This is a genomic window from Mycobacteriales bacterium (assembly GCA_035690485.1).
Lineage (GTDB): Bacteria > Actinomycetota > Actinomycetes > JAFAQI01 > DASSKL01 > DASSKL01.
This window is the reverse complement of record DASSKL010000067.1, coordinates 1-41,990: the sequence shown is the minus strand read 5'-3', so window position 1 is coordinate 41,990 and position 41,990 is coordinate 1. Positions and strand designations below refer to the sequence as shown.

General features: G+C 72.8%; 39 protein-coding genes. 4 read left to right on the top strand and 35 right to left on the bottom strand.

All coding sequences use genetic code 11. From position 1 onward, the window contains the following. From VFJ21_09475 to VFJ21_09410, 14 genes are all read right to left on the bottom strand, one after another. The coding region (locus VFJ21_09475; protein HET7407345.1) for a hypothetical protein at nt 1-1,753 on the bottom strand (1,753 nt) is incomplete at its 3' end. A gap of 389 nt (nt 1,754-2,142) precedes the next feature. Next, nucleotides 2,143-3,246: a peptide chain release factor 2 gene (prfB, locus tag VFJ21_09470; protein HET7407344.1), complete on the bottom strand. Its 1,104-nt coding sequence runs from the start codon at nt 3,244-3,246 to the stop codon at nt 2,143-2,145. Between the two features lie 22 nt (nt 3,247-3,268). Further along, nucleotides 3,269-3,721, bottom strand: coding sequence for a hypothetical protein (locus VFJ21_09465; protein HET7407343.1), 453 nt, complete (start codon nt 3,719-3,721; stop codon nt 3,269-3,271). Next, nucleotides 3,715-4,137 (bottom strand): hypothetical protein, encoded by a 423-nt coding sequence (locus VFJ21_09460; GenBank protein ID HET7407342.1) that lies wholly within the window; start codon nt 4,135-4,137, stop codon nt 3,715-3,717. The genes VFJ21_09465 and VFJ21_09460 overlap by 7 nt, the downstream gene beginning before the upstream one ends. Next, entirely contained in the window at nt 4,134-4,550 is a 417-nt protein-coding gene (locus VFJ21_09455; protein ID HET7407341.1) for a TadE family protein, read from the bottom strand. Before VFJ21_09455 ends, VFJ21_09460 begins: the two co-directional genes overlap by 4 nt. After that, nucleotides 4,550-4,771, bottom strand: coding sequence for a hypothetical protein (locus tag VFJ21_09450; protein HET7407340.1), 222 nt, complete (start codon nt 4,769-4,771; stop codon nt 4,550-4,552). The genes VFJ21_09455 and VFJ21_09450 overlap by 1 nt, the downstream gene beginning before the upstream one ends. 20 nt (nt 4,772-4,791) lie before the next feature. Further along, the gene (locus VFJ21_09445; protein ID HET7407339.1) at nt 4,792-5,724 is read right to left on the bottom strand and encodes a type II secretion system F family protein; all 933 of its coding nucleotides are present in this window, start codon (nt 5,722-5,724) and stop codon (nt 4,792-4,794) included. 66 nt (nt 5,725-5,790) lie between these two features. After that, nucleotides 5,791-6,654: a type II secretion system F family protein gene (locus VFJ21_09440; GenBank protein HET7407338.1), complete on the bottom strand. Its 864-nt coding sequence runs from the start codon at nt 6,652-6,654 to the stop codon at nt 5,791-5,793. Continuing rightward, nucleotides 6,651-7,952, bottom strand: a complete 1,302-nt coding sequence (locus VFJ21_09435; protein HET7407337.1) for an ATPase, T2SS/T4P/T4SS family — start codon at nt 7,950-7,952, stop codon at nt 6,651-6,653. Before VFJ21_09435 ends, VFJ21_09440 begins: the two co-directional genes overlap by 4 nt. 178 nt (nt 7,953-8,130) lie before the next feature. Further along, nucleotides 8,131-8,640, bottom strand: coding sequence for a hypothetical protein (locus VFJ21_09430; protein HET7407336.1), 510 nt, complete (start codon nt 8,638-8,640; stop codon nt 8,131-8,133). A 1-nt stretch (nt 8,641) separates the two neighbouring features. After that, entirely contained in the window at nt 8,642-9,595 is a 954-nt protein-coding gene (locus tag VFJ21_09425; GenBank protein HET7407335.1) for a patatin-like phospholipase family protein, read from the bottom strand. Next, complete coding sequence (locus tag VFJ21_09420; protein HET7407334.1) at nt 9,592-10,986, bottom strand: wax ester/triacylglycerol synthase family O-acyltransferase; 1,395 nt, start codon at nt 10,984-10,986, stop codon at nt 9,592-9,594. Before VFJ21_09420 ends, VFJ21_09425 begins: the two co-directional genes overlap by 4 nt. A gap of 148 nt (nt 10,987-11,134) precedes the next feature. Continuing rightward, a complete protein-coding gene (locus VFJ21_09415) occupies nt 11,135-12,454 on the bottom strand; it encodes a hypothetical protein (protein ID HET7407333.1) in 1,320 nt (439 codons plus the stop codon). Next, complete coding sequence (locus VFJ21_09410) at nt 12,451-13,152, bottom strand: hypothetical protein (protein HET7407332.1); 702 nt, start codon at nt 13,150-13,152, stop codon at nt 12,451-12,453. Before VFJ21_09410 ends, VFJ21_09415 begins: the two co-directional genes overlap by 4 nt. 166 nt (nt 13,153-13,318) lie before the next feature. On the opposite strand from VFJ21_09410, the gene VFJ21_09405 reads away from it, so the two are divergent. Next, the gene (locus tag VFJ21_09405) at nt 13,319-13,588 is read left to right on the top strand and encodes a helix-turn-helix domain-containing protein (GenBank protein ID HET7407331.1); all 270 of its coding nucleotides are present in this window, start codon (nt 13,319-13,321) and stop codon (nt 13,586-13,588) included. A gap of 57 nt (nt 13,589-13,645) precedes the next feature. Here VFJ21_09405 and VFJ21_09400 read toward each other — a convergent pair whose 3' ends face one another. Then, nucleotides 13,646-14,200, bottom strand: a complete 555-nt coding sequence (locus VFJ21_09400; GenBank protein ID HET7407330.1) for a hypothetical protein — start codon at nt 14,198-14,200, stop codon at nt 13,646-13,648. Between the two features lie 126 nt (nt 14,201-14,326). Between VFJ21_09400 and VFJ21_09395 the strand changes: the two genes are divergently transcribed. Beyond that, complete coding sequence (locus VFJ21_09395) at nt 14,327-15,025, top strand: LysM domain-containing protein (GenBank protein ID HET7407329.1); 699 nt, start codon at nt 14,327-14,329, stop codon at nt 15,023-15,025. A 48-nt stretch (nt 15,026-15,073) separates the two neighbouring features. Next, nucleotides 15,074-15,673, top strand: a complete 600-nt coding sequence (locus tag VFJ21_09390) for an Rv3235 family protein (GenBank protein HET7407328.1) — start codon at nt 15,074-15,076, stop codon at nt 15,671-15,673. A gap of 87 nt (nt 15,674-15,760) precedes the next feature. Here the strand turns inward: VFJ21_09390 and secA are convergent, their stop codons facing one another. The 15 genes from secA to VFJ21_09315 form a co-directional block, all read right to left on the bottom strand. Continuing rightward, entirely contained in the window at nt 15,761-18,766 is a 3,006-nt protein-coding gene (gene secA, locus VFJ21_09385; GenBank protein HET7407327.1) for a preprotein translocase subunit SecA, read from the bottom strand. A 103-nt stretch (nt 18,767-18,869) separates the two neighbouring features. Continuing rightward, nucleotides 18,870-19,571: a response regulator transcription factor gene (locus tag VFJ21_09380; protein HET7407326.1), complete on the bottom strand. Its 702-nt coding sequence runs from the start codon at nt 19,569-19,571 to the stop codon at nt 18,870-18,872. A gap of 46 nt (nt 19,572-19,617) precedes the next feature. Then, nucleotides 19,618-20,235, bottom strand: coding sequence for a ribosome-associated translation inhibitor RaiA (raiA, locus tag VFJ21_09375; GenBank protein ID HET7407325.1), 618 nt, complete (start codon nt 20,233-20,235; stop codon nt 19,618-19,620). 303 nt (nt 20,236-20,538) lie between these two features. Next, complete coding sequence (locus VFJ21_09370) at nt 20,539-21,261, bottom strand: phosphoribosyltransferase family protein (protein ID HET7407324.1); 723 nt, start codon at nt 21,259-21,261, stop codon at nt 20,539-20,541. Nucleotides 21,262-21,435: 174 nt separating this feature from the next. Beyond that, nucleotides 21,436-23,205: an LpqB family beta-propeller domain-containing protein gene (locus VFJ21_09365; protein ID HET7407323.1), complete on the bottom strand. Its 1,770-nt coding sequence runs from the start codon at nt 23,203-23,205 to the stop codon at nt 21,436-21,438. Further along, nucleotides 23,205-24,860: an MtrAB system histidine kinase MtrB gene (gene mtrB / locus VFJ21_09360; protein HET7407322.1), complete on the bottom strand. Its 1,656-nt coding sequence runs from the start codon at nt 24,858-24,860 to the stop codon at nt 23,205-23,207. Before mtrB ends, VFJ21_09365 begins: the two co-directional genes overlap by 1 nt. Continuing rightward, on the bottom strand, nt 24,857-25,534 hold the full coding sequence (mtrA, locus tag VFJ21_09355; GenBank protein HET7407321.1) for an MtrAB system response regulator MtrA: 678 nt from the start codon (nt 25,532-25,534) through the stop codon (nt 24,857-24,859). Before mtrA ends, mtrB begins: the two co-directional genes overlap by 4 nt. Beyond that, nucleotides 25,531-26,559 (bottom strand): S-methyl-5-thioribose-1-phosphate isomerase, encoded by a 1,029-nt coding sequence (mtnA, locus tag VFJ21_09350; protein HET7407320.1) that lies wholly within the window; start codon nt 26,557-26,559, stop codon nt 25,531-25,533. The genes mtrA and mtnA overlap by 4 nt, the downstream gene beginning before the upstream one ends. Nucleotides 26,560-26,570: 11 nt before the next feature. Then, entirely contained in the window at nt 26,571-27,842 is a 1,272-nt protein-coding gene (ahcY, locus tag VFJ21_09345; protein HET7407319.1) for an adenosylhomocysteinase, read from the bottom strand. Nucleotides 27,843-27,893: 51 nt separating this feature from the next. Continuing rightward, nucleotides 27,894-28,826 (bottom strand): cation diffusion facilitator family transporter, encoded by a 933-nt coding sequence (locus VFJ21_09340; protein HET7407318.1) that lies wholly within the window; start codon nt 28,824-28,826, stop codon nt 27,894-27,896. 16 nt (nt 28,827-28,842) lie between these two features. Beyond that, nucleotides 28,843-29,997: an SIS domain-containing protein gene (locus VFJ21_09335; protein ID HET7407317.1), complete on the bottom strand. Its 1,155-nt coding sequence runs from the start codon at nt 29,995-29,997 to the stop codon at nt 28,843-28,845. 124 nt (nt 29,998-30,121) lie between these two features. Further along, entirely contained in the window at nt 30,122-30,307 is a 186-nt protein-coding gene (locus VFJ21_09330; GenBank protein ID HET7407316.1) for a Trm112 family protein, read from the bottom strand. A gap of 23 nt (nt 30,308-30,330) precedes the next feature. Then, nucleotides 30,331-31,683 (bottom strand): phosphomannomutase/phosphoglucomutase, encoded by a 1,353-nt coding sequence (locus tag VFJ21_09325; protein HET7407315.1) that lies wholly within the window; start codon nt 31,681-31,683, stop codon nt 30,331-30,333. A 49-nt stretch (nt 31,684-31,732) separates the two neighbouring features. Continuing rightward, nucleotides 31,733-31,993, bottom strand: a complete 261-nt coding sequence (locus tag VFJ21_09320) for a hypothetical protein (GenBank protein HET7407314.1) — start codon at nt 31,991-31,993, stop codon at nt 31,733-31,735. A 92-nt stretch (nt 31,994-32,085) separates the two neighbouring features. Then, complete coding sequence (locus tag VFJ21_09315; protein HET7407313.1) at nt 32,086-32,442, bottom strand: DUF3499 domain-containing protein; 357 nt, start codon at nt 32,440-32,442, stop codon at nt 32,086-32,088. Between the two features lie 96 nt (nt 32,443-32,538). Here VFJ21_09315 and VFJ21_09310 point away from each other — a divergent pair, with 96 nt between their 5' ends. Next, nucleotides 32,539-32,949: a metallopeptidase family protein gene (locus VFJ21_09310; GenBank protein ID HET7407312.1), complete on the top strand. Its 411-nt coding sequence runs from the start codon at nt 32,539-32,541 to the stop codon at nt 32,947-32,949. Nucleotides 32,950-32,956: 7 nt separating this feature from the next. Here VFJ21_09310 and VFJ21_09305 read toward each other — a convergent pair whose 3' ends face one another. The 5 genes from VFJ21_09305 to cofH form a co-directional block, all read right to left on the bottom strand. Next, a complete protein-coding gene (locus tag VFJ21_09305) occupies nt 32,957-34,438 on the bottom strand; it encodes a DUF5719 family protein (GenBank protein ID HET7407311.1) in 1,482 nt (493 codons plus the stop codon). Beyond that, nucleotides 34,435-37,674, bottom strand: coding sequence for a glycosyltransferase (locus tag VFJ21_09300; protein ID HET7407310.1), 3,240 nt, complete (start codon nt 37,672-37,674; stop codon nt 34,435-34,437). Before VFJ21_09300 ends, VFJ21_09305 begins: the two co-directional genes overlap by 4 nt. Nucleotides 37,675-37,867: 193 nt before the next feature. Continuing rightward, the gene (locus VFJ21_09295) at nt 37,868-38,131 is read right to left on the bottom strand and encodes a WhiB family transcriptional regulator (protein ID HET7407309.1); all 264 of its coding nucleotides are present in this window, start codon (nt 38,129-38,131) and stop codon (nt 37,868-37,870) included. A gap of 145 nt (nt 38,132-38,276) precedes the next feature. Next, on the bottom strand, nt 38,277-40,802 hold the full coding sequence (locus tag VFJ21_09290) for a hypothetical protein (protein ID HET7407308.1): 2,526 nt from the start codon (nt 40,800-40,802) through the stop codon (nt 38,277-38,279). Nucleotides 40,803-40,885: 83 nt separating this feature from the next. Next, the coding region (gene cofH, locus VFJ21_09285) for a 5-amino-6-(D-ribitylamino)uracil--L-tyrosine 4-hydroxyphenyl transferase CofH (GenBank protein ID HET7407307.1) at nt 40,886-41,990 on the bottom strand (1,105 nt) is incomplete at its 5' end.

Here is a 41,990-nt window from a genome sequence, read left to right as displayed (position 1 = left end):
CGCCAGGTGCGTCGGCATTGCCGGAGTTCTTGACAGTCACCGTGTAGTTGATCGTCTGACCCGGCTGGACCACCGAGCCGGACACCGGGATGGCCGTCTTCGCCAGGCTCAGGACAACGATCCCCGGGTTGGACGGCGGAGGCGGCGGCGGCGGTGCCGTGTAAGTCACCGTCGCCGTAGCGGGCTGGGACGTGATACCACCGGCCGTTGCTGTAGCCATATTGGTCACCTTGCCGGCCGTGACGTCGCCATTGGTAGTCACGTATGGCGCTGTGCAGGTCACGGAACCCCCCGGTGCGAGGTCCACACCGCTGCACTGGAACGCCGTGCCAACCGGGTTGCCGATCTTGTCGTCGCTGACCGTGACCGGGCCGGTCAGGGTGACGTTCCCAGTGTTGCTCACTACGTAGGTGTACGTGATCGATGCGCCAGCGCCGCTATAGGTCGTGGGCGCGGCAGACTTTGCAATTGCAATGCCGGGGCTCTGATTGCCCGCGACTCTCGCGCTGGCCTGCGCCGTCACGGCGTTGGAGTTGAAGGTGCCGGTTGCCGTGGCCGTGTTGTCCACGTGACCCGCATCCAGATCCCCCTGCGTGATCGTGTACGAACCCGTACACGTCAACGTGGCCCCCGGCGCCAAAGTCGCCGGCGCGGTCGGCGTGCAACCCGTCAACGTCCCCAGCTTCGGGTCGGAGATCGAGACCGAACTCAACGTCACGTTGCCGCTGTTCGTCGCCACCAGCGAGTAGCTGATCGAGTCCCCCACCGCGTCGTACGTCTTCGGCGTCGGAGTCTTCGTCAACGACAAAGCCGGAGCAGCCTTAGTGTCTTCGAAGGAACACGTGGTGATGCGGCCCGACTCGACCACAACGCCCGAAACGCCCGTACCACTCACTGTGCCCGTGGGAGATGCATCTTCAAGGGTGCAGCTCTGACCATTCAGAAGCCATCCGCTCGGGACACTCTCAGAGACTCCGTACGTGCCGATCTGCGCGGAGATCGGAGTTGTACTTCCGGTCTTAGGGTCGGTGCCCAGATTCGGGGTTATGGAGTAGGGGCTGGCACCCGGATTCGGACTCACGGCGAACGGGAATGACGCAGTCCCACCATTCGCGGTCTTCTCAATAACAAGGAACCCGGCGCCGGGATTCACGATGCAGTCGCCCGGGTCGTTGTTAACACCATTCGCAATGGACGGATAAGAGCAGACGTTGACCATCTCGGCATCATTGATGAACGACTTCTTGATCACAGCCTCGACGGTCGCATCATTCGGATAATTGGAGCCGCCAAGGAACGGGTCAGTCGCCGTCGTCAAATCACCGGAGGGATCAGGCGATCCTAGCGGCGTGAACATGACGTCACTCGAGGTAAAGGCCAGCGCCACCGGACCGGCGCACCGGTCGTTCTTGCTGTCGTTGCAGGACCAGGCGGTGGGCGAATTCGCCGTCATGGTTACCTTGCCGGTATTGCCATTCGGATTGCTGATTTGCGCGCAAATAGCATAGTTGACCTTACCGTCGCCATTCGAGTCAAACAGTGCGCAGGCATCGCCGGTCTGGCCGGCGCCGGTCCAGAGGTCCGTGGAATCCCAACTCCAGAACAACTTGTAGACAGACGGGTCCTTGTCATCCCGACCCATCTGCGTGAGGTCACGCTGCTGTGACCCCACGTCATTGACGCCACCGCTATCTACAACGGTGAAGAAATCGCTCGGAATCTGGGTCGGCACGGCAGCCTGAGCGGCTCCCACCCCGAGGAACGGTAGGAACAACGTGACGAGCCCAAGGGAGAGCAACACCGCACCGAACCTCTTGGCTCGCGGTTGCCCAGCTATACCGACCATCGACGTACCTCTCTCAATGCGAGCGGTACCGAGGTCGGTCTCACCACTGGCTCCCCGCGACCTCCAGTTCCGTGGGCTGGAAGTGACCGTCTTGCGGTCGCGGATCAGTGCCCCCCCGGCGGGACGCCTACGCGGTGTGTGCGCGGCGCGTACTCAGGGTGATGTATCAGGACCGCACGAGACAAGGCGCGCGCACGATATATCGACGGCTTATGTCCAGCCGTGTCTGCTTTGCTCGGCAAAGTGGGGCCGAACGGCCTAGTGGCATAGTCCTCGTAGGTGCCGAGGACATGGGGTTACGCCCTTCGTGCTTCGGCGGCCCCGCGCTGCCGCCAGCGGATCTCGGCCTCGATGAAGGCGTCGATGTCGCCGTCGAGCACCGCATGGACGTTGCCCGTCTCCTCGTCGGTGCGGGTGTCCTTCACCATCTGGTACGGGTGCAGCACGTAGTTGCGGATCTGGTTGCCCCAGCTCGTCTGCGTCTCCCCGCGCAAGGCGTCCATCGCCGCGGCCTCCTCCTGCCGGCGGCGCTCGAGCAGCTTCGCCTGCAGCACCTCCATGGCGCGGGCACGGTTCTGGATCTGCGAACGCTCGTTCTGGCAGGACACGACGATCCCGCTGGGCAGATGGGTGATCCGCACCGCCGAGTCGGTCGTGTTGACGCCCTGGCCGCCGGGACCGGATGACCGGAACACGTCCACCCGCAGGTCGTCGTCCGGGATCTCGACGTGGTCGCTCTGCTCCACGACCGGGGTCACGTCGACGCCCGCGAACGACGTCTGGCGCCGGGCCTGGTTGTCGAACGGCGAGATCCGCACCAGCCGGTGCACGCCGTGCTCCCCCTGCAAGGTGCCGTAGGCGTAGGGCGAGTGGACGACGAAGGTCGCCGACTTGATGCCGGCCTCTTCGGCGTACGACGTGTCGTAGACCTCGGTCGGGTAGCCGTGCCGCTCCGCCCAGCGCAGGTACATCCGCACCAGCATCTCGGCCCAGTCGGCCGCGTCCACGCCGCCGGCCTGGGAGTTGATCGTGACGACCGCCTCGCGGGCGTCGTACTCGCCGGAGAGCAGGGTGCGCACCTCGAGCGCCTCGACGTCGCGGCGCAGCGCGGGCAGGTCCTGCAGTGCCTCGGAGAGCAGCTCGGGGTCGTCGAGCTCGACGGCAGCGAGGAGGTCGTCGAGCCGCCGGCGCAACGCCGCGATGCGCTCGAGATCGGTGCGGACGTAGGACATCCGGCTGGTGACCTGCTGCGCCCGCTCCTGGTCGTTCCACAGATCGGGGTCCGCGGCCTGCTGCTCCAGATCGGCGAGCTCGCCGCGGAGCCGGTCGACGTCGACCACCGCCTCGATCGAGGACAGGGTCGAGCCGAGCTCCTTGAGCTCCTCGCTGGGGTCGGTCACGAATGTCCAGCCTAGTGCCGTCTCATCGGATCGGCGCGCGGGCGCGAGCCGTCGCCTCCACCGGGACCCGACCGTCGGCGTAGGAGGAGTCGACGACCTGCAGGATCCGCACGAACGGCAGGTGCACCTGGCGACGGGCCGTCACGGTCACCGAGCGGCCGTCGGCGGCGACGGCGGCCCGCCACTCGACGTCGGGCGAGTCGGCGAGGTAGTCCGCGACCGCGCGCTCCGCCGCCTCCTGCGACAACGGCAGGATGCCGTCACCGCCGCCGGCGTAAAGGCTCGCTTCGTCCACCGCCTGGGCCGCGCGCAGGGCGGCGGCGTCGGCGACGCCGTTGAGCCCGCGCCAGGACAGGAACGCGACAGAGGCGTCGATCGCGGCCACCGTCATCGCGGCGACGATCGCGGCGTAGACGAGGACCAGCGGGATGACCGCTCCGTCATCAGCTGCTCGCCGCAACCGGCGGCTCAACACGTGCCCGCTTGCGGTTGGCCGGCGGCGTGGCAGTCGATCCGCTCGGTGTGGTGGGCGCGGACGGGTACGACGCCGAAGCCGAGCAGATGTACGTCGACCCGCAGCCGGACCGTGACGGCGCTCCCCGGGGCGTAGGCGCACGGCTCCGGAGTGCAGGAGATGACCAGTGCGTCCGGCGCGAGGTCGACGTGCGAGCCCTGCAGCGTCAGCTTGGCGGCGAGAGCCGCACGGGCGCGGCCCTCGGCGTCGGAACCGGCGGCGGTGTAGGCCCGGCCGGCGTCGCGCACGGCTCCGGTGACGGCGAACGCCGTCCGCTGCACCGACGCGGCGAACATGATCAGGTAGACGAGCGGCACCAGCAGCACGACGCCGATGAGGACGAACTCGACCAGGGCCGAACCGTCGTCACGCCTCACGGCGGGGCCTGCAACGGGGCGCCTTCGAGCATCGCCCGGCCCTCGACGTGCACGGGAATCGCCGGCAGCAGCCCGAAGACGGTCGGCAGCCGCGCGCTCACCCGGACGACGACGACCTGCGCGCCGTCGACCGGCTCGAGCGCCGGGGTGATCTCGCTCAGGCTCGCCGCCCCGCCGAGTGAGCGGCGCACGAGATCCGTCGTACGTTGCGTCGCGGCGTCCGGCGACGCGATGTCGGCGTTGGCCGCGTAGCGCGCGCCGTCGGCCGCGCACGCGGCGAGAACGTTGCGGACGTGCAGGTCGATGGCGAGCTGCAGCACCGCCAGGAAGAGCAGGGTCAGCATCGTGCCGACCAAGACGAACTCGGCAGTGGCCGAGCCCCGGTCCGACCATGCCGCCCGCAGCGGTGCCATCAGCCGTCGCTGGGGCCCACTGTGTCGAACGCGTTCTGGAACAGGTCGGTGAAGGTGTCGCGCGCCAAGCCCCAGAGGATCATCGCGACCGCTGCGGTCATCACCGTGATCATGACCCAGCCGGGGACATCGCCCCGCTCCTCGCGGAGGCGGGTACCGAAGACGGCCAGCGCGGACGTGAGCCACGCGGCCAGCCGCGCGGTGTACCGGGGAGAGAGCATGCGGGTGGGTCCTTTCGTGATCAGGGGGCGGCGATGTCGAGGCCGTAGAAGCCCGGGAAGACGAGGAAGACGATCACGACCGGCAGGATGAGGAACACGATCGGCGCGAGCATCGCGATCTCCCGCTTGCCGCCGCTGTCGAGCAGCGCGCGCCGGCCGGCCTCGCGGACGTCCGCGGCCTGAGCGCGGAGCACCTCGGCCAACGGCGTACCGCGCTCGACCGCGACCGCCATGCCGTCGACGAACCGGGCGAGCAGCGGCAGCGAGGTACGACGCGCGACGCCGTCGAGAGCGCTCACCAGCGAGGCTCCGGCGCGGGCGTCGGCCAGAGCGCGCGCCACCTCCCGCGACAGCTCCCCCGACGACAACCTGGTCACCCGGTCGAGCGCCGCGACCGGCGTCTCGCCGGCGGTGACCGCCAGCGCGAGCAGCTCGGCGACGGTCGGGAACTCCGCGACGATGCGCTGCTCGCGGACGCGCACGTCACGGGACAGCCAGCGGTCGCGGGCGAGGACGCCGGCGAGGGCGAGGAGCAGGCAGAGGACGAGCAGCGGGAGGGGATTCGCCCCACCGCGCAGCAGCAGGACGGTCGACACGAGGACGCCGACCAGCAGCCCCGCGGCACCCCAGATCACCTGCTCGGTGCGGAACTGCTCGACGGTCATCGCCCGCCCGGCCTGGTCGAGCCGACGCCGGACGGAGCCGGCGCCGCCGACCGCGCGGTCGACGAACCGGACGAGGTCGGCCAGCACCGGCGCGAGCAGCCGCTCCAGCGTGGGGAACGGCGTGCGGGTGCCGGCCTGCGCCAGCAACCGCGAGGGTCTTGGGGTGTCGCGCAGGTAGGGCGCGAGCCGGTCGTCGAGGCGTGGGCGTCGGGCCACCGGGTTGTAGGCCGCCATCACCAGCAGGCCGAGCCCGGCGGCCGCGCCGAGCAGCAGCCCGAGGCCGGTCACCGGGGCATCCCGAGACCCGCCGGCTCCGCACCCCGACGCCGGCTCACCGCGACACCCCACGCCCGGTCACCGCAGCACCCGCCGCTCCACCGGCAGCCGCGCGATCCGCAGCATGACGCGGTAGGCGAGCAGCGAGATTCCGGCGCCGCCCGCGATGACGAGTGCACCGGCCGGCGTGTTGTAGGCCGCGACCGTCTCGGGCCGCAGCGACATCAGCCCGAGCATGACCCACGGGGCGGCCAGCCCGAGCCGGGCCGCATTGACGGTCCAGCCCTGACGGGTCTCGAGCTCCGCGCGCGTGCGCGCGTCGTCACGAAGGAACTGCGAGAGGGTCCGGAGCAACCGTCCGAGATCCGTGCCCCCGACATCGCGAGCGAGCCGGAGCGACTCGACGATCCGGTCACCGACCGGGTCGGCGAGCGACAGCTTGAGCCGGTCGAGGCACTCGCCGAACCGGCCGGTGGCGCGGTAGTCCTCGCCGAACCGGGCGAACGCCGGGCGCAACGGCTCGGGGCCGCGGACCGCCAGCTGGGCCAGCGCCTCGGGCAGCGACAACCCTGCGCGGACCGCGCTCGCCAGGTTGTCGACCGCATCCGGCCACAGGTCGCGCAGCTCGGTGGTGCGTTGACGCCGGCGCATGCGGACAAGCGCCAGCGGTGCGTAGCCCGCGAAGCCGGCGAACGCGAGGGCGATGGGCGCCGAACGGCTCGTCCCCGCTGCGACCACGAGCGCCACGACCCCCGCGGCCGCACACGCGCCGTAGAGCTGCGCGGGGGTGAGCCCGTCGTAGCCGGCCTGCGTGAGCAGTTCCTGGGTGCGCTCGGTCACCGTCCGGCCGCTGCGCTGACGCGGCGCAGGTCGCCGCGGACCCGAGCGCCAGATGAGCAGGAGCCCGAGCCCCAGGCAGAGGCCCAGCAGCGTGCCGCTCATGCGGGCCGCTCGACGAAGCGCTCGGCCAAGCCGTCGCCGCCTCGCTCGCGCACGGGTCGGCCCCCTCGCTCGCCCGCGAGGAGCGCACGCAGGTCGACGCCGGCTCGTTCGAACCAGTCCGGGTGCGGCGGCCAGCCGTCGGCGCGCACGAGCGCGCCGTCGCGGGTCGTATAGACGTCGGCCGTCGCGATCACCGGGCTGTCGAAGGAGCCCTCCACGTTGCCGGGCACGGCCACGATCTCGCGAACCCTGCGCTGGCCTCGCCCATCGGTCGTCGTGTGCACGACCAGGTCAACGCTGCTGGCCACCGTCGGCACGACGAAGCCGGTCGTCACATTTTCCCCGGCCAACAGCGGCAGTGTGCACAGCTTCGCGATGGCCTCACGGGCCGACGACGCGTGCACGGTGCACATGCCGGGAATCCCGCTGTTGAGCGCGATCAGCAGGTCGAGGGCCTCCTCCTGCCGCACCTCGCCCACGACCAGGCGGTCGGGCCTCATCCGCAAGGCTTCCTTCACGAGCCGGCGCAGCCGGACCTCGCCGGTGCCCTCGAGCGACGGCTGGCGGGTCTGCATCGCGACCACATCCGGCAGCGGGGGACGCAGCTCGAAGACCTCTTCGCAGGTGATGACCCGCTCGCGCGCGGGGATCGCCGCCAGCAAGCAGTTGAGAAGGGTCGTCTTCCCCGCCTGCGTCCCGCCGGCGACGATCACGTTGAGACCGGCGACCACCGACGCCTCGAGGAACCTCGCCGCGGCCGGCGTCAGCGAACCGAGCCCGATGAGCTCGTCGAGCGACACCGCCCGGACGACGAACTTGCGGATGTTGACCGCCCACGCCCGCGTGATGTCCGGGATCGCGACATGAAGCCGGCTGCCGTCCGGCAGCGTGGCGTCGACGAAAGGACTGGACAGGTCGACCCGGCGGCCCGAGCTCTTGAGCATCTTCTCGACGAGATCGCGCACCTGGCCCTCGGTGAGCACCGTCGTGGTCAGGCGGCTCTGGCCGTTGCGCGCGACGAAGACCCGACCGGGGTCATTGATCCAGATCTCCTCCACCGCCGGGTCGTCGAGATAGCGCTGCAACGGGCCCAGCCCGGCGACGGCGTCGTAGACGTGCCTGCTGACCTGCTGCGGATCGCCCAGCGCCGGCAGACCACCGGTGAGAGTCCGCTCGTCGTAGTCGGCCACGACCTCGTCGACCAGTCGCCGGATCTGCGGCCCGTCCACCGTCGGGTCCAACCCCCTACGGCGTACCAGCTCGCGGACCTCGTCCTCGACGACCAGGGCGGCGTTCATCGGTGCGGTCGACCCCCTCGAGCCCGGCGACGATGCGGACACCGGACACCCGAGCCGGGATGCCGGTTTTGTCGGGGGATCGTAGGGACTTCAGGCCGAAGGCGCGACCCCCCTTCCGCCTACCTGTGGACCACGGCGGGGCGTCGGAGCACTCCTGTGAAACGAGGGGCGACTGCGACTAGCCTGTGCCTTCGAGCAGGTGCACAACTTCCTGCGTCGCCCACCACTGCAGCTCCCAGCCCTCGGCCTCGTCGACGGCGAACATCGCGTCGGCGTCACCGGCCTCGGCGGCCGCGAGCGCCTCGACCGCCGCTGCGATGACGGGCAGCGCCGCCACGTCGTCGACGTGCACGGCGGCCACCACCGCCCATGGCAGCGACTGCGCGACGCGTACGCCGGAGCGCACGGGCTCCTCGGGCGCGGTGACCACCGAGCACGCGGCTTCCGGGACCTCGGCGGCCACGACCACCCGCCGGGCCGGCGCATCGCGATCCGCCGCGAGCAGCGACAGGGCGGCGCGGGCCGCATCCGCCATCGCGGCGTACTCCAGCTCCTCCAGGTCGCCGGCGGCGTACCACTCCCGCAGCGCGGGCGTCACCCCGTGCCCTCCCAACGGCCCCGGCCCGACCTCCCCGCCGGCCTGCCAGCGGGCCAGCATCGGCAGTGTCGCGGGGAGGTAGACCCGCACGTCAGCCGGCGGCTTGCAGTGTCGTCGCTCGCGCCAGCGCCCGCGCCGAGGTGCGCAGCGAGGTCTCGAAGACGTCGAGCCGGCGGCGGTGGTCCATGAGGTTGACGCCGATCGTCTCGAGATCCTCCCGGCCAGGTGAGAGCATCCGGACCGTGGTGCCCGCGCGCTCGACCTTCTGCGCCTCGCGCAGGAGCCGGTGGGTCATCGATCGCCGGAAGCGCCGCTCGAGCCGGCCGACCAGGGTGCGCGGCGAGTCGAGGTCGAACGACGTCATCGGAGACAGGACGAACACCTCGTCGAGCACCTCGTCGGCGAGCAGGTCGAGGGAGGTGGGCGAGCACGCGCCGCCGTCGACGTAGCGCCGCCCGTCGATGACCACCGGCGGGAACCAGCCCGGGATCGAGCAGGACGCCATCGCCGCCTCGCCGAGGCGGGCCGCCGGAGCACCCGGCCGGCCGAACGCGACCCGCCGGCCGCGGTCGTAGTCCATCGCGACGAGCCAGGTCGCCGGGTGCCGCGCCCACCCGTCGGGTGCGGCGGCCTCGACCAGCTGCCGCACCGGCGCGAGGGTGCCTTGCCCGTGCGGCAGCCAGGCCGACAGCACCGTCAGGGGCGGATAGCTGCGCGGGCGCACGAGGGTCCGGCGTACGAGCCGGGTCGATCCGATGCCCGGTCGCGGTCGCGGCGGGAGGGCACCGCCCGCGTCATGGTCGACGTCGAACTGCAGCCGGTCCTCGACCTGCGGCGGCTCGCCGCGCTGGTGCGCCACCATCGTGTCGACGTCGATGCCGCTGCCGAGCAGGGCGGCGAGCACCGAGCCGGCTGACGTGCCCACCAGGACGTCGGCCTCCCGGACGTCCCAGCCGAGCTCGTCCTGCACGGCGGACAAGGCGCCGACCATCCAGGCCGCGCCGAGGACTCCGCCGGCTCCCAGCACCACTCCGCGTCGTGTCACGACACCGTCTCCAGCAGCTCGGCGAGGGATTCCTCGATGCATACGGCCAGCACGTCGACGTCGGGCATTGCGTCGCGATCGCAGTTGAGCCCGTAGAAGACACCGCCGTCGTACGACGTGATGCCGATGCTCACCGCCTGCCCCTTCGCCAGGGGTACGACGGGGTAGCACTCGAGCATCCGGGCACCACCGGCGTAGAGCGGGAACTGCGGCCCCGGCACGTTGGTCACCACGACATTGAAGAGGCGCCGGGTCATCCCGGAGACGAGGCGCGCCGCAGCGGAGTGGATCGTCGGTGGGGCGAACCCGGACAGCGCGACCAGGGCGCCGGCACCCACCGACTGGCCGGACTGCTTGTGGCCGGTCATGGCGTAGCTGATCTGGTGCAGTCGCATGGCCGGGTTGCCTTCACCGATGGGGAGGTCGACGAAGTAGGCGGAGACCTTGTTGCCAAGCATGCCGGCCTCGCGCTCGCTCTCGGGCCGCACCGAGAGCGGGACCATGGCTCGGACCGCGGTGCCGGTCACCGACTCGCCGCGCGTCTGCAGCCAGGTCCGCAGGGCGCCGGCCACGCTGGCGAGGATCACGTCGTTGACCGTGCCGCCGTGTTCGGTCCGGATCCGCTTGTAGTCGTCGAGCCGCGTCTGTGCCATGCCGTAACGGCGCTGCTCGCCGATCGTCACGTTGAGCGGGCTGTCGGGCGCCGGCCGAGCCGCCGTGCGCACCGCGGCGAACAGGCCCCCCGCGGTGCCGAGAGCGCGGCCGGCGATCGCCTTCAGGTCAACGGTCTCGGCGCGGACGGTGTCGAGGACCCGAGTCGGCCGGCTCACCAGGTCGGCCACGGCGCCGGCGACGAGCTCTGCCGCACCCGGCTCGCGATGCGGCCGCCAGTCGTCGGACGGCACCTGCCGTGGTTCCGGTGTCGGGTCGAGCAGCACGGTGCCGATGTCGAGAGCGCTGATGCCGTCGGCCATCGCGTGGTGGGTCTTGGTGAGGATCGCGAACCTGCCGTCGGCGAGGCCCTCGACCAGGTAGATCTCCCACAGCGGCCGGCCGCGGTCGAGTCGCCGCGACTGCACGCGCCCGATCAGTTCCTTGAGCTGGTCGATGCTGCCGGGGCGCGGTAGGGCGCTGCGGCGAACGTGGTAGGTGATGTCGAAGTCCGCGTCGTCGACCCACACCGGGTTGGCGAGGTGGCCCGGGACCCACTTGACCTTCTGCCGGTAGCGCGGGACGAGCGTGATGCGCTCACTGATCAGCTCGACCAGCCGGTCGTAGTCGAACCCGTCGGGCGGTTGTTCGAAGATCGCCACCCCGCCGACGTGCATGGCCGTCGTCGACGTCTCCATGTAGAGGAACGAGACGTCGAGCGGGCTCAGCCGTGCCGCCATGTGGTGCGTGCCTTCCACTCGTCGCTGCAGCGGTTGATGCTACGGGGAACGATCTCCCCGGATGGACCGCGCCCGCACGTGGCCCCGTTGGCCGGGCGATCAGACGCGGGCGGCTTTGCGGATCAGGCATCCGCACGAGACCCAGCGGTCACACCGGCGTCGATCGACCGGCCCCGGCCAGCAGCCGGCGTCGGCGAGCGGGCGGCGCGACACCGGCGACCGAGGCGGCCAGGTCGCGCAGTGCGAGCCGTGCCGGGGATGACGGTGCAGCCTCGCGCAGGGTGCGGCCGGTCGCGAGCGCGGCATCGCAGGCCGCGACGTCGTGCGGCACGAACCGGACCGTGCCGACTCCGGCGTAGCGCCGCAACGCGGCCGCGACCTGGTCGGCGGGGTCACCGCCTCCGACGGCGCCGGCTCGCAGCCGGTTGACGACGACGGTTGGGGTCGCGCCCGCGGACGTAGGCACGGCCTCGCGAAGGTCCGCGAGACCGCGGACCAGGCGCTGCAGGGAGATCGGGTCGGCACTGCCGACGGCGACCATCTGGTCGGCGTCGGCGAGGACGGCCAGCGTGGCGCCGTTGCGTCGCGGGGCCGCCGTGTCGTAGGCAAGCTCCTCGTCCTGCTCCAGCGCGAAGCCGCAGTCGACCACGACGACGTCGGCGAGCCGGCGGGCAACGGCGAGCACCGCCTCCAGCGCCGAGGGGCGCAGCTCGGGCCAGCGATCGGCCCGCGCGATGCCGGTGAGCACGGCGAACCCGGGGTCGACCTGGCGCGAAAGCTCGGCCAACGCCGCCGCGTCGAGGCTGCCGGACGTCGCGAGGCGCGCCGCCGCGGCGATGCCCGGCGACTCGTCGAGCAGCCCGAGCGCCTGGGCCACCACGCCGCCGTAGACGTCGGCGTCGACGAGCAGACTGCGGGTGCCGAGCCCGGCGATCTCGGCGGCGAGCGCCACGGCGACGGTCGTGCGCCCGGGCGCGCCGGTCGGGCCCCAGACCGCGACGACGCGACCGACCGGCTGCGCCGACGCAGAGAGCTCATCCTCGACCACACCGGCGAAGGCCGCCGGGTCTCGAGCGTCCGGGTAGTCGTGGACCGGCCGGTTGCCGGCCCGGCCGGTGGCCGCCGTCACCGCCGCCACGATCGCGGCCGGTGAGGCGTCGGCGGGCAGCACGTCCTCGACCCCGAGCTGGCGCAACCGCCGCTCGGCCGCCTCGTCTCCCGGGGGCACCAGCACCACGGCGGCCACCGACGCGACGGCCAGTCGCGCGAGGGCGTCACGGTCGAAACCGCGGAGGTCGGCCGAGACGACGGCGGCCCTGGCCGTGCCCGTCGAGGCGACGGCCAGGAGGTCGGCGAGATCGACGCAGCGGCGTACGACGGTGACGCCGGTCTCCCCGCGATCGAGTGCGGCGATCAGCGCCGCCTCCCAGTGCGGGTCCGTGACCGCGGTGATGACCGGAATCGTCACGGCAGGCTCTCCGAACGGGTCTCGGTCACCCCGGCCGGCGGGTGCGCCGCTGCCACCCCCGGGGGGACCCGAACCACGTCGATGCTGCCGCCCTGCGCGGCCGCGACGAGCGACACGACCGCGTCGGCGGGCACCGAAAGCACGATGCCGACGACCGACGTCCCCGCAGCGAAGCCTCGAGATCCCCCGTCGCGGTCGGCGACACTGGCGTCGGCGAGCACCAGACGGGTCGGCTCGGCGTCCCCGCCGCTGTGCGACTTGGGCGTGACGTAGACGTCGACCACGTCGCCGCGGGCGAGGTCGGCGGGGTAGTGCCCCGGGCCGACGGGCACGGACACGAGACGCCGCTCGGCCGGGACGCCCCGGGACGACACGGCGGCCAGCGGGACCATCTCGCCCGCGCCGACCGGCCGCACGACCACGTAGCCGGCCGGTGACGTGGAGTCGGCGCTCAGGTAGTGCTGGCTGCTGCCGTAGAGCCGCGCCCGGCCCACCTGGAAGTCGTCAGCGGTGAGCTGCTGACCGACAGCCAGAGCACGCTTTGCGACCCACACCCGGTCGTAGTGGTCAGCCGCCGTGACGACACGTGCCCCCGCCACGACGGAGACCAGCACCAGCAGGACCCCGGCAGCGAAACGGGCATCGAACCACCGCGGCAAGCTCAGGCGCTTTGCCGGGGGCGAGGTCAGGTCGGCCACGAGGGCTCCCCCTTGATGGATCGGCGGGCAGGATGCGACGCATGCTCCCGCGCGAGCCCGACAGACCGTTGGCGCTGTCCACAACCCGCGCAGGTGTGCGGACGAGTGTGGGTCATGCGGTGACACACTCGGAAGGGACGTACCGGTTGTGACAGGAGTCGACGACGTGAGCGCGCCCCGGTTCCTCCAGCTCGCCGACGTGGCCGAGATCCTCAACATCTCCTCGGCCCAGACCTACGCCCTGGTCCGGTCCGGCGAGCTGCCGGCCATCAAGGTGGGCGGGCGCGGGCAGTGGCGGGTCGAGCGGGACCAGCTCGAGGCCTACATCCAGCGGGCCTACGCCGAGACGCGCGCGTTCGTCGAAGCGCATCCCTTCGGACGCGGCGACGAGGCCGAAGCCGCCCCGGGCGAAGGCGCCGACCGGTCGACCGGCTGAGCCGCCTCTCGCCGCCGGCCGGTCCGGGACCCGGCGGCCCGTGTCACGCGGCCGCCGTCATCGCGACCGCACCGCCGCCAGCGCCGAGAGCGGCAGCAGACGTACGGCGCGAACCGAGCCGGCCCTCCGGGGCTCGTCCACCGGATGCTCGGCCAGCTCGACGAAGTCTTCGCCGACCCGGTCGATAGTCCCGGTCAGGACGTCGCCGGAGGTCAGCACGACGGCGACCGGCGTACGGTCCCGGGCCAACCCGCGCAGCGCGTGTCGCAGGCCGAGCCGAGCCGCGACCCGACCCTCCGAGCCCGGCTCCGCGGCCTGGCGGCTCAGACCGCCGATGGCGAGCACGTGCGCGAGCGGCAGCAGCACCTGACGCCCGTTGGCCTCGACCAGCAGAAGCCACTCTGCGCCGACCGACTCGAGCCTGCCCCTGATCCGGCCGGTGGCTGCGGTCGTCACGGTGACGTCGAGGTCGAGACCGGCGCGCAGCCGGTCGACCAGCCGCACCCGGGCGTACTCCGCCCGTGATCGGTCGGCCACCTCGGCCGCGTGGTCGGCCCGCTCTGCCTCGGCGAACTCGCCCTCGAGGTCGGCGAACAGTTCCTGCCAGCGCATCCCCGACATCTTGCCGCGGCCACGCAGGCGGGTTGTCCACCGAGGGCGCGAACCCCGATTGACGCCAGCAACCCATATCGATAGAAAGCAAACGAAGGCAAACGACCGCTATCGAAGGCTGGTGGGATGCGACGCACCGCGGCCGCCCTCGGGTTGGCGGGTTCCGTGCTCAGCGCTCTCGGCGCGATGGCGGCGCTCGTCGTGCTCGGGCCGCACGCCTCCGACCTGCCGGGCCAACCCCTGAGCCCCGGCGGGTGGATCGGGTGGATCGCCCGGCAGCGCCCGGACGAGACCATCGTCACGTTGGCGGGCGTCGCGGCCTACGCCGTCGTCGCCTGGCTGACCGTCGGCCTGCTCGCCGCTGTCGCGGGCCGACTTCCGGGCGCGCTGGGACGGCGGGCGCAGCTGGTCGCGAACGCGCTGACACCCGTCGCGCTGCGTCGCCTGACAGCGGCAGCGATGGGCGCCGCCCTCGGGCTGGGCGGCGCAGCGCCCGCCCAGGCCGACACGGATCCGGCCGGGCTGGACTGGCCGGCCGCCACCGCCACGCCGGCGACCACGGCAGCGCCGCACGCCGCTCGAGCGAGCCGCGTTCCACCGCTCCCGGCCGGGCCGTCGCCGAGCGCCGTCCCGCAGCCGGCGACCGCGGTCACCGTCCACCCGGGCGACTGCCTCTGGACGATCGCGGCGCGGCACCTGCCCGGCGTGCCGACCGCCGCGCAGATCGCCGACTCCTGGCCGCGCTGGTACGAGGCAAACCGGGACGTCATCGGCCCCGAGCCCGACCTCGTGCTGCCCGGCCAACGCCTGACCCCACCCGACTGAACCCTCGCTCGGCCGCGACCACCGACCGCCGCACGACCAGGAGCCTCCATGTCCGTCGCCACCACCGCCCCGGTCGAACCGACCGCGCCCGCCCCCGCGCCGACACGCATCCACCTGCTGCCGGTGCCGCAGTACGAACCGCCGTACGACGACGAGCTGACGGCCGACCAGGTGCCGCCGGTCGCGGGCTCCATGCCCCTGCCGTTCGAACGTCCGACGGCGCGGCGGCTACGGCTCGTCGCCGACCCCGAGCCGACGACGCGCGACCTCTTCAGCCCGGAGCGGACGCCGCGCGCAGAGCTTCCGGACCCCCGAAGGTGGGGCGGTCGGCTCGCCCAGGCACTCGCGGAGGTGGCCGACGGCTCCCGCCCGATCGGCCAGTTGCTGCGCTGGGTGAGCGAGGACGTGTTCGAGGAGATCGAGGCGCAGTGTCACCGATCGACGGCCCAGGCGCGGCGCACCGGATCGCCGGCCGGGAGGCCGCTTCGCCGGTCGCGCACGGTGGTGAAGTCGGTCCACGTCTGCGAGCCCGACGACGGCATCGCCGAGCTGTCCGCGACGGTTCGTCGCGACGGGCGGGTCACCGCGGTCGCCCTGCGGCTGGAAGGCCTCGACGGTCGCTGGTTGTGCACGGCGCTTCAGCAGTAGTCCGGCCGCTCGGCGGCTGAGCGGTTACCGCCGTCTCACCCGCCGCCCCTTGACACCGGGAAGAAGCAGCGCCGCAAGGGAAAAGGTTCAGCGGTTGCGCGGGTCCCCATGGCAGCGCTTGTACTTCTTGCCCGAGCCGCACGGGCAGGGCGCGTTGCGCGCCACGCCGCCGAATCCGCCGCCGTCACCGGCGGCCGGGCTGCCACCAGAGGTCGCCCCGACCGAGCGGGAGACACCCCCCTCGCCGTCGACCGTCGGCGCGGAGTACTGCAGGTGGCTGGGCCGGGTCGGCTGTCCGAGCGCGGCGCCGAGCACCGCAGCGACGCGCTCCCGCTCGTCACCGTCGGGCGCGGCCGCCGGCTGCCCGGCGGAGACGTCGTCGCCGGTCTCCGCCGCGAAGGCCGCCGGAGCTTCAGACGGCACCGGCTCTGCGGCAACGCCGCCGGCAGGGGCGTTGCCGGCGCCGGCGGCACCCGCTGCGGCATCGGCGGGCGCGGCGAGGGGCGGTCCGCCAGGCTGGGGAGCGGCCGGTGGCTGCTGGCCGGCCAACGGCTGCGGCGCGATCGCCTCCGCGGCGGCCTGCTCCTCCGGGGTGACCTGGACCTCGAGGTTGAACAGGAAGCCGACCGACTCCTCCTTGATCCCCTCCATCATGGCGCCGAACATGTCGAACGCCTCACGCTGGTACTCCACGAGCGGGTCGCGCTGGCCCATCGCCCGCAGGCCGATGCCCTCCTGCAGGTAGTCCATCTCGTAGAGGTGCTCGCGCCACTTGCGGTCGAGCACCGACAGAAGCACGCGCCGCTCCAGCTCGCGGGTCACCTGCTCGCCGAGCTGCTCCTCGCGCCGCGCGTAGGCCTCGAGCGCGTCCTCGACCAGTCGCTCCTCGAGATACTCGCCGCCGAGCCCGCCGCCGGACTCCTCCTCCAGGGCCTCCGGGGTGACGCCCACGGGATAAAGGGTCTTCAGCGCGGTCCACAGCTTCTCGTAGTCCCAGTCCTCCTCGAACCCCTCCGAGGTCTCGGCCTGGACGTAGCCGCGGACGACGTCCTCGATCATGTGCACGACCTGCTCGTGCAGGTCCTCGCCCATGAGCACGCGCCGGCGCTCGTCGTAGATGACCGTGCGCTGCTTGTTCAGAACCTCGTCGTACTTCAGGACGTTCTTGCGGATCTCGAAGTTGCGCTGCTCGATCTGCGTCTGCGCCGAGCGGATGGCACGGCTGACCATCTTCGACTCGATCGGCACGTCCTCCGGCAGGTTGAACCGCGTCATGATCGACTCGACCGCGTTGGAGTTGAACAACCGCATGAGGTCGTCACCGAGCGACAGGTAGAAGCGCGACTCCCCCGGGTCGCCCTGACGGCCGGACCGGCCACGCAGCTGGTTGTCGATGCGGCGCGACTCGTGCCGCTCCGTGCCGAGCACGTAAAGCCCGCCGAGCGAGACGACCTCCTCGTGCTCCGCGGCAACCGCGGCCTTCGCCTTGTCCAACGCCTCGGGCCAGGCCGCCTCGTAGTCCTCGGGGGTCTCGATCGGCGACAGGCCGCGCGTGGCGAGCTCGGCCGCGGCCATGAACTCCGGGTTGCCGCCCAGCATGATGTCGGTGCCGCGACCGGCCATGTTGGTCGCGACGGTGACCGCGCCCTTGCGGCCGGCCTGGGCGACGATCTGCGCTTCCTTCTCGTGGAACTTGGCGTTGAGCACCTCGTGCGGGACGCCTCGCCGCAGCAGCATGCCCGAGAGCAGCTCGCTCTTCTCGACGCTGGTCGTGCCGATGAGGACCGGCTGGCCCTTCTCGTGCCGCTCGGCGATGTCGTCGACGCAGGCTTCGAACTTCGCCTGCTCGGTCTTGTAGACGACGTCCGCCTCGTCACGCCGGATCATCGGCCTGTTGGTGGGGATCGGGACGACGCCGAGCTTGTAGGTCTGGTCGAACTCCGCCGCCTCGGTCATCGCCGTGCCGGTCATGCCGGCGAGCTTCTCGTAGAGCCGGAAGAAGTTCTGCAGCGTGATCGTGGCGAGCGTTTGGTTCTCGTCCTTGATCGCCACGCCTTCCTTGGCCTCGATCGCCTGGTGCATGCCCTCGTTGTAGCGGCGACCGTGCAGGATGCGGCCGGTGAACTCGTCGACGATGAGGACCTCACCGTCCTGGACGATGTAGTCCTTGTCGCGCTTGAAGAGCTCCTTCGCCTTGAGCGCGTTGTTGAGGTAACCGACCAGCGGGGTGTTGATCGCCTCGTAGAGGTTCTCGATGCCGAGATGGTCCTCGACCTTCTCCACGCCCGACTCGAGGATGGCGACGGTGCGCTTGCCCTCGTCGACCTCGTAGTCGCCGTCGATGTCCTTGTCGGGGTCGCCCCGGCGCAGCCGCGGCACGATGCGGGCGAACTCGGTGTACCACTTCGCCGACTGCTCGGCCGGACCGCTGATGATCAGCGGAGTACGGGCCTCGTCGATCAGGATCGAGTCGACCTCGTCGACGACGGCGAACTTGTGGCCACGCTGCACGAGCTCCTCGGCGCTCCAGGCCATGTTGTCGCGCAGGTAGTCGAAGCCGAACTCGTTGTTGGTGCCGTAGGTGATGTCGCAGGCGTAGGCCGCGCGCCGCTCGTACGGCTGCTGCTGGGACAGGATCACGCCGACCGTGAGACCGAGGAACCGGTGCACCCGGCCCATCCACTCGGCGTCGCGCCGGGCGAGGTAGTCGTTGGTGGTGACGACGTGGACACCCTCGGCGGGCAGTGCGTTGAGGTAGACCGCCAGGACCGAGGTGAGGGTCTTGCCCTCACCGGTCTTCATCTCCGCGATGTTGCCGAGGTGGAGAGCCGCGCCGCCCATGATCTGCACGTCGAACGGCCGCTGGCCGAGCGTGCGCCGAGCCACCTCGCGCACGGTGGCGAAGGCCTCCGGCATGAGGTCGTCGAGGTCCTCCCCGTCGGCGAGGCGCTGGCGGAACTCGTCGGTCTGGCCGCGCAGCTCGGCGTCGGACAGCGCGACGAAGTCCTCTTCGATCGCGTTGACCTGGTCGGCGACGGCCCGCAACCGGCGGATGATGCGACCCTCACCGGCACGCAGGACCCTGTTGAACACCACTCGTGCGGCTCCAGCCCGATTCGACTACGGCGTACGACGAGACAACCGTGCCCGCCATCGTATGCGGCCGGGCGCCATCCCGCGGGGAAGCGCTATCGGCTCAAGTGATCTCTAGGAGCTTTTCGCGTACCGCGTAGACCACTGCCTCCATCCGCGAGTGCAGCTGCAGCTTCTCGAGGATGTTGCGGATGTGGTTCTTGACGGTGTTTTCGCTGATGAACAGCTGCTTGGCGATGTCGCGGTTGTTCATGCCCTTGGCGACCAGCCGCAGGACCTCCATCTCGCGGTCGGTCAGCCGCGGCGCCGGCACCTGCTGCCGCTCGTCACCTCGCTTGATCATTGACGCGAACTCGTTGAGCAATTTCGACGCCATCGAGGGGGAGATCAGCGACTGGCCGCCGTGGACGGCGCGGATCGCGGAGGCGACCTCCTCGATCGAGATCTCCTTGAGCAGATAGCCCATGGCGCCCGCTTTGATCGCGTCGTAGAGGTCGGCCTCCTCGTCGCTGATCGTCAACATGATGATCTTGGCGCTCGGGACGGCGTCCTTGATGGCGGTGCACGCGTCGATGCCGCCGCGACGCGGCATCCGCACGTCCATCAGGACGATGTCGGGCGTGGTCTCCATCGCGGTGGCCAGGGCCTCTGCGCCGTCGCTCGCCTCGCCGACGACCTCGATGTCGGCCTCCTGGTCGAGCACCATCTCCAGGCCACGGCGGAAGAGCGCGTGGTCGTCGACCACCAGCACCCGGATCGGCTCGCCGGTCGGGTTGACGAACGGCTCGGGAGTCTGATCGCTCACGCGGCCATCATGGCACGCACGAGCCACGCGAGACGGCCGGTTGCGCTCATCCGGTGCGTAACCGGATGACCCCGTAGTCGTAGCCCCGCCGCCGGTAGACCACTGCCGGCTCACCGGTCGCGGCGTCGATGAAAAGGAAGAAATCGTGGCCGACGAGCTCCATCTCGAACAGCGCCTCGTCGAGGTCCATGGGCACCGCGTCGTGCACCTTCTCGCGGACGACGAACGGCCCGTCCTCGGCGAGGATCCGCTCGTCACCGTCTCGCTCGGCGAGCGACTCGCTGCCCGCTCCGGCGGCGGCACTCGCCGCCGTCGCTCCCCCGGTTGCGCTCGAGACGGAGACCGGGTTGCGCTGGCCGTGGCGGACGCGACGGCGGTCGGCGACGCGCCGCAACCGGGCCTCGAGCTTGGTGCACGCGAGGTCGAGCGCGGCGTAGAAGTCCTGGGCGGCGGCCTCCGCGCGCACGACCGGGCCGCGTGAGCGGACCGTGAGCTCGACGCGCTCGGAGACGCCGTTCTGCCGAGGGTTGCGCTCCTTGCAGAGCTCGACGTCGACGCGCAGCACCTTGTGGTCGAACTTCTCCAGCTTGCCGAGCTTGTCCGCGGCGTGCCGACGGAAGCGCTCCGTCACCTCGCAGTGCCGACCCTTCACCACGACGTCCACGCGGGATCTCCTCACGATCGTTGTCCGGTATCGATCTGCGAACGGCGCCCGCCCGGCCGACCTGGTCTTCGTCCCCACATCCGCCTGCGGAGGGGTTCGCAGCGTGTCCGCCACTACTACCCTTCTCCCGGTCCGGTGGACATCCGGCCCACCGGCGGGGCAGGACTTACTTCTAAGCCGCACCGTGATCAGTCGACGAGAAGTCGCCTTACGTGGGCCGTTTCGCCTGCGGCTGGCATCGGCTTGCCAAGACCTCGCGGCCTCGACGCAACCACGGACCCGGGCGGGCGCCATCTGCCAACGCTAGCCCGCTGCGCCCCGGGTAACCACCCCAAGATCAGGTGGGAGACGACGCCGGGCGTGCGCGACGACCGCGCACGCCACCGGAGGTAGGCCCGCCCGGCGCAGCGCCCGCGCGGCCTCGGCCAACGTGGCGCCGGTCGTCACGAGGTCGTCGACGAGCAACACCGCACGCCGTGGTCCCCGCAGGCGCTCGGCCGTCGCATCGAAAGCACCGGCGAGATTCGCGGCCCGGTCGGGCGCGGACAGCCCGGCCGAGTCGCGCACCGCCCGCCCGTGCCGCACGACGGCGGCCTCGACGGTGACCGGCACGCCGGACCGGCGCAGCCGGGTGGCGGCGGCCCGCACCAGGCGCAGCAGCGGATCGTCGCCCCGGGCCCGGCGGGCGGCGGCCGACGACGGCACCGGCACCAGCAGCGGCGCACACTCGTCGGCGGTCACCGCGGCATGCGCCACCGCCCGGGCGAGCGCATCGGCGAGATGGGCGGTCAACGAGTAGGCGGCCCGCTCCTTGTGGTGCACCAGCGCGGCGCGCACCCCCGCGTCGTAGGCCGCGATCGCCGCCACCGGCGGCAGCCCGAGCGGGCACGGCGTGGGCCGCACCCACCGGGGAGGGTCGCGCAGCGGCGCCGCGCAGGGCGGACACAGGTCGGTGCCCCAGGCGCCGCAGCCGACGCAGGCAGCCGGCACGGCGAGGTCGACGAGCGCGGACAGCAGGCGCGGCATAGCGGCCAGGTTCGGTTGCGCCGGCGGCACGAAGCCAGGCCCGCGCGCCGATCTGGGGAAACCGGCGAGCGGCAGGCCAAGGGCCGGGGGATATCACCGAGCGGCAGAGGCCGGGATCGGGAGGACCGTCGAGGCGTGGCGCCGGTCGGACGCAGCGGCTGGGATCGGGCGGCGTCAGCTCGCCGGCGACCCGTAGGCCGGGTCCTCCCCGACCGCGAGGGGCTGCCAGATGCCCGAGGCGCTGCCCCAGATCTGCCCCCCGACGCTGACCAGCAGCCGGTGCCCGCCCGGAGCGGCCGCGATCTGCAACGGCTCGTCCGAGGGCAGCCCGGCGGTGAGCACCGTCGCCTCCAGCCCGGGCCAGCCGTCGACGGCCGCGACCAGCGGGAACCGGCCGGCGGCGCGGCCGGTGTCGCTGGTCTTGACCAGTACGACGATCCGGTCGGCGTCGAGCCAGCCCACGTCGGCCACGTCGACGTAGCGGTCGGGCAGCACGGTGTGAAAACCGCCCAGGGACAGCGCGCCGCCGTGGTCGGCGACCCGGCCCACGTAGACCTGGCGCTGGCCTGGCTGGCCGACCACGGCCACGACCCGGGCGCCGTCGCGTGACGGACACAGCTGCTGCACGTCACCGGCGGCGAGGTCGGGGGCGGGGACGTAGGTGGGGCGGCCGCCCTGCGGCACGACCAGCACCCGCTGCTTGCCGGCCGCGTCGGTCACCACGGTCCAGAGCCGGCCGCGCACGTCGAACGCCGGCGGAGTCATCGCCGCGGCCCGCCAGACGACCGCGAGCGGTCCGCTCGACAGCGCGCCGGTGTAGAGACCGACCCCGTCCGGCACCGGCCCGAGAGCGGCCAGCCGACCACCGGCGACGACCGGGTGGCGCAAAGGCACGTTCGGCACGCTGCGCAGCACCTTGCCGTTGTCGATCTGCGCGGCACCTGCCGCGCCCGCCGCGGGATTGTCGACCGGCGAGCGCACCGAACCGTCGCGGGAGTAGTAGACCGCCGCGTCGCTGTCGAGCACGTCCGGGTCGTAGCTCGGCCAGTCGTCGCGGCTCTGCGGCGCGCCCTGTCCCGGCACGTCGAGCGGGGCGCCGCCTGCGAGGATCTCCAACCCGGACATGTCGGTGAGCTGCTTCAGCGTCCACACCAGCTGGGCGGACATGGCGCGGCGCTGCGACGCGTTGGCCCGCAGCGCTTGCCTGGACAGGGGCACGGTGGCCATCCCGTTGCGCACGTCGACCCTCCCCGTCAGCTTCGTGCCGGCCGGGAAGGCCGTCCGCACGGCGGGGGCGAGCCATGACGACGGACCGCTGAGCAGCCGCTCGGCGAGCCGCGTGGGCAGGTCACGGCGTGACGACTGCAGGTAGACGCGGTCCGGTACGACGACCTGGTCGCTCGGGTTGACGAAGTAGATGTCGACCGACCGGAAGGAACGTCGTACGTCGGCCTCCGAGAGCAGCAGTTGCTCGGGCGGGGTCGCGATCCGCCACTCGCCGCGGTCCTTGGTCACGGGGTACTGGAACGACAGCGAACCCGAGGCGAGCGAGAAGCCGCCGCGCGCGTCGATGCGGCCGACCTGGTTGACCGTCACGGTCACGACGCGGCCCGACAGGTTGGCCTGCAGGCTGCCCTCGTCGTAGACGATGACCGCCCGCGGCGCCTGCCACGCCTTGCCGACGGCACGGGTCAGGAACGACCGGGCGATGGCGTAGGCGTTGTCGGCGCTGGCGCTGGCGTTGATGAAGCCGCGTACGACGTCGGGCGGAGCCTGGCCCTCGGTCGGGCCGGGCGGCAAGACCCGGGAGTCGGGCTCGTCGACGGTGCCGTCGCGGTTCTCGACGTGGGCGACGTGGACGGCGCCGCCCTGCGGGATGGTCGCGCAGCCGCCGAGCAGCAGCCCGACGCCGATCACGGCCACGCCGGCGCGCCGCGCTCGCATCACTGGGGCATCCCGGGCTGGCCGGGCAGGACGGCCGCCACCGGATCGCGTGGCTGCGGAGCGGCCGGCGCCGTCTGGGTCGACTCTGTCTCGGTCGGGTCGAGCGGCAGCGGCGAGGCGGCGAACGACGCGCCGACGCGCAGGGGCACCGTCATCCGGAACACCGCGCCGCGGCCCGGCTCCCCCCATGCCTGCAGCCAGCCGCCGTGCAACCGGGTGTCCTCCAGGGCGATCGACAGGCCGAGGCCGGTGCCGCCGGTGTGCCGGGATCGGGCCGGGTCGGCGCGCCAGAACCGGTTGAACACCAGGCCGGCCTCACCAGGGCGCAGGCCCGGCCCGCGGTCACGGACGCTGACCGCGGCGCAACCGTCACCGGCACGCAACGAAACCTCGACCGGCTGCCCGGCGCCGTGCTCCAGCGCGTTGCCGAGCAGGTTGCGCAGCACCCGGCCGAGCCGGCGCGCGTCGGCGTCGACCACGACCGGGTCACCCGGCAGGTCGAGCACGACGTCGCAGGCCCGCCGTTCGGCGAGCACGCGCACGTCGTCGACGACCTGGCGCACGAGCTGCTGCAGCTCGACCGGTTCCGTGTCGAGCTCGACGGCGCCGGCGTCGTGCCGGCTGATCTCGAGCAGGTCGGCGAGCAGCAGCTCGAACCGGTTGAGCTGGGTCTGCAACAGCTCCGCGGACCGCGCGACCTCCGGGTCGAACTGGCTGCGCGACTGGTGCAGCATGTCGGCGGCCATCCGCACCGTCGTCAAGGGCGTGCGCAGCTCGTGGGACACGTCGGCGACGAACCGCCGTTGCAGCCGCGACAACGACTCGAGTCGCTGGATGTGGCTCTGCAGCGAGGCTGCCATCGCGTTGAACGACGTGGCGAGCTGGGCCAGCTCGTCGCTGCCGCGGACCCGCATCCGCTCCTCGAGCAGGCCGGTCGCGAACCGCTGCGCGCTGCGGGCCGCCTGCCGTACCGGCGTGACGACCTGGTGGGTTACCAGCGCCGCGACGCCGACGACGAGCACGACCAGCATGGCGCCGACGGTGAGCAGCACCCGGCGGACGAGTGCGATCGTCGCCTCTTCCTGGTCGAGCGGGAAGAAGTAGTAGAGCTGGTAGGGGCCGACCCCGGTCGAGATGACCGGCCCGCCGGCGATCAGGCCCTCGACCGTGTGACCGTCGAGGTAGCGCAAGGGGGCGTAGGCGTAGGCCTTGTTGCCCTCGCCGACGGAGGCCGTGAGCCGGGCCGGGATGCTCGTGTCGGAGATCTCGCCGCTGATGCGGCCGTTCTCGGTCGAGGAGGTCGTGATCAGTGCCACGTCGTACAACCCGGTCGGGGTGGCCCGCTTGAGGTCCTCGAACAGCGAGTCGACGATCGTCTCGGTCTCGGCCGGGTCGCTCGCGTAGGCGCTGCCGAGTGTCGCGTCGGCCTTCGTCACGCCGGCGTCGAGCTCGGTGAGAGCCGCCGTCACCTTGGCCGACAGCAGCCCGTCGGTCAGCCGCTGCTGCAGGTAGAGACCGAGCAGCGCGACGACCACCCCGGACAGCAGGAACGTCGTGGCGGCGACGCGCAGCTGCAGCGAGCTCCGCCACCGCTGCGCGAGCCGGCCGACCAGGCTGAGCTCGCTGACGACCGGAGGCACGACGTCGAGGGTCACGGCGGGCCGGCCTTGTAGCCGACCCCGCGGACCGTGACGACGATCTCCGGGTGCTCGGGGTCGCGCTCGATCTTCGAGCGCAGCCGCTGGACGTGCACGTTGACCAACCGGGTGTCGGCCGCATGCTTGTAGCCCCACACCTGCTCGAGCAGCTGTTCACGGGTGAACACCTGCCGCGGTCGGCGTGCGAGCGTGGTGAGCAGGTCGAACTCCAACGGCGTCAGCGCCACCGACCCGCCGGCCCGGCTGACGACGTGCCCGGCGACGTCGATCTCCAGGTCGCCTATCGCCAGCGTCTCGGCCGCGGGCTCGTCGGTGCGCCTCAGCCGGGCGCGCACCCGGGCGACCAGTTCCTTGGGCTTGAACGGCTTGACCACGTAGTCGTCCGCGCCTGACTCGAGCCCCAGCACCACGTCGATCGTGTCGCTGCGGGCGGTCAGCATGACGATCGGCGTGCCGGACTCGGCGCGAATCTGCCGGCAGACGTCGATGCCGTCGGTGCCGGGCAGCATGACGTCGAGGAGCACCACGTCGGGCTTGAAGTCGCGGAAGGCCGCGAGCGCCCGGTCGCCCTCGGCCACGAACGACGGCTCGAAGCCCTCGCTGCGCAGCACGATGCCGAGCATCTCCGCGAGCGCCGGATCGTCGTCGACGACGAGCACGCGGCCCTTCATGGCACCGATGGTCGCACCACCGTGACCGGATCGGGGATCAACCGGACGAGTGCTGCGGCAATGCCTCCCGCGGCGTCGGCGGTGGCGACCCCCCGGTCGGTGACGATCGCCGTGACGAGCTCGGCCGGCGTCACGTCGAAGGCCGGGTTGTAGGCAGGGCTGCCGGCCGGCGCGACCGGCTGCCCGGCGTAGGCGGTGACCTCGGCCGGGTCGCGTTGCTCGACCTCGATGTCGGTGCCGGACGCCGTCGCCAGGTCGACTGTCGTGACCGGCGCGGCGACCACGAAGGGGACGCCGTGGTGACGCGCGAGGACGGCAAGCGGGTAGGTGCCGACCTTGTTCGCGACGCTGCCGTCGGCGGCGATCCGGTCGGCGCCCACGATGACGAGGTCGACGCGGTGCTGCGCGAACAGGCTGCCGGCCGCGCCGTCGGCGAGCACCGCGTGCGGGATGCCGGCACGCGCCGCCTCGTACGCCGTGAGCCTCGCGCCCTGCAGGAGCGGCCGGGTCTCGTCGACCCAGAGCTGCGCCAGCCGGCCGGCCCGGTGCGCCGCGGCGACGATGCCGAGTGCGGTGCCCTCGCCGCCGCTGACCAGCCAGCCGGTGTTGCAGTGCGTCAGTACCCGGGCGTCAGCGGGGACCAGGCCGAGGCCGTGCTCGGCGATGCGTGCCGCCGCGTCAGCGTCCTCGGTCCGGATGGCGTGCGCCTCGGCCAGGGCCGCGGCCGGATCGCGTCTCCGCAGGTACGCCGCCTCCGTCCGGCGTACTCCCCAGGCGAGGTTGACGGCGGTCGGCCGGGCACCGGCGAGTGCATCCGCGGCGGCCGCGACGTCGTCACCACGCAGCGCGGCGAGCGCGACGCCGTAGCCCCCGGCGATGCCGAGCAGCGGCGCACCGCGCACGGCGAGCCGGCGGATCGCGTCGACGAGCGTCGGCACGTCCGGGCAGACCAGCCGCCGTTCCTCGTGCGGCAGCGCGGTCTGGTCGAGCAGGTCGACGGCGGGCGGGGCGTCCCGCCAGACCAACGCGGGTGAGATCAGGAGCCGTGCTCCCAGGAGTTGAGGTAGTCCTCCTGGGCCGCGGTCAGCACGTCGAGCTCGACACCCATCGAGGCGAGCTTGAGCGAGGCGACCTGGCTGTCGATCTCGACCGGAACGTCGTAGACGCCCGGCTGCAGGGTCGCCGCGTTGGCGGTGAGCCACTCCGCGGTCAGTGCCTGGTCGGCGAACGACATGTCCATGACCGCTGCCGGGTGGCCCTCGGCGGCGCCGAGGTTGACCAGCCTGCCTTCGGCGAGCAGGAGCAGCCGGCGACCGTCGGCCATGACGTACTCGTCGGTCTGGTGACGGATCTTCGACCGCTTCTCGGTCGCCAGCCGCTCGAGCGTCTTGACGTCGATCTCGATGTCGAAGTGGCCGGAGTTGGCGAGGATCGCACCGTCCTTCATGACCGCGAAGTGCTCCTCGCGCAGCACGTCGCGGTTGCCGGTGACGGTCAGGAACACGTCGCCGTGCTTGGCCGCCTCGGTCATCGGCATGACGCGGTAGCCCTGCATGGTCGCGTCGAGCGCCTTGGTGGGGTCGATCTCGGTGACGATGACGCTGGCGCCCAGACCCGCCGCACGCTGGGCCACGCCCTTGCCGCAGTAGCCGTAGCCGGCGACCACGACGGTCTTGCCGGCGAGCAGGACGTTGGTGGCGCGGAACACCGCGTCGAGCGTCGACTGCCCCGTGCCGTAGCGGTTGTCGAACATGTGCTTGGTGTCGGTGTCGTTGACCGCCACCATCGGGAAGCGCAGCGCGCCGGCCTTCGTCATCTGCCGCAGCCGGATGACTCCGGTCGTGGTCTCCTCGCAGCCGCCCGTGACCGCGTCGATGACGTCGGTGCGGTCGTGGTGCAGGGTGTTGACGAGGTCGCAGCCGTCATCCATCACAAGGTGCGGCTGGCAGTCGAGCGCGGCGTTGATGTGGGCGTAGTAGCCGTCGCGGTCGACGCCGTTGCGTGCGTAGACGCTGATGCCGTAGTGCGCGACCAACGCCGCGGCGGTGTCGTCCTGGGTCGACAACGGGTTGGACGCGCACAGGTGCACCTCGGCGCCACCGGCCTGCAGCGCCCGGGCGAGGTTGGCGGTTTCGGTCGTCACGTGCATGCACGCGGCGACCCGGACGCCCTCGAACGGTCGCTCGGCGGCGAAGCGGTCGCGAATCTGGCGCAGCACGGGCATCGCCCGCTCCGCCCACTCGATGCGCTTGACGCCCTGGTCGGCGAGCGCGAGGTCCGCGACGTCGTGCTTGGGCAGGTCGGCCATGGCAAAGCGCTCCGATCGGAAGGACGTGAAGACGTACGACGGGGAATCAGCCTACGACGTCGACTCGCCCGCCAGATCGCGGTAGAGGTCCGGTTCGAGATACATCGGCCGCGCGATCGGCACCCGCGCCCGCACCCGGACCTCCGCGTCGTCGATGGCGGCCGCCACCTGCGCCATCGACAGTCCCGGGGCGAGCGCGACCTTGGCCGCGACCAGCAGCTCCTCGGGCCCCAGGTGCATCGTGCGCAGGTGGATGATTCGGGTGATCGTCGTACCGTCGACGAGCGCCGCGGCGATGTCCGCGACGGTGGCCGGTTCGGCGCTCTCGCCGATGAGCAGGCTCTTCATCTCGACCGCGAGGACCGTGGCGACGACGCCGAGCAGGGCGCCGATCGCGATCGACCCGGCGCCGTCCCAGCGGGCGTCGCCGGTGACGGTCGCGGCGACGACGCCGCCCATCGCGAAGACCAGACCGACGAGCGCGGCGAAGTCCTCGAGCAGCACGACGGGCAGCTCAGGGGCCTTGGACCGGCGGATGAAGGCGACCCAGCCGTTGCCGGCGCGGACCCGGTTCGACTCGTGCACCGCCGTGCGGAACGACAGCGCCTCGAGCACGATCGCCACGCCCAGGATGCCGATGGCGACGGCCGGGGAGTCGAGCCCGTGCGGGTGGGAGATCTTCCGGACGCCCTCGTAGATGGCGAACAGCGAGCCCAGGCTGAACAGCACGAGCGCGACGACGAACCCGTAGAAGTAGCGGTTGCGCCCGTAGCCGAAGGGGTGGGCGGGGTCCGCCGGGCGGCCGGCCTGCCGCTTGCCGAACAGCAGCAGCGCCTGGTTGCCGGTGTCGGCGACGGAGTGCACGGCTTCGGCGAGCATGGCCGTCGAGCCGGTCACCAGGAAGCCGACGAACTTGCTCACCGCGATCCCGAAGTTCGCGAGCAGCGCGGCGACGACGGCCCGCATCCCGCCGTCGGCACTCACCGCAGGACGCCGCGGCTCACCGGATGCGTCGCTTCAGAGCGGTGATCGAGTCGATCGGGCTGGGGTCGATGCCCTGCAGCAGCGCGAGATAGACGCTCGCGTAGTCGACGAGCCCGACCAGCGAGGCGAGCCGTTCGAGGGGTGCGGACCCCTCCGCGACGAGCTCCTGCACCCGCATGCCCCGATCCGCGGCCAGCTCCCGGGAGGCGTCGGCCCTGCGGGTCACCTGCGGGTGCTCGCCCGCGGGGTCACGCAGGAGCAGCAACTGGAGGCGCGGCGCCGCCGCCTCCTCGACCCGATCGCGGAAGATGTCGTCGTCGGGAGCCCCCGCTGCGAGCGGGCCGTCGAAGGCGACGACCTGGTTGTGGTTGGCCTCCGGGATCATGCCCGACATCGCCGGGAGCTTGGCGTTCTCGTTGATCTGGCAGGCGAAGCGGTAGGCCGCGACCGCCGCCACCTGGCCGGCGCCCCAGATCATCGGCAGGCTGCCGGGGAGCGACAGGGCGAGCGCCTTGGCGGGGTTGACGAACGACTCGCGGTCGGGTCGGCAGGCCTGGGCGACATCCACGAGCCGGGCGGCCGCCGCCTCGAGCGCGTCACCCGGCAACGACAGGACTCGCAGGGCGTCGCCGGCGACGAGCAACGGGGTGGCCAGCGACCAGAGGCAGGCGCGCGGCAGCCGGCCGCGGGCGTCGATCGCGACGTAGGGCGCGCGGGCCTGGGCGGCCCGTTCGGCGAGGGGGGAGTTCGCGGCGCCGACGGCCATGAAGCCGACTCCCCGGCGCAGACCCTCGTCGGTGGCGGACAAGGTCTCCTCGGTCGCCCCCGAGGACGACACGGCGATCAGCAGGTCGGCGGCACCCACCCAGCCGGGCAGTCCGTAGCCGCGGTGCACAACCACCGGCACCGGGCAGCTCTCGCCGGCGACCGCGGCGAGCACGTCACCGACGATGCCGGAGCCGCCCATGCCCGCGACCACGACGGCGCGCGGGCGCCCGGCGTCGCCGAGCCGGCCGAGGTCGGCCGCGCGGGCGAGGTCGGCCGACTCACGGATCTGGGCGGCCGACGTCGCGACCGCCCGCAGCATCTGCCCGGGATCGGCCGCCTCCAGGGCGGCGGGGTCGTCGAGGCGGTCCTCGTCGACCAGCGGGCTGCCGGGCAACGAGCTCACGCGGCTTCCAGGCAGATGCATCGCAAAGCGGAAGGGATGCATCGCAAGGCGGAAGGGAGCGAAGCGTGGCCGGAGGCCACGTGAGCGAGCGACAACGCGGCGAGGCGCCGCCTGGGAGCCGCGCTCACGCGGGCGAGCTGCCCTGGGGCTTACGCGCCTCGTCGACCAGCAGCACGGGAATGTCGTCGCGAACCGGGTAGGCGTAACCGCACTGGGTGCACACCAGCTCGGAGGCCGCGTCGTCGACCCGCAGGTCGCCGTGGCAGTGCGGGCAGGCGAGGATCTCCAGCAGCGCCGGGTCGAGGTTCACGGTTCCTCCAGGGACAGGTGCGCTCATCGGCGCACGAGGCTGAGCACGTCGTCGCGGATGCGTGCCATCGACTGCTCGTCGGGGGCCTCGACGTTGAGCCGCAGCAACGGCTCGGTGTTGGACGGGCGCAGGTTGAACCACCAGCCGTCGGCCGACTGGACGGTCAGGCCGTCGAGGTGGTCGATCTCGACGCCGGCACGCCCGGTGTAGGCCTGCTCGACCGCGGTCATCCTGCCCTGCTGGTCGCGAACCTGGGAGTTGACCTCTCCGGAGGCGGCGTAGCGGGCGTAGCCGGCTGCGAGCGCCGACAGCGGCCCCTGCTGGGTGCCGAGCGCGGCGAGCGTGTGCAACGCGGCGAGCATGCCGGAGTCGGCCCGCCAGAAGTCGCGGAAGTAGAAGTGGCCCGAGTGCTCACCGCCGAACACGGCGCCGGTCTCGGCCATGCGGGCCTTGATGAACGAGTGCCCCACCCGGGTGCGCACCGGCGTGCCGCCGTGCTCCCGCACGATCTCGGGCACCGCCTTGGAGGTGATCAGGTTGTGGATCACGGTGCCGCCAGGCTCCCGCGACAGCTCGCGGACCGCGATCAGGGCGGTCAGCACGCTCGGCGAGATCACCTCGCCCCGCTCGTCGACGACGAAACACCGGTCGGCGTCGCCGTCGAACGCCAGCCCGCAGTCGGCCCGCTCTGCGACGACCCGGGAGCGCAGGTCGACGGTGTTGGCAGGCTCGATCGGGTTGGCCTCATGGTGGGGGAAGCTGCCGTCGAGCTCGAAGTACATGGGAACCACGTCGAGAGGTAGCGCGCCGAGGACCGCGGGGGCCGTCAGCCCGGCCATCCCGTTGCCGGCGTCGACCACGACCTTCAGCGGGCGGATGCGGTCGAGACCGGGGACCAGCTCGCGCAGGAAGGCGGCATAGTCGCCGAGAAGGTCCCGTCGCGTGACCGTGCCCGGCGATCCGCCGTGGGCCGGCAGGCCCTGCTCGACCATCGCGCGGATCTCGGCGAGCCCGGACTCCTGCCCGACGGGGGCGGCCCCGGCGCGGCAGAGCTTGATGCCGTTGTACTTGGCCGGGTTGTGGCTGGCGGTGAACATCGCGCCCGGCACGTCGAGACGGCCGGCGGCGAAGTAGAGCAGGTCGGTCGAGCCGAGGCCGGCTTCGACCACGTCGGCGCCCTGGCTCGTGGCGCCTTCGGCGAACGCCGCGGCGAGGCCGGGCGAGGAGTCGCGCATGTCGTACGCGGTGACGATGCGCCGGGCGTCGAGCAGCCGGACGAACGCGGCCCCGGTCTGCCGGGCGATGTCCTCGTCGAGCTCGTCCGGGACCACGCCGCGGACGTCGTACGCCTTGAAGATCGTCGAGAGGTCCCGCACGGGGACCGAGCCTATCCGGCCCTTCCGGTCCTACCGGCCGGAACGCCGCCTACCGCTCCTTGCGGGCCTTGCCCAGGACGCTGGTGAGCTCGAGGGTGCGACCGCCTTGGGTCCAGCGCTTGTGCTCGCAGCGGTGGCAGGACAGGAAGTCGACGGTCGAGCCGTCGGTCAGCGTCATCGTGAGCTCGGTCACCCGCTCGCTGTCGCAGGCGGGGCAGCGCATCGCGCGCGCGCCCGGCTGGGTCAGGGAGGTGGGGACCTCCGCACGCTGCGAAGGGACGATCGCGCGGGCTGCGGCGGTGGCGGGCATCTCGACCTCTTCCCGGTGGGCTTCGGGGTGGAACGACCGGGATATCGGCAGGGATCGCGAAAACCTTTAGCCGGGCAGCCGCCGGCCGGCCGCTACTCGGTCGGCGAGCGCAGGACGCGCAGGTGCCCGCGGCGGCCGACGGTCGCCGAGTCGGGCGGCGCCGGTTGCGCGGACGAGGGCCGGGCCGCCTCGCGGACGGCGTTGGCCAGCGCTTCGAGGTCGTCGGCGCCGGGGCCGCCGCCACCGGGCTCACCGGGGAGCCGGACGACCTCCCAGCCGCGCGGTGCCGTGAGACGAGCCGCGTGGATCTCGCACAGGTCGTAGCAGTGCGGCTCGGCGTAGGTGGCCAGCGGGCCGACCACGGCGGTGGAGTCGGAGTAGACGTAGGTGAGCGTCGCGACGGCGGGGCGTCCGCACGCGGTGCGCGAGCAGCGCCGAAGAGGACTCACGACCGGGAAAGGTAGCCCTCCGGACGCGCTGTGACCACTCTCGGACGCTGCGTGCCGATCGTGTCGTGGCCGCAGCGAGCACTTAGGCTCGGTCTCGTGACCGACAGCCGCCGGGATCGGCACGGGCGCGGCGCTCGCGGGCCGCTCGCGCCGGCGGCGGTGCCGCTGCGCCGGAGCCGGGCCGAGCAGTTCGATGACCTCGTGCTCGACGCGGTCGAAGACCTCGAGCAGCGGTGGGCGGCGGAGCTGCGCGGGGTCGAGTTCGCGGTCGAGGACGTCCCCCCGGAACCGCCGGGCGACGACGGTGAGATCCCGCTGGCGCGGGTCGTCCCCGGCCTGCCGGGCGAGCCGGCGCGTGTCGTCGTCTACCGCCGCCCGCTGGAGATGCGCGCCCACGACCGCGGCGACCTCGCGGGGCTCGTGCACGACGTGGTGGTCGAGCAGGTGGCGGACCTGCTCGAGATGGACCCGGAGGCGGTCGACCCCGGCTACGACGAGGACGGCTGACCGGGTCTCAGCGCGACGACTCGTAGGGCGCGCCGATGTCGGCGATGACCGGTGGTACGTCGGCGGTGCTGGGCCCGCTCCAGATCGGCAGCATCGTGAACAGCGGCCCGTGCGCGCCGTGCTCGTAGACCAACCGACCGGCGTAGACGCGCCCCGATCCCAGCTGCGGCTCGACGGCGACGGCGCCGCTCGAGGCGTTGGCCGGCAGCACCGACGCCACGTCGACGGTGACGGTGCGACCGGCCGCGATCTGGACGGTGACCTGGTGCGGCGGTGACGGCGCGAGCGCGGAGACCACGACGGTCGCCGGCCCGTCGGGCGCGCTGAGGATGATCTGCGTGTCGTTGCCCCGATGCACCCGGGTCTCCGCGACGACACCGGCCCCGTCGAGGGCGGCCACCCCGGCGGTCCAGGCGACGTCGCCGAACCCGGTGCTCGCGTCGCGACCGTAGAGCAGGCCGCCCACCACCACCGGGGCGTCGCTCTTGACCTCCACCGCGACATCCTCGGCAGCGAGCACCTTGCTGAGGTCGATCGTGCGCACCGTGCCCCCCGGCACGGTGAGCCTCGCGAGCGACGTGGGCACGAACGATCCGGACGTGCCGACGACCCGGACGGAGATCGTCGCGTCGTCGGCTCCGGGAACTCCGACGACGAGCTTGCGGATCGGCGCCGCGGCGCTCAGGCCGGGCACCACGACATCTCGGTCCGGCGCGGTCGTGGCGGGTACCCAGTCGATGCCGTCCGGGCCGCTGCCGGAGTGCCGCACGTCGCTGACCGCAGCGGCAACCCGACCGGTGATGGCGACCACGTGCAGGAGGGCGTTGGCCTGGTCGGGGATGAGCTGCGACAGCGGTACGACGACCCGCGAGCCGGGCGGCACGGTGATGCCCTGCGCGGCCGGCACGTTGAGCTGGCCGTCGTGGCCCCACAGGCCGATGTCGACCAGCGCGACGGTGCTCTCGACGTTGGTGAGCATCACCTGGCCATAGGTGCCGAGCCAGCCGGTGGGACCGGCGAACCACCAGTCGCGTGCCGGCGCCACGCAGCGGGCGGTCGACAATCCTCGGCCCGGGCCCGACGCCGTACGCGTCGTCTGCACGGCACCGAGCGTCGCGGCAGGACCACCGGAGGCGAGCACGACAGCGCTGCGGTTGTGCGCGTCGGACAGGTCGACGACGGCGCCGACACCGGCGGCCTGCACGAGACGGTGCGGCGCTTGCCCCGTCGTCGGCAGTGGCTGGGCGGTCACGCTGCCCGCGGAGCGCGACGGCGGCGCCGGTGCGCTGGCGACCGCGACGGTGGTGACCCCGGTGCGGCGATCCGCACCCACCGACGGGCAGACCAACGTGGCGGACGACACCGGCAGGACGGCGCCCGCCGCAGCGAGCCCCTGGGTGCGTTGGGGGGCCGGGACCAGGTCGGCCGCGACGACGCCGCCGCCCACGAGCCCGGCGACGACGAGCACCGAGACGACCCGCCGGTTCACGAGCGCGCCTGCGAGGCGACGGGGGCGGGCGGCTGTTGCGCGGCGCGCGGGCGGGGCGGGAGGGCCGGGTCGTCCTCGCGGCGAAGCGTAGGCAGCGCGAAGAGGATCGAGAGCGCGACCAGCGCGGCTTGCAGGGCGAGCCATCGGCCGCGCGCCGGGTCGTGCCAGCTCACCGCCAGGCGACCGCCGGCGGCGGGGACCTCGAACGCCTGCGCCCAGCCGTAGGCCTTCGCCGCGCGCAGGGGCTTGCCGTCGACGGTCGCGCGCCATCCGGGGTTGGCGGACTCGGCGAGGACCAGCAACCGGTCGGACTCGCCGGCGATCAGCCTTCCACCCGCCCGCAACCCGTCGGACGACACGGTCTCGACCCCCTGCAGCGCACCGGCGCTCGGCACCCCACCGGCGCGGGCGGTGCGAGCCGTCGCCGCGGGCAGCACGACGGCGCGAGCCCCCGCAGGCACGACCCGCCACAGCGTGGCGGCATCGCCACCGGCGCGGACCAGCCCGGAGACCCGATCCAGCCGGGCCGCGAGCCCACCACGCGGGTCGACGGCGATGACGTAGCGGATGTCGTAACCGGCGAGGCCCGCAGCGACGTCCCCGTGCGTGCCCGCGGCGAGGCGACCGACGAGCCGCGACAGGCGTCGCTGCGCGGCGCCGGCGCGCGCGACGTCGGCGTCACCGGTCGTGGGACCCTGGTCGCCGCGTTGCACGGCATAGCTGACCGCCTCGCCGCGCTGCCGCAGGATCAGCACACGCGGCTGCGCGGCACTGTCGAGATCGGCAGCGACGAAGGCCGGCACGACCTGGGCCACGCCCGACTTCAGCGGACCGTCGGCCCCGCGCAACATCCAGGCGAGTCCCGCCACGACCGGCACGACCATCGTGACGACGGCCAGGGCGCCGGCACTCGCCTGCCGCCAGCCGAAGTCGCGCCGGCCCAGGCTGCGCGACGCGCCGTCGGCGCCCGTCATTGCGGCCACCAGCAGCCCCAACGCGCAGACGATCGTGCCCACGCCCGGCCAGACCGGGGTGCCGGCACCGTCGGGCAACGTGACGGACACCCGCGACATCGCGATGGCCAGCCCCAGGCCGCAAGCGGCGATCAGCCACGCGGACCACGCCGTGGCCCGCCGGCCGGTGCGCACGAGGGCGAGCAACGCGGCGACGACCACGGGCAGGAACAGCCACCGCCACGGGGTGGCCGGGCCACCGGGGTCGGCGAACAGCAAGGCGTGGGCCGGGACGTCGGTGACCGTCTCGGGGGCCGCCCGGCCGACGCCCGCGATGAGCAGCGCGGGGTGGTCGACGACGGTGAGCGACCACGGGAGGAGCAGCACGGGTGGCATGACCAGCGCGAGCACGCCGGCCGCGCAACGCCGCCGGGCGCCCGCGAGCGTCGCCGGGCTGGCACCGAGCAGGGCGATGGCGGCGCCGAACGCGCCGAGCAGCGCGAACAGCAGCCAGAGGACCGGCGAGAACGCTGCGACGACGGCCAGTCCGAGACCGGTGCCCACCGCCGTACGCCAGCCCGCGAAGCGTGGATCACGGCGCAACGTGCGCACCCCGGACCGCAGGAGCAGCGGCAGGGCGATCGCCACCACCACGACGTCGAGGCGACCTGCGGCGACCGCGCCGGTCGCCGCCGGCAGCAGCCCGTAGGTGGCGGCCGCCCAGACCCGCAGCCACCGGTTGCGGGTCACGGTGCCGGCGCAGACATAGGCACTGAGCCCGGCCAGGGGGACGGCGCCGATGAACAGCACGTCGAGAAGCAGCCAGGCCTTGCCGAACAGCACCGTGGCCGCAACGGCGAGAACGCCGAGGTAGGGCGGCGCAGCGGCCGAGCTGCCGGACCCCACGGCGTGCCAGCCGGTGAGGTAGGTGTCCCACCAGTCGTGCGACCCACCAGGAGGCGGCAGCAGCCGACCCCCGAAAAGGGGACCGGGCAGCAGGTGCCGGCCGGCGACGAGCGCGACCGCCGACAGGACGAGGAAGAGCACCACGGACGGGCGCTTCAGCACGCGGCGCAGCCAGTCGCTGCCGCCGTCGAGGAAGTTCTCGGCCTCCTCCGACACCGGCCCCGACTCGACCGGCACCGCACCGCGGCGGCGCGGCGGCGCGTGGTCGTCGGCGGCCGCGTGGGGGTCCGCGCCGCGGAAGGTGTCTCGCAGCGCGCGCAGCCGCGCGTCGACGCCGGCCAGCAGGTGACGGATGTCGCGGTGCGAGACCTTGGCCGTGCTGGCGCGCCGGGCCCGAGCGGCCCGCAGCCGGCCCGGTCGGCCAAGCACCGCGGCCAGGGCGGCGAGCTCGTCGACGGCGTAGGCAGGACGGCGGGCCAGCAGGAAACCGATCGTGCGGGCCAGGCCGGCGATCAGCAACCGCGGGCCCGCCAGCAGCAGCGCGGCCGCCGGCAGGTTGACGAGCAGGGTGTAGAACGCGGCGCGGCGGTCGGCGCGGTGCCGCCGCGGGCCGTCGGCATCGAGGGACCGCAGCCCGTGCGCGAGCGCGCCGGCGTGGCGCACCACGGCACGGGGAGCGACGACGACGCGGCCACCGGCGCGGTTGACCCGCCAGCCGAAGTCGATGTCGTCCCGGGTCATCGGCAACGCGGGGTCGAACCCGCCCAGGCGGTCCCAGACGTCGCGCCGGATCAGCGCGCCCGCGCTGCTCACGGCGAGCACATCGCGGACTGAGTCGTGCTGGCCCTGGTCGACCTCGCGCCGCTCGAGACCCGTCTCGCGCCGCCCGGTGACGTCGCTGGTGATGCCGATCTCGGCGAGGTGCCGGCCGTCCCACGTCCGGATCTTCGGGCCGATCACCGTCGCCGACGGCATCTCGTCGGCGAGGGCGAGCAGCTCGTGCAGGGCCTGCGGGTCGGGGGCACTGTCGTCGTGCAGCAGCCACACCCACGCGATCGCGTCCCGGGCCGGGGGCACCGCGTCAGCAGGCAGTGGAACCTCGCCGTGGTCGGCCGCGGATAGCCCCGCGGCCACCGCCGCCCCGAACCCGGTCTCGCGCGGAAGGGTCAGCAGCCGAGCGGCGCCGACGGCTCTGGCGCACAGCTGCGCCGACTCGTCGGTGCTGCCGGTGTCGACGGCCACGACCTGCTGCGGGGCACGGGCCTGCGCGTCGAGCGCCGCGAGGGTGTCGGGCAGCCACGCGGCGCCGTCATGCGCGACGACGACAGCGGTGACGACGTGCCGGCGGAAGGCGTGCCGGGCGGAGCGAGGAGACATGCAGCGGCACGGTGGGGTCGGGGACGGGGAGCCCGCCCGGGATCAGGCCGCATGCCGCGGCCGAAACACCCGGAAGGACAGCGACAGCCTACGTGAGCCCACCGCGCCGCGCGCCCCTGTCCGAGCATTGGCACTCGGCTGACGAGGCGGCACGCTCGCCGGCGTCAGGCCTGCCGCTCAGACGGCTTGGCGCTCAGACGGCTTGGCGCTTGAGACGACGACGCTCCCGCTCGGACAGCCCGCCCCAGATCCCGAACCGCTCGTCGTGCGCGAGTGCGTAGTCGAGACACTCCGCCCGCACCTCGCACCCGGTGCAGACCCGCTTGGCCTCCCGGGTGGAGCCGCCCTTCTCCGGAAAGAAGGACTCGGGGTCGGTCTGCGCGCACAGCGCCTGCGCCTGCCAGGTCATCGGCTCGGTCGCCTCGTCATCGCCCATCAGGAAGGCAAGCTCACTCATCGGGCCTCCAGCGAGTTGCGCCGAGATGTCCCGGGTGAGGCGCCGGTTGCACCGCCCGGAGGGAACGACATCGGTGAAATTACACGCGCGTCGTGCGCTTCCCGTCAAGCCGGTCCGTGGTATTGGGGAGAACCGATCCCGACGATCAGGCCGTGCCCGGGTTCGGGTGATCCTCGTCCAGGCCGGGTGTAGCCGCCTCCTCGACGGCATCGCCCGGTGCCGCGAGGCTCGCTTCCGGGGCCTCGTCCAGGGCCGGGGCGGGCGGCCCGGCGGGCGTCTCCCGAGGCTCCCCCGCGCTCTCGATGACGGGCGTGGGAGCGGGCGCCTCCGGCCGCGGCTCGGGCTGGGGGTCCGGCTCGAGCGACGGTGCCGGCCCGGGTGGCGGCGTGGCACTCTCCGCGATGGGCTCCGTCCAGCGATCCGGGCCCGTCGCGGCATCGAGGGCCCGCTCGGGCCCCGGCACCTGGGGCATGGCCTCCACGCTGGCGCGCCGGGGTCGCGCCGCAGCTCTGCGCGTCGACGCGGGACGCGCCGTGCTGCCGCTCGCGGGCGTCTTTCGCCCAGGCCCTTTCGCCGGCGGCTTGCCGGCCGCCTTCGCCGCCGCGGCGGCTTGGCCACCGATCGGTGCGGCCGTGCCCTCGGACGAGGTGCCGGCACCTGACGCCGGCGGGGCCGCCTTCTTGGCCGGGGCCTTCTTCGTCGCCTTGGTCGTCGTCACCGGCCCGGCCTTGCGCGCGGCGGTCTTCGCGGCCTTCGCGGCCTTCGCCGGTGCCTTGGCAGGCCGGGCAGCCTTCGCTGGCTTCGCAGCCGGCGTGGCAGCAAGGGCCTTCCTGGCCGGTGCCGGAGGTGGCGAAGGCTCCTCGACCGGGTCGAGGTAGACCGACAGATCGGGGGGCGGCGCCACCGCGAGCGCGGCGCTGTCGTGCTCGGCCCGCCAACGCTCGGCATCCTTCGTGTCACGTCGGCGAGCGAGCGCCTCGCCGAGGCGGTCGGACAGCGAGCGGCGTTCCTTCGCGGACAGGCCCGCCGCGAAGTCGTCGAGCAGCTCGTGCAGCACCCGGCTGCGCTCCTCCTCGACGTGGCGGTCCCGGTCGGCGAGATAGCCGAGCAGCCCCCGGCCCGCCTCGCTGAGCCGCTCGGTGCCCCCTGCGAGACCCCGAGCCGCATCGTGCAGGGCAGCGGTCGCCTCGGCGAGCGCGTCGCGCACTCCCGCGACGGCCGCGCTGCCGGCCCGGCGGGACGACTCGACCACCTCCGCGGTGCGGGCCTGCCAGCCGCTGTCGAGGCCGGCCAGCGAGTCGGCCGCACGCTCCAGCGCGTCCTCGAGCGTGCCGACCCGCTGGCTCAGGTCGCTCACGACCCGGCCCTGCTCGGTCACGTCGACCGCGATGGCGTCGAGCCGCGACAGCAGCGCTGCGCGGGTGCCCGTCACCTCGTCGAGCACGGCGGAGCGCAAAGAGGCAGCGGTCTCCGCGAACGCCGCCTGTCCTTCGGCGACCGAGGAACGCACGACACCCGCGGCCTCCTGGGCCTGCCGGGACACCCGGTCGCGCACCTCTTCCAGCGCGTCGGCGAGGTCGACCCGGAGGGCGGCGACCTCCTCCTCGACCGCGGCGCGGGTGCCGCGGTTGGCCTCCTCCAGGCGGGCGATGGTGCCGGTGAGCTCGTCGACCAGCTGCCCGCGAGCCTCTGCCAGCCCGCCGCCCAACGTGTCGCGGACCTCCGAGAGCCGCTGCTCGACGGACTCCTGCAGCACCCGAAGGAAACCGAGCTGCTCGGCGACCGCGCCGCCGACCTCCTCGGCCGAGCGTGCGAGGGCCGCGTCGAACTCGCGGCGTACGTCGGCGAGCGCCGCGTCGAGGTGGCGGCGCTCGGCCGCGCGGGTCTGCTCGACAGCCTCGGACAGGGAGCTGCCGAGAGAGCCCAGGCTGCGGTCGACCGCGCCGCCCAGCTCGACGAGGGCTGTGTGGGTCGTCTGCACGAGGTCGCCCACCGAGCCGGCGGTCTCGCGCTGGCTGTCACGGAGCTCGGTGAGCCGATGGGCGGTGGCCGACGCGCCGTCGCGGGTCAGCGCCTCCAGGCTCTCGGCCAGCTGGTCGAGCGCGTCCTCGAGGACGGCGAGGCGCTCCTCGATGACGCCTCGCGTCTCCCCCAGCGCAGACTCGGCGGCGCGGGAGCCGGCCGACGCCTGCTCGAGGCCGGCGGCCAGGCTGCGCCGCAGGTCCCCGGCGGACTCGTCGAGCCGGTGGTCGAGGCCGCTGCGCAGCTCCTGGAGAAGCGCGCGCACGCGCTCGCCGGTGCGCTCGGGCATCGCGTCGGCCAGGTCCCGGACATCGCGCCCGAGAGCAGGCACGGCCGCGCGCAGCTCCTCCAGCCGGTCGCTGAGCAGGTCGACACGTTCGGCGAGCTCGTCCTGCCGGCGCAGCAGGGCGGCGGCCTCGGCACGGTTGGACGACAGAGCAGCCGACAGGCGACCCGCGTCCGCGTCGATCCCGCTGCGCACCGTGCTCAGCTCGGAACGCAAAGAGCCCATGTGGGCGCGCAGGGCGCCGAGGTCGGTCCGCAGCCCGGTGATCACCGGGAGCAGGCCGGCGGTGCCGTCCGGGTCCGCTTCCTGCGCCCGCGCCGCGAGCTCCTCGATCCGCCGGGCCAGGTCCGGCTCCACGCACACCCCCGTCTCCGTCGCCTGTCGTCGGGCGGAGATTACGCCGTTTCGGGGGCTGGGACAGGCAGGCAGCGCCGGTGCGAAGCGGCTCAGGACACGATCGTCAGGGCGCGCGCCGCGCGGCGGGCGGCGTCGTGCCGCTCGGGGTCGACCACGGCGTACGACGTGGTGCGCTGGCGCGACGGCCGGCCGGCCGCGGCCGCGATCGCCTCGAGCTCCGCGACGGTCTTGCGGGAGCCGTGCTCGCTGCCGGCCATGCGGCTGATCGTCTCTTCCATCAGCGTGCCGCCGAGGTCGTTGACCCCGCCGCGCAGCATCTCGACACAGCCGTCGACCCCGAGCTTGACCCAGGAGGTCTGGATGTTGCGGATGCGGCCGTGCAGCAGGACGCGGGCCATCGCGTGGACCGCGCGGTTCTCGTCGTGGGTCGGGCCCGCCCGGCCGATGCCGGCGAGGTAGAGCGGCGCGTTGGTGTGCACGAACGGCAGCGGCACGAACTCGGTGAACCCGCCGGTCTCGTCCTGGATGCGAGCCAGCAGCTTGAGGTGCGCGACCCAGTGGGCAGGCGAGTCGACGTGGCCGTACATCATCGTCGAGGTTGTCGGGATGCCGAGCCGGTGCGCGGTGGTGACGACCTCGATCCAGGTCGCGGCGGGCAGCTTGCCCTTGGTCAGCACCCAGCGCACCTCGTCGTCGAGGATCTCGGCGGCCGTGCCGGGCAGCGAGTCGACCCCGGCCTCCTTGGCGGCGGCCAGCCAGTCGGCGATCGACAGCCCGGTGCGGCTCGCGCCGTTGACGACCTCCATCGGGCTGAAGGCGTGCACGTGCATGCCGGGGGCGCGCCGCTTCACCTCGCGGGCGATGTCGAAGTAGGCGGTGCCCGGCAGGTCGGGGTGGATGCCACCCTGCAGGCAGACCTCGGTCGCGCCGACGTCCCAGGCCTCCTCGACCCGGTGGCCGATCTCCTCCAGGGACAGGGTGTAGGCATCGGCGTCGGTGCGCCGCTGCGCGAACGCGCAGAACCGGCAGCCGGTGTAGCAGACGTTCGTGAAGTTGATGTTCCTGTTGACGACATAGGTCACGTCGTCGCCGACGGTGTCGCGGCGTACGTCGTCGGCGAGCGCTGCCAGAGCGTCTATCTCCGCACCCGGCAGCGGGTCGAACAACGTCAGCGCATCGGTGTCGGACATCGCG

Excerpts from the sequence above, each read along its gene's own strand:
- VFJ21_09455 (HET7407341.1), bottom strand. The coding sequence starts at position 4,550 with ATGGCACCGCTGCGGGCGGCATGGTCGGACCGGGGCTCGGCCACTGCC.
- VFJ21_09450 (HET7407340.1), bottom strand. The coding sequence starts at position 4,771 with ATGCTCTCTCCCCGGTACACCGCGCGGCTGGCCGCGTGGCTCACGTCC.
- VFJ21_09440 (HET7407338.1), bottom strand. The coding sequence starts at position 6,654 with ATGAGCGGCACGCTGCTGGGCCTCTGCCTGGGGCTCGGGCTCCTGCTC.
- VFJ21_09435 (HET7407337.1), bottom strand. The coding sequence starts at position 7,952 with ATGAACGCCGCCCTGGTCGTCGAGGACGAGGTCCGCGAGCTGGTACGC.
- VFJ21_09420 (HET7407334.1), bottom strand. The coding sequence starts at position 10,986 with ATGGCGGCACGGCTGAGCCCGCTCGACGTCTCGTTCCTCTACATGGAG.
- VFJ21_09400 (HET7407330.1), bottom strand. The coding sequence starts at position 14,200 with ATGCGCTGGCAGGAACTGTTCGCCGACCTCGAGGGCGAGTTCGCCGAG.
- VFJ21_09395 (HET7407329.1), top strand. The coding sequence starts at position 14,327 with ATGCGACGCACCGCGGCCGCCCTCGGGTTGGCGGGTTCCGTGCTCAGC.
- VFJ21_09390 (HET7407328.1), top strand. The coding sequence starts at position 15,074 with ATGTCCGTCGCCACCACCGCCCCGGTCGAACCGACCGCGCCCGCCCCC.
- VFJ21_09370 (HET7407324.1), bottom strand. The coding sequence starts at position 21,261 with ATGCCGCGCCTGCTGTCCGCGCTCGTCGACCTCGCCGTGCCGGCTGCC.
- VFJ21_09365 (HET7407323.1), bottom strand. The coding sequence starts at position 23,205 with ATGCGAGCGCGGCGCGCCGGCGTGGCCGTGATCGGCGTCGGGCTGCTG.
- mtrA (HET7407321.1), bottom strand. The coding sequence starts at position 25,534 with ATGAAGGGCCGCGTGCTCGTCGTCGACGACGATCCGGCGCTCGCGGAG.
- ahcY (HET7407319.1), bottom strand. The coding sequence starts at position 27,842 with ATGGCCGACCTGCCCAAGCACGACGTCGCGGACCTCGCGCTCGCCGAC.
- VFJ21_09320 (HET7407314.1), bottom strand. The coding sequence starts at position 31,993 with ATGCCCGCCACCGCCGCAGCCCGCGCGATCGTCCCTTCGCAGCGTGCG.
- VFJ21_09300 (HET7407310.1), bottom strand. The coding sequence starts at position 37,674 with ATGTCTCCTCGCTCCGCCCGGCACGCCTTCCGCCGGCACGTCGTCACC.
- VFJ21_09295 (HET7407309.1), bottom strand. The coding sequence starts at position 38,131 with ATGAGTGAGCTTGCCTTCCTGATGGGCGATGACGAGGCGACCGAGCCG.